We start from the raw sequence: 56,806 nt of genomic DNA on the forward strand, positions 1-56,806 counted from the left end.
CGACGTCGCCCAGATGCGCGCCTACCGGGCGGCCGTCTACGACCTGGAGGACGCCTGGAAGGGCTTGAAGCTCGCGGTCGCGCGCGCCGTCGGCCCGGACGTGATCAGCGGGTACTACCGCCTCTCGAACCTGATCGCCGCCTCCCGCGGCACGATCGCGGCGGCCGCCCGCTACGGCTTCATCCTGGCGCAGGCGCTGGCCGAGGTCGTGATCACCGGCAACCGCCTCAGCCAGTTCATTACCGCCGACACCAAGGCGGCGAGCGTCGCGCGCCTGGTGCTCGACGGGGCCTATTACGCCCGGCGCTTCGCCATCGAGATGGCGGGCCTGACGAGCGAGTTCGTCCGGACCGTCCAGGTCATCAACCAGCAGCAGAGCACCTCGGACCAGCTCTCGACGCAGGCCCGCGGCTGGGTCCGGGCGCTGGCGATCGGCGTCGTGGCGGTGAAGACCTACGCCGTCGAGACCGTCGCCGCGGTGAAGGGCATCCACCAGCAGATGCACTCGACCGCCCAGGTGATGATCCCGGCGAGGCAGTGGATCATCGACCTCGTGGCGGCCGGCTTCAAGGCGGCCCTGTTCTTCCGCGAGGTCTGGCGCACGATCCGGGGCGAGGACCAGGGCGTCGTCCGCTACCCCTGGCTCCTGACGATCCGGGCCGGCCTGGAGACGCTCGGCCGCTTCGCCATGGAAGTGTGGGCCGCCGTCCGCGGCGACACCGCCAAGGTCCAGGAATTCCCGATCCTGCTGCGGATCCGCTCGGGCGTCCTGGCGACGTTCCAGTACGTGAAGGACTTCGCGAGCGAGGCCTGGCAGGCGGTCACCGGCAACGGCGTCATGCAGCAGAGCGCCCGGTTCCCGTGGCTGTTCTCGGCCGCGCAGGCGGTGCGCGACTTCGTCCGCGACGTCCGCGCCGGGGTGGCCGATCTGCAGGGCGTGTGGAGCGGGATGGATCCGACCACGGCGATCGGCGCCAAGTTCCAGAACCTCATCGCCACGGTCAACTACTACAAGAACGAGGCGAGCCTGCTCTGGCAGGACTTCACCAAGATCTTCGACGGCACGTCCAACAAGGAGCAGGACTTCAACTTCGGCTGGATGAAGGATCTGGCCGTCTCGATCGAGGACATCTCCGCGAAGGCCAAGGAGGCGTGGGAGACGTTCAAGGGCTTCTACGGGTTCCTGGACCGCTCGATCCAGCGGCTGTCCTTCGGCAAGCTCGACCTCGCGACGGTCAGCCTGACGCTCGGATTCCTGACGCTGTTCGGGGTGACCCGCGTGGTCATCGGCGGCCTGAAGGCCATGATGCTGGCCGGGTCCCTGTCGGCCAAGTGGTTCGGCCGCATGTCCGGGATGGCCGGCAAGGCCGAGAAGTCGGTGCGCCTCGCCGGCACCGCGGCGACGGCGGCCGGCGGTGCCGCGGCCGCCTCGGCCGGCAAGTGGGCCGCCCTGTCGGGCAAGCTGAGCGGCGTCGCCAACCTCATCGGCCGCTCCCGCGCGCTCCAGGCCCTGCTCGGCCTCGGCGCCGGCGCGCTGATGATCGGCGGCGAGTGGCTCGGCGACAAGATCGCCTCGAACGCCGACCCCGAGAACGGGACCGGCCGCGGCTGGGCCATGGCCGGCGGCGCGATGCAGGGCGCCGCCACCGGCGCCATGATCGGATCCTTCATCGGCCCGGAGGGGACCGCCGCAGGCGCCGTGATCGGCGGGATCTACGGCCTGTTCTCGGGCGGCGCCGACTACAACGCCAAGCGCCTGGAGGCCGTGAAGGAGCAGCTCCGCGCGCAGGGCCGCGGCGACCTGGCCGACCGGGTGTCCGCGGAAGGCATCACCTCGACCGGCGACGAGGCCACGGACCGCTCCGATCGTGAATCCTACTCGGCAGCCGACGGCGAGGTCGAGCGCGACATCGGCCAGCTCAAGGAGGTCCTCGGCCCGCTCGGCCAGGACCTCTCGGGTCTGCGCGAGTCGCTCGAAGCCCGCGGCACCCAGCTCCGCAACGAGGCCCAGGCCCCGGCCCCGGTCGCGCCCCAGGGCGACACGTACGTCCAGAGCCTCGGGGCGATGACGCCCGAGCAGCGGAAGCTCCTCGCCGAGAGGCAGCAGGACGCCAACACCCTCGCCTACTACCGGTCGACATACGACATGCGGCGGACCGATCCGCTGGCCACCCCGGACAAGGACGGCAGCGTAGCCCGCTGGTACGAGCAGAAGATCATCGGGCTCCAGTCCAGGATCCTCGAACTGGACCGTCGCATCGCGGCCCCTGCCCCGGTCGCGGCCCCCGCGCCGGCGGCCGCCCCGGGCCGCCGGTCCGCCAACGACGAGCCCGATGCCGCCTTCATCATCAAGATGACCGACGGCCGCGAGCTCAAGGCCCGGGCCGGCCGGAGCGACGTCGCCTCCCTCAAGGACGCGCTCACGAGCAGCGTCGGCGCCCCCGCCTGGAGCGTGTGATGTACGTGCCCTTCTCCTGGCAGACCCGCCTCGCCACCCCCGGCGCCCCGTTCCTCCTGACGGTCGGATCCTCGATCGGCATCGAGGAGAGCCGCGAGTCGGACGAGACCAAGACGCGGCGCACCGTGAACGGCACGGCCGTCCAGTTCCGCGGCCTGTTCGACACGTACTTCCGGATCTCGGTCTCGGCCTCGGGGCCCGCCGTGCGGTGGTCGCCGAACCTCCTGTCCCTGCCTCGGACCGGCGCCTTCGGGTGGTACTCGACGAAGCACATGTCCCAGGCGATCGCGCCGGGGCAGACCCAGGTCACCCTGCCGCGCGACGTCGTCCCCGGGTGCGTCCTCCGCCTGTTCCGGGCCGACGACCTCAACGAGGCGCCGGCCTCCGTGATCGCGACGCCGCCCGCCGGCGTCGCGCCGGTGTCGATCCCGACCACGCTCAACGGCCGCGTCCTAACGCTCGCCCAGGCCTGCCCCGACGCCCTGTCCGTGCAGTTCCTGCCTGCCTTCATGGTGGTGCTGAACCGCTTCCGCGAATCCGGCAAGGAGATCGAGGGGACGGCCGCATGGTCGATGGAGGTGGAGGAGTCGACCCCGGGCACCGCCATCGTCGGAGCGCAGAGCTGATGCCCCTCTTCATCGTCCACCTCCCCGCCCTGCAGACGCCCCTGACGCAGGACATGCTCGTCGACGACGCGCTCGTCCTGGAAATGGTCCAGACGTTCAAGCGCGGCGCGCTAGGCGGCGGGGTCGTCCTCCTGGAGCTGGAGATCAAGAACCCCGGCCTCGTGCTGCTCGCGGGGACCGGCTACGTCGCGGTCGTCGACGCCCCCACCGGGCTGCTCGCGGACCCGGAGACGCTGATCCTCGCCCGGGCCCGGATCAAGCGGATGCCCGACGATTTCGGGGGCGACACGGTGCGCCTGCTCCTCGAATGCGCCCCCGCGTCGTGGAAGGACGCCCTGCGCCTCCAGGCGAACCAGATGGTCGCCGGCGCCGGCATCCAGAGCTACGTCGTGCCGACGATCCCGGACCCGGGCCAGGGCACGATCGCGCTGGCGTTCTCGACGGCCCCCTCGACGCAGTGGTCGGTGGTGGCCGCGTCCGCCATCCCCGTCATCACGTTCTTCCAGGACGACCTGAACCGCACGCCGTTCAGCTCCCTGATCAACTACGACGTCGTCAGCGTCCCCAACGCCCTGCTGCGGGCGACGGTCAAGGACACGCCGGCGATCCGGGCGGCCCTCTACAGCCAGCACTCGGTCCTCGTCGGCGTGTCCGGGGACAAGGACCCGACGCACGCGGTACCGGTCGCGGCCGGCGCGCTCCAGGGCGGGATCCCCGGCCCCGAGGGCAACATCGACCTGATCATCAACCTCGCAGGGTCGAATCTCGTCACCGCCGGCATCGCGCCGGCGACGTCGGGCGACACGACCCAGGGCGGCCTGCCGTACTATGATCCCCTGATCCCGGGCCCCCAGAGCGACCTCTCGATCTCGGTCCTCGATGGCCGGAGCGCGACTTGGTACATCGATCCGGTGACCCATGTCGCCGTGGTCGACGACTTCGTCACCGGCCGGCGGGTCGTCGACCTGGCGCCGAACAACCAGGACCTCGGGGACGGGGACAGCGAGCAGAAGACGGCGGTCGAGGAGGTCGTCCAGCACGTCAAGGCGAAGCTCGTCGTGGACTTCACGCAGTCGGCCGTGGGCACCACCGACATCGCGAACGTCGTGAGCCTGGCCGGGGACGCGGGCGGCAAGTTCTCGTCGCTCTCGTCGTTCTACGGCGGCATCCCCGCGTCCCAGACCGGCGGCGACCTCAGCATGGGCTGGACGGTGTCGTCCCCCAAGGTCCTGGTCACCACGGCGCCCTCGCCCCGGCTGTGGACCGGGCGTATCTTCAGGCTGACGTACCGCCTCGACACGCTGCACTACCTGATCACCCCGCGGCCGTCCGGCGTGATCGGGGAGCCGCCGACGCTCGGAAACTATCAGTCTCAGTGGGCTCAGGGCGCGCCGTATACGAAGGACGTCTACGAATACGGCCACTGCATCGTCAATTACCATCAATACTATAGCTGGCTCGTCTCGTACAATTGGAGCCAGTCGCGCCGCGAGACCTGCGACCTCGTCCTCGACCTCGACACGCAGCAGTTCGCGCTCAACGCGCAGACGCTCGACCTCGGCCCGATCCAGATCTCCGACCCGAACCAGCTCTCCGGGATCCCGCCCTACCAGGATGGCATCGCCTACAACATGGGCGATCGGGTGCTCGTGCGCGGGGAGGTCTGGGAGTGCATCGCGAACAACGTGATCGAGCTCTACCATCCGACCACGGTCGTCCGTAACGGAGTACCCAAGACGACCTTCGCGCCCAAGTATTGGATCAACCTGGGCGTGTCGACGCCGATGGGGGACCCGCGCCGGCCGTCCTATTTCGACAGCCCACGCGGCAAGGGGACGATCGAGGCCGTCCTGATGCGGATGCGGGCCGCCGCCCTCAAGCGCATGGCCGGCCTGCGGTACCGCAAGTCCTTCCCCTGGGACGTGGCGCGCGGCATCACCCTGCAGGATTCGGTGCGCATGCTGGTGCGCGACGGCCAGCGCCTGATCCCGGTCGTAGGGAAGGTCGAGGAGCTGCGCCGGTTCGTCAGCGGCGACAGCGGCGCGCAGGTCGACGTGACGATCTCGGTCTGCGTCGGGACCGGGCGCCACGACGTCCTCCAGGAGAAGCCCGAGACCTACGTCCAGGGCGGCTACGTCGACGAGTCGTACACGCCCCAGAACGCCCCCTCGTACGTCGCCGGCGTGCTCCCCGGCTACAGCTACACCGGGACGCTCAACGGCGACATCGAGTATGTCCTGTCCGCCTCGAACGCGGCCGACCCGATCGATGCCTTCCGGCTCTCGGACCCGAACTACATCGTCCTGAGCGTCACGAGGCACAACTCGGCGTCCGACCAGCTTGCGCAGGTCTCTCGGCTGATCGCGAACAACCAGAACCCCCAGCAGGTCGCGAACGCCTACCCGACGACCCTCGACGCGCCCCTGCGGCCGCTGCGCTCCCAGGGCGTGCTGCAGCGTCAATACACGCTCCACGCGCAGCTGACGTGGAGCCCACGCGGCATCGATCTCGTCAACGGAGGTGAACCATGAGCAGCCAGGACTCCCCCTTGGGCGGGGGGCCGATGGAGCTGGCTGCTGCGATCCAGCAGGCCGGGCGGGCCAAGCCCCAGTTCGAATCCCGGCCCGGCGCAGGCCTCAACCGCGACGGCCCGGCCTCGTCGATCAGCCAGTTCGACGGGAACAACGCCCCGAGCGGCCAGCTCGTCAACTACGACTACAGCCCCTCCATCGATCAGCCTGGGGTCCAGAACCCGGACAACTCCCCCGGGAATCCGGCCCCGCCGTACCACGAGGGGGCGCAGCTCCTCGTGTTGGTCTCCCAGGAGCAGATCGGCTGGAAGTGGTTCGCCACGGCCACGAACCCTGACGGTCAGCCCCAATACAACTCGACCCCGGTCGATTCCCGCACCGGCAAGCTGCTCATCCCGACCGCCGGCGCGAACGCGGATCCCAACATCCAGTTCGTCGCCGACCTCCCCCCCGGATATTCAGGATAACCCGCCGTGCTGCCTCCCATCACGCTCCTCGCCAACAAGGGCGCCCCGCTGACGGCTCCGGAGGCCGACGGCAACATCCAGAACCTGGACTCGCGCGTCACGACGATCGAGCAGCAGGGCCTCACCGCCACCGGCATCGCGCAGGTCACGTTCGACCCGGTCGAGAACACCTTGCTGGTGACGCTGACGGACGGGACGACGTACGGCCCATACGCGCTGCCGTCGGCGCCTTTCACGCCGCGCGGGGCGTGGGTGGCAGGCACCGCCTACCGGGCCAACGACCTCGTCTCCTACAACGGTGGTTCGTACCTGGCGATGATCGCCCATGTCGCCGGGGCCGACTTCCCGACGGACCAGACCGCCGGCAAGTGGCTCACGATCGCCCTCCAGGGACAGGCGGGGAAGGACTTCTATACGTACCAGGGGGCCTACGACGACACGGTCCAGTACAACGTCGGCGACGGCGTGCTGTGGACCGACCCCGCCTACACGTACGCCGGGCCGCAGCTCTACCGGCTGAACGTCGCGATGCCTGCCGGCACGAAGCCGAACGCAACGGGGCCCAGCTCTGTCCCCGGTTATGCGGGCACGCCGTATTGGTTCATGGTCAGCGTGCCGCCCCAGACCGTCGAGGTGAATTTCTACTCGGGGATCGTCCTCGCCAACGTCCCGCCCGGCGCGATACTGTTCCGGCGGCGGTTCGCCAGGGCCACGCGGTTCCTGCAGAGCTTCAGTGGCTACGCCAACCTCGACATCGCGCCCAAGAACGACACGACCTTGCAGGTCTTCCAGAACTCGACCCAGATCGGGATCGCCTTCTGGGCGGCCGGGTCGAAGCTGGGGTCGATCGGGCTGTTCAACGCGACGCCGGTGATCTTCGCGAAGGGGGACTTGCTCTCGATCGCCACGCCGCCCTCCGGGAGTTCCGGGACGGCCGCGGATCCCAACGCGGCGGGGCCCGACATCGGCATCGTCGGCTCCCTTGCGTAGCGCGTGCCGCCGTACGCACCTCGCGTGCGCACGTGCGCACCTCTGCGCACACGTTTTCAAAATGGATTTGAGACGCCGGACGACGGTCGATAGATTTTCTTGAAAACGTGTGCGCAGAGGTGCGCAGAGGTGCGCACGTCGTGCCGACGTCGGCTGACGCGTCAGCATTTCCGCTGACGCGTCAGCCTGGTGGCTTGCTTGGGGCGGTGAGAGAATGACGCGTCACCCGAGGAGACCGCCATGCGCCTGTCCGCCGACGAGCCCTATCCCCGCAGCCCCGGCATGACGGGGGCCGCCCGCGCCGCAAGGAGGCTGGAGACGAACCGGAACGCCAAGGCCGCGCAGCGCGGTAGGGAACGGGCGGCCGGTACGGTCGATCGCGAGACCCTGGACCGGGCGCTCGTGGGCGCGCTGGCCGAGCTGCTCTCCGTCGGGGAGCGCTCCCTCACGACCGCCCTCCTACCGGCGGCGATCGTGAAAGTCGCGCACGTCCGGATCCTGGAGCGCGGCGAGCGACAGGGCGCGCGCTTGAACAGGGACGCCCTCATGGAAGCCCTCGGCGATCGGCTCCTCCGCCCGCGAGGGGCCGGGCGCCCCGGAAAATCCCGGGGAATTTAGAGGCGCGTTACCGGCACTAGGAGTAACGGGGGGAGCGGTCGGGGATGGCCATCCGAACAGGGGTGGCGGCCAGGGGTCTGTTAACGGCGTCCACAGGGATCGCTTGACGGGATTCCGGCGCTCCGAATCAATGGGGGTAACGCCTTCTCGGGGATCCCCCATGTCCGTAACGACCGACCTCGGCCTCCACGCAGGCCTCAACGCCAGCCGCGGCCTCTCGATGCTCATGGCCCTCAAGGCCGGCATGGACGCCGCCGCCGACCGCCGCGAGGACCGTCGCCGCGCCGGCGTCGAGTCCGTCCGCGAGCTCGCCGTGCGTCTCCAGGACGCCCGCCGCACCGAGGGCCAGGCGATCAGCGTCGCCGAGCAGCTTGCCGCCGAGAACGTGGCGCTCCAGGCCGAGCGCAACGATCTCTGGGAGGCCCTGCGCGCCACCGCCGACCGGGCCGCCCGGGCCGAGGCCGCGGTCCTCGAAGCCGCGGCGATCGCGCGGGCCCGCCGCCTCCAGGCATGAAAAAAGCCCCGGGGGATTGCCCCCGGGGCCTGCCGGATTCCTGAGCCTCGCGCGACGGCTACATGCGCATCGCGGGCGCTTCGTGGACGAACGCGTCGGCGGGGATGCGGGGCAGCCGTGCGAGTGACCGGGCCAGGGCGCCTTCGGCCAGCTTGCCGTCCTTACCGCCCTGCAGCGCGAGCCGCTCCAAAACCGCGTCGATTTCGAGCTCCCGCAACGCCACCGCGACGGGCGTCCCGTCCCGCTGGAAGCGCGCCCTGACCTCGGCGTCCGTGGGGAGGAGCGGGATCCCGACGATCGGATCCGTGCCGGTCATGTGCCGATCCAGATCGCCGGCGGGGAAGCGCAGCAGGCCCTCACGGTCGTCCTCGCCCATGTCGTCGAGCCACAGGCCGACGCTGGCGGGGAACCGGGCCTCCTCACGGGAAATCCGTCCCGCGACGTAGTCCAACACCCGCTCGACGACATGGCCCCGGCGCTTGATGGCCTGCACCGGGGCGGGGGCCGCCGCCTTCACTGGGCCTGCGTCGGCAGCGAGCGCCGCGTCGGCGACGTCGCCCGGCTGCTCCGGTCGGGCCCCGAGCAGCCCCCCGAGGACGGCGCCCGGCACCGCCGCGACGTGCTCGGCGAGATCCAGGGCATCGTGGGCGACTTCCAGCCCCGTCTCGTATGCACCCTCAGCGACCTCGGCGGCCGTCTCGGCGGCAGCTGCGGCTGAGTCCTTCCCCCGGCGGGCGAGGCGACGAAGGGCGCGGGCGGCGGCGCGCAGGGCGCGGGCGATGGTCCGGCCGAGGTTTTTCCAGATGGACACGGAGGGCTCCCGGGTAGTGGAGCCGGCGCTGCGCCGGCCCTCGTGCCCACATCAAAGCCCTCGCCGATGCATGTCACAACTCATCCCAGACGGGCAAAGACTCGTCAGCCTGCTGAATCCCCCTGTGGATGGAGGCGGTGCGACAACTTGTCGGGATCGTGGTTAGCGATCCGGCTACCCCCGGATTTTGGCCATCACCCCCCGATCCAAGTGCCTGATCCGTATAGGGTTGGATGGCGCGAGACCCAGCGATTTCGGGTGTTTGTCAGCTACTTGTAACAACCGCACACGGCCGGTTCTGGCCTGCAATCGCGCGAATCGGTGTTCGGCCGCTTGCCGAATCCAAGCCGGGCGCGCAGGTTGAGCTTCAACGCGACCCACGTTGCAGACCGCGTTAAGACCCGGAGACACCCCCGTGCGCTGCCGCATCCCAGAAACCACGCTCCGCGAGGCGCTCGCCGCCGGCGCGACATACGCGGCGATAGCCCGCGCCCACGGCGACGACCCGGCCGCAGTCCGCGCCCGCTGCGTCGCGCTGGATCTGTCCCGGTCCCGCACGCAGGGGCGGATCCCGCCCGAGCCCGTCCTCCGCGTGGCCCTGGCCATGGACGGTGTTTCCGTCGCGCGCCTCGCCCGGGCCTGGGGATGTCACCCGGATGCTCTTTCCCGCGCCGCCCGGCGCCTCGGCCTGCCGACCGACCCCGTCGGCCGCGCCGCCCTGCGGGGAGGTCGGTGATGGCGCGCACCCTGTCCCGCGACGACGTCGTCGTTCGCCTCAAGGCCGCGTGCGTCGCGGCCGGCGGCCCCGCCGCCTTCGCCAAGCGCGTCAACATCCGGGCGACTTACCTCAGCGACCAGCTTTCCGGGCGCCGTCCGCCCGGGCCGTCCGTTCTTGCCGAGCTCGGCCTGCGCCAGCTCCCCCCGTCCTACGAGTCCGCCGGGAGGTCCTCGTGACGCGCGTCGAAGAACTGATGGCGGCGACGGCCGAGGAGCGGCGAGCGGCCTTCGCGGCCCCCTACGCCAGGCTCAAAGCCCACGCCTCCGAGGGCGGGGACGACCAGCTTCTGGCCTATCTGGCCCGCACCGCTGAGGCGGTGAAATGGAGCCAGTCGATCGCCGTCGCCGCCCTGGAGGAGGCCGTCGCGCGCCTGGACGCCCTGCCCGACGGCATGCGCGGGATCGGCATGATCGCCCCCAAGCAGAGCGGCTTGGCCCGGGGCGAGCCAGAGGGCCGCGCGCAGCTCGCCAGTGCCGTCGAGGCGTTCGCCGCCCCTCCTCAGCCACCCCCCGCGCCCGCCCGTCCCGGGCTGCCGCCTCCCCGCCCCCTTCCCACCCAGCAGCCCAGGAGCAAGCCATGAACAGCGACCGCCACCTCATCGCCCTATCGACCGCCGGAATCCTCGCGCTGGCGGACGTGCACTGGGGCTGGATCTCCTCGATCAACGGGCTGTTCGCCGGGGCGATCTACGGCTTAGTCGCCCTCACGATCCACGACTGTCTCGCGGCCCCCAGTGGGCCCCGGTCGTGAAAGCGCTCCGATCCCTCCTCAACGCGGCCGCGGGATCCCCCGGCCGGGCCGGCTGCTCGGGCGTGGCCGCATCCACGATCGCTCTGATCGCCGCCGGCTACGGGCCGGCCCTCGGTAGCGCCCTCATCGTCGGATCGATCTGGGCCACCGGCGTCGCCCTGGTCACCCTCGCCCTCACCGCCGCCGCCTCGATCGGCGGCGCGATCGACCCCGCCCACGACGTCACGCTGAAGGATCCGCAACAATGATCGATTGGAAGTGGCAACTGACGCACGAACTTCTGGAGATGGTGTTCGACCAGTCGTTCGCCCTGGTCTCGGCACATACGAGGGCTCAGGCTGGGGTCCCTGGTAGGAATGGCGACCGTCTGTACGAGGTCTGGTGCGGGGATCTCTGGTTCGCTCTGGACGAGATCCACGTAGGGTCGAAGTACCGCTTCCCCGATCAGTCGAGCAAGGGGCTGACGAAGAGGCAGGCTCAGCGCCTGTGGGATTTTCTGGACGGACCGTGGGGGATGCACCGCAGGGACGGCGAGTTGCCGTTCCTCGTCGCCTACGACGCGGACAAGGTCGTCGACCTCGTCAGCGCCGCGGTCGGCCGCTTCGGCCTCCCCCCGATCAAGAACCCCACGATCGACATGCGCGAGATGTCTGAGCTGCTGTGGCCGGGCGAGCCGTCGGACCTGGAGTCCCTGCTGAAGCGGTGCGGGTACGTCCCCGAGGGACCGCTCGATGTCGAGTATCAGCACGGCCTCAGCGTTAACACGCTGCGCATCATCGGCCGGAAGGTGCGCGATGCGTGACGTCGCGGCGATCGTGGCCGGGCCCGTCGCCTGGGCCGTGGCGGTCCTCGGCCTCGCGGCGGCGATCGCCGTCCACCCGCCCGGAGGACTCCGCCAGGAGGGTTACTTTTTCGATACCCTACCCTTGCCACGGCCAATTAAGGGTACTATAAAGTAACCCATGGCGGGGTTGGCCCGCCGAGCAGGAGCAAGCCGGTGACCCACTCCTACAAAAACCTCGCGAGCGTCGACGCCGTCCGCGACCTCTTCTCCAACCTCCGCGCTACGCAGATCGATACGGCCGTGGCGATGCTGAACGCCACCGCCGACCACACGGCCGCCCCCAATTGGGCCGACGCCCTCGACGACGACTTCATCGCCCCGCTCGCCGACGGCGGGATCGTGGCCTGGGGCGCCGAGCACGCCTTCGGGCGCAACTGCTACGGCGAGCCGATCCTCCGCCGCGACCTCGTCGCCTACAGCGCCCCGGACGTCTGCGAGATGATCCTGTCCGCGGCCGAGATCGACGCCCGCATCGACGAGGAGCGCGAGGGCGAGATCGACGGCCTCATGGCCGCCCGCCACGACGCCATCGGCGACACCTGGGACCACGACTACGCCAGCGACAGCCGCGGCTTCGACTTCTGAGCGCCTGCCGGGGCCGCCGGGCCCCGGCCTCCCCCTCCCATCCCAGAGGTCGCCATGTCCCAGAAACCCCTCCGCTCCCGTATCGGAATCCTGGCCGTGCTCACGCCGGCGCAACGCCGCATCGCCATCGCCATCCGTAAGGCGAACGCCTCCAGCGTCACGGCGGCCCACGACCTCGTCTCCCGCGAGCGCGACGCCCTGCAGGATGGTATCGCCGAGCGGATCGTCGCGAAGCGCGACGTCCCCGTGGCGTTCGAGGCTGCGAACGACTCGTGGCGCGCCCGCAGGGTCAAGGGCAAGCGTGGCGAGAACCTTCTCTCGGCCTGGGAATGGTTCGGCCACATGCGCCGCCAGCCGCAGGCCAACGAGACGATCTCCGCGATGCGGGACCGGCAGGCGTTTGCCCGGGACATCGCGCGGCCGATCCGGCTCCGGTTGGACGACCTGAGGAACGGCGCGGTGATCGAGGCGGCCAAGCGGGTCATGCGCCACGGCGGCTCGGGTGGCACCCGCTGGCAGATCAATGCCGACATGCTGGATGCCGGCGACGGCCGCGGCGCCTACCGCACCGAGACGCAGAAGGTGTGGGGGAAGAACGACAACTGGCCTTCGCAGCGGGACCACCACTCGATCTTCGTCTCGAAGCGGTGGCTCGCGGTGCGCAAGCGCATCGGCGACGGCGACGGCACGGTCTGCGGCTCGCACCTGCTCCTCGATGCCATCCCGTTCCTGGAGGACGGCGGGAGGGCCGTGTTCGAGGCCCGGCTGGCGCGCCCGGGGCGCGGCTACTCGGCCGTCGTCGAGGACCTCTGGCTCTCCTGCTACGGCCGCAAGGTCACGATCCACCGGACGCTGAAGGCCGCCCTGTCCGCCAAGCCACCGAGGCCCGAGGCGCCCCCGCCGCGCGAGGCCTCCCCCGAGGACGATGCCGCCCTGGCCGACCTCGCACTCTGAGCCGAGCCGGGGCCCCGCGCCCCGGCCCTCCGCCGGCCGCCCCACGGGGGCCGCTCGCCGAGGGCCGCCCTCGTCAGAGGACCTTCAACCAAGGAGACACCCCGTGCGCACACCGCCCCGTGACAAGACCGAGGCCGCCGTCCAGGCCCTCATGGACCTCGACGTCCGCTACGCCCATCACAACGTCATCGCGGACGCGCTCCGCACGATCCTTCCCGACCTGCCCCCGCTCCCGGCTGGCTGGGATGGGGAGGACGGGGAGTCGGGAACGCCCGAGCAGGCTGCGCAGCACCTCGCCCAGCTATTCCTCGATGCGTACGACAACCGGGGGGTCGACGACCCCTTCGGCTTGGCGTTCCAGCGCCTCGCCCGGCTGGATCGGACCCAGGAGCATGCGGTCAGGCGCGCCGCCCTCGATGCGGTCGGTGAGGTCCCCGGCTTCAAGCTGTGGGCAGAAGTCTATCCGGAAGAGGGAGGCAACGGTCGCGTCGCCCTGATCCACGTCTACGAGGAAGGCGCCTCCGTCGATCTCAAGAAGTGGCTGACCGTTCTTCCGGCCCACGCCACTCGGCGCGAGGTCATGATCGCCGTCGAATCCTGGAGGCATGGCTTCGAACGCGGCCAGGGATCCGGCAGGCGGGAAGTTCGTGCCGAGCTGCGGCGGATCCGGGAGCAGGTGCTTGAGGTCTTGGGCACCGACGACTGATCGGGCCCGGATAGGTGCTACATTTCGTAACCGCCGGGGCCTATGCTCCGGCGGACCCGCGTGGAGGATGCCATGGACGATACGGAAACCCTGGACGCCCCCGAGACGCGGGAGCGCCTGTCCCCCGAGGCCCGCGAGCTGCGCCGGCATTGGCTCGTGACGATCGGCTCCACGCGTTGGGGGCCGTCCTGGCAGACGCCGATGGCCGAGGCCCTGTCGAAGGCTTCCGGGCGCGAGGTCCCGCGCCCCCGCGTGAACCAGTGGGCGAAGGGTGTGAAGCCGCTCCCGGCTTGGGCGACGCTGGCGCTGTCCAAGGTCGCCGGTGAACTCGCCGCCTGGGCCAAGGAGGAGGCCGAGAAGGCGGGGCGCTACGAGAGGCAGATCCTCGACGAGCTCGGGTCAACCCCGCTCGGCTGACGGCGTGCGCACGCCCTGCGCACACGGTTTCAAATAAAACCGACGTGCCTTCGGGCCATCGAAAAGATTTCCTTGAAAGCGCGTGCGCAGAGGTGCGCACGCGCGCACGCCGTCGTCACCCCTTGCGCTTGAGCTCCCGCCGCTCCTCGACGTCCAGCGTCACCTTCGCGAGCCTGGCCTTGACGTCGGCGACGCGGACCGGGGCGTATCCCCACGAGTCCACGCCGACGTCGCAGGACAGGGTCGTGTCAGGGATCAGGCGGTGCGTGTGGCCGTGGAGGTGGACGGTCTTGCCCATGCTCCCGCGCCAGGCGCGCATCGGGTAGTGGCAGAGGACCAGCCGGGTCGCGTCCTGTGAGATCTCGACGAGCTTCTCCGGCGGCCGGGCCCAGGGCAGGCTGGTGACCTTCTCATCGTCGTGGTTGCCCTTGATCAGGAACTTCGTGCCGTTGAGCCGCCCGAAGATCTCCCGACAGGTCTCGGCGTCGTGCCCCATGGCGAAGTCGCCGAGGTGCCAGACCATGTCGCCGGGACGCACCCGCGCGTTCCAGTTGGCGATCAGGGCCTCGTCCATGTCGAGGACGTTGCGGAACGGCCGCTCGCACATGGCGATGATGCCACCGTGCCCGAAGTGTGAATCGGCTGTAAACCATACGGCCATGGTGGCCTCCGTTTTCGGAGGCCGGCGCGCCGCGCTCAGGCCTCCTGCAGGATCGGGATTCGTGTCGTCATGCGTCGCCCCCGGGTTTCGGGCGGGCACGCAGGCCCCGCGGTTCCACGATCGGCGAGCCGTCCAGGGGCGGCAGCTTGACCCGAGCGATCGCCTCGGCGGCCTGCCGTAGGAGGGGGCCCGAGCTGTACCGGCCGAGCGTCAGGCCCGACCGCTTGTGGCCGACGATGGCGGCGATCAGGTCGCCGGGGACGTCGGCCTGCTCCAGCCGCGAGATGAACCATCGGCGGAACGAGTGGAAGTTGACGAGGCTGCGCCGCTTGCCCGGCAGGACGTGGTCGACCCCAGCCTCGCGGCGGTAGTCGGTGAAGTGGTTGGAGGCCTTGAACGAGCGCTCGCGCATCGAGCCGACCTTCCGCACCGGCGGCCACTCCGGGAACAGGTCGTCGTCGGGGCCCTTCCCCTCGCACCGGCGGGCGATCACGTCCTCCAGCAGCGGGTGCGCCGGGATCGTGCGCTCGCTCGTCTCCTTCTTCTGCGGCTTGAAGGTGATCAGGCCGTCGTCGGTGTCCCGGACCTTGAGGTCGACGATGGCGTCGAGGCGGGCCCCGGTCAGGGCCCCGAGCATCATCAGGTCGCGCATGTGCGGCGTGGCCGGCCCCATCAGGAGCCGGGCGACCTCGGCGTCGGTGAAGGGACGCTCCTCCTCGTCGGCCTTCGTCTTGCGCTTCGCGACGGTCACGCCGAGCCAGGGGTTGTGCTGCAGGCCGTGGACCCGGGGCACCATCCAGTTCCAGTAGCTCGACAGGCGGCTGAGGTACTTGTTGTTCGTCGCCGGGGCGAGGCCGGTCATGCCCGGAAGGTCGTCGGCGAACAGCCGGGCGCGCTGCGCGGTGACCCGCTCGACGTACCCCGGCACCCCCTTCGATTGCAGCCACTCCAGGAGGAGCCGCAGCGAGCGGACGTCGTCCGCCTTCGTCCGGATCTGGACGTCGGTCCCGGCGAGGTAGTCGCGGTGCCACCAGTCGATCGGCGTGGCGTCGCCGAGCGCCACGGCCGCCCATTGGCGGGCCCGGTCGCTCTGCTCCTCCGTTGGGACCTGGAAATGCGCCTGGCCGTCCGGGAACTCCTCGCTGGGGATCTCGCGCTGCACGACCCAAGGGGCCGCCTCCCAGCGCATCTCGTGGGATCGCTGGAGGATCTCCTGCTCGACCTCGTCGATCTCGGCCTTGGGCGCCTTGCGCTCGCGCAGCTCGGCAAGGAGCGCCGCCAATTCCATGGCCTCGATCATCTGCTTCTTGCGCCCGAGGCCCTTGGCGTCGAGCGCGGCCTGGATCCGCCCCTTGAACTCCGAGACGTAGCGCTCCTTGAGCATGTTCGCGACCCTGAGCGAGTCGGTCCCGAGATCCTTGCGCAGCTTCGGCGCACCGATCTCGTCGCGGATCCTGATCGGAACGTTGACGCTGACCCGGTAGGATCCGCCGTGCCATTCCAGGTAGCTGTCCGTGGGCATGCGCGCAGGCGCATCCGGATCCCTGGCGCGGCGGGGGGCTCGGGTCCGCACCGCCGCGGGGGCCGGCGCCGCGCGCTGCGTCGGCCGCTGGCTCGGCAGCGTCCTCGGGACAGGGGGCGAGGACGGCTTGACGGATCCTTCCCCGCCTGCGCCCTTGTCCTCATCCTTGTCCGACACGAGACCCACCTTGTCTGCAACCGCGACCCAGGCGCGACCCATACCACACCCCTGGACTCGCCGCGATTCCAACGGCTTGCAATGTCCCCAAGCGGTTAACCGCGCCCAGGGTTGTACTCCCCTCAGCTCCACCACTTATTTTTCGTTCCAGAAAGATGGGTGGTGGCAATGGGTTACAAGATAACGCCCCAGATTCTCCTCTCAGGTTTCCCCATCTAGGGGGTGAACTTTTCCCCCATGCCGGCGCCTGGGGCAGGAAGGCGTTCCTTCGTTCGGTTCCTTTGTCGTCGTGCGGTCCCGGCGTATTCCGCGCCGTCTCCATTGCACGCTTGAACAGCCGACGCGTGTAGGGCCAGGCGGCAATCAGGACGCGTTCGGCTTCGAACCACCTGCGGTCCTATCCTGCGGCGAAGGAGCGCGCAGCCCGCGCCGTTGCAGGACGTTCCGCTTCGACGCCGACAGGCCTCCGAACATCCGTAACGATAGGCCCGTTGCAGAGCCAACTACGTCGTTGGGACCCGTCGGCCGAGTTCCACCGTGAGAGCCCGGTCGCCGCAATCGAAGAGGCTTTAGCCGGGTTCAGACACCGAGCACCTCGGCCATCGGGCGCAGGGCGATCCCCTTGGCGGCGCACTCCGCGCGCAGCCTGCGGGCCATGGCGACGGCGCCGGGCGTGTCCCCGTGGACGCAGACCGTGTCGATCCGCGTCGGGATGCGCCGCCCGGACAGGCAGGTGATCGCCCCGTCCTCCAGCATCCGCGCCACGCGCTCCGAGACGGCGTCGGGATCGTGCAGCACGGCGCCGGGGAGCTTGCGCGAGACCAGGGTGCCGTCATCCGCGTAGGCGCGATCGGCGTAGATCTCGCGCGCGATCGGCAGCCCGAGCCTCTCGCCGGCCCGCTCGGTCTCCAGGCCCGGCATCACCACGAAGATCAGGTCGCGATCGAGGGTGCGGATCGCCCGCGCCACCGCGAGCGCGAGGTCGGCATCCTCGTTGGCCATGTTGCCCATGGCCCCATGGGTCTTCACGTGGCGCACCGGGCAGCCGGCATCCTGCGCCAGCGCCAGGAGGGCGCCGACTTGATAGAGGACCGCCTTCTCGATGTCGGCGGGGCGCTCGCCGTGGATCGGCCGCCGCCCGAAGCCCCAGAGATCGAGGAAGCTCGGATGGGCACCGGCCTGGACGCCGTTGGCGGCGGCGCGGCTCAGGGTCTCGTGCATCACCAGCGGGTCGCCGGCGTGGAAGCCGCAGGCGATGTTGGCCGAGGTCGCCACGGTCAGCATCTCTGCGTCGTCGCCCAGGCGGTAGACGCCGAAGCCCTCGCCCATGTCGCAGTTCAGATCGACGATCATCGGTGCATCCTTTCCTTCGCGCGGGGTCAGGCTTCGGCGACCAGATGGGCCACCAGGGTCGCGGCCGCGCAGAGATCCGCGATCCGCATCGCCTCGTCGGGGTTGTGGCTGCCGTTCTGGTTGCGGATGAAGATCATCGTGCTCGGCACGCCCTGGCCGGCCAGCGTCGCGGTGTCGTGCCCCGCCCCGCTCGCCATCGTGCGGAACGGCATCCCGAGCCGGCGCGCATGGCCCGACAGGGCCTCGATCAGCGCGGGGCTCATCCGCGCCGGGGTGCTGCCGGTGCGCTCACCGAGGACGAAGCGCACCAAGCGGGCGGCCTCGATGGCGGCGACGCGCTCGGCGAGCGCCGCCTCGACCCGGTCCAGCACGGCCGGCTCGGTGCTGCGCACGTCGAGGCAGAACCGGACTTCGCCGGGGATCTTGGCGAAGGCGTGCTGGACGGGGTCGGTGGCGACCTCGCCCAGCGTGATCGTGGCCGGGCAGCCCTCCGCCTCCAGCGTGCCCCAGAGCGCGTCCAGGCCGGTGATCAGGTCGGCGAGGGCGAAGACGGCGTCGCTGCGCGCGCCCCGCGCCACGGCGCCGGAATGGCCGTAGCGGCCGAAGCAGGCCGCCTTGCGGTAGCGGAAGCTGCCGCTGATCGCGGTGACGAAGCCCACTGGGATCCCGTCCGCCTCCAGCGCCGGACCCTGCTCGATATGCATCTCCACGAAGCCGTGGATCCGCGCCGGATCGAGCAGCCGCTCGCCTCGCGCCACCGCCTCCGGCCGCAGGCCGAGCTCGGCCATGTGGTCGCGCAGGCTCCGGCCGGAATCGGCGCGGGGCAGGTCGAGCACTTCCGGCGGCAGCAGGCCGAAGGCGGCCCGGCTGCCGATATAGGAGGCGGGAAACCACACGCTCTCCTCGGCCCGGAACACCGCCACCGTCACGGGACGCGCCGGCACGAGACCCGCCCGGCGCAGGGCCTCCACGGCCGCGAGACCGCCGATCACCCCGGCCGCCCCGTCGAAATTGCCGCCGTGGGGCACCGTGTCGACGTGCGAGCCGATCATCCAGGGCGCCAGCGCCGGGTCGCGCCCCGCCATCGTCAGGAACAGGTTGCCGGCCGCGTCGGCCTCAGCGGTGAGCCCGAGCGCCAGCCCGGTGGCCCGCATCAGGGCGTGGGCGCGCTCCTCGCCGGCGCCGTAGGCCGCCCGCGTCACGCCCGGCGCGTCCCGGCTGAAAGCCAGGAGCTCGGCGAACAGGCGCGCGCAGAAATCCGGGTCGATCGCGAGGCCGGTCATGCCGACTGCCCGGTGTGCGCGCCCTCCGCCCGACGCCGATCCCCGCCATCCGGTTCGGTGCGGATCACGCGACCGCGGCCGCTGCCGTCCCGCGGCGGCCCGCCCCGGTCGATCGGCTGAACAATGAGGCACGCGCCCGGCGCGCGCGCGCAGGGAATACCGGGATCCAAGGGCTCGATGACCATGTCGGAGGCAGCCATGCTCAAAAATACCGCTTGAATGCCCGCGGTATACCGGTTTTGCTAAGGCATCCCGTCAATCCTGACAACGTAAACCAGCGCCGAAATCGAAATAAAATCTCTTCCGATAAATATCTGATCAGCAATCGTTCAGTTTCATAGCCGATCACGCGAGGGTCCACGCATAGATCCGCGCCATGATCACATCACATCACATCAGGTTCGACGATGGCTCAGATCGCGACGGCCGCGCGCCCACTCCTGAAGATCAGGAAGCTCCACAAGAGTTACGGCGCTCACGAGGTCCTGAAGGGCATCTCCCTCGACATCCACGAGGGCGAGGTCGTGTCGATCATCGGGGCGAGCGGCTCGGGCAAGAGCACGTTCCTGCGCTGCCTGAACCTCATGGAGACGCCGACCTCCGGCTTCATGGATTTCGAGCGCTTCGCCTTCGACTACGAGCAGGGCGCCCGCCGCCAACCGACGCCGCAGCAGCTCTGCGAACTGCGCGCGCGCATCGGCATGGTGTTCCAGAGCTACAATCTCTGGCCGCACATGACCGTGCTGGAGAACGTCATCGAGGCGCCGATCCGGGTGCGGCGGATGCCGCGCCGGCAGGCGGTCGCGGAGGCGGAGGCGCTGCTCCAGCGTATCGGCCTCTACGAGAAGCGGCACGCCTACCCGTCGAAGCTCTCGGGCGGCCAGCAGCAGCGCGTGGCGATCGTGCGCGCCCTGGCGATGGCGCCCAAGGTGATGCTGTTCGACGAGGTGACCTCGGCCCTCGATCCGGAACTGGTGGGCGAGGTGCTGGCGCTGATCGGCTCCCTCGCGGCGGACGGGATGACGATGCTGCTCGTCACCCACGAGATGGCCTTCGCCCGGGATGTCGGCACCCGCACCCTGTTCTTCGACGGCGGCGTGATCGCCGAGGACGGACCGCCCGACGCCATCATCGGCGCGCCGCGGAGCGAGCGGCTGCGCCAGTTCCTCCGGCGCGTGCTGCACCAGCCCGCCGCGCTCGGAGAGACGGCGTGAGCCGCAGGACCATCACCGGGGAGATCGGACGGCGATGAGCGTCGCGGCGTTGCAGGATTGGTGGCTCACCCTCTCGGACGAGGTCGTCACCTACGGACCCGGCTTCTTCTCGGCGACCCTCGTCGTGCTCGGCGTCACGGTGGCGAGCATCCTGGTGAGCTGGGTCTGCGGCCTGCTCGGGGCGCTGGGCAAGCGCTCCTCCTTCGCGCCCGTCCGGGCGCTGGCGAGCTTCTATGTCTGGTTCATCCGCGGCACGCCGACCCTGGTGCAGGTGTTCATCGTGTATTTCGGCATGCCGCAAATCGGGGTGAAGCTCTCGCCGATCACCGCCGGCATCCTCGCGCTGGGCGTCAGCAGCGGCGCCTACGTGGCCGAGACCATCCGGGCTGGCTTGGCGGCGATCCCCCGCGGCCAGGTCGAGTCGGCGCTGGCGCTCGGCATGAACCCGCGGATCATGATGGTGCGCATCGTCCTGCCGCAGGTCTTCCGCATGATCCTGCCGTCGCTGACCAACGAGGCGATCTCGGCGGTCAAGAACACCTCGCTCCTGTCGACGATCACGGTGGTGGAGCTGACGCTCTACGCGCAGCTCATGATCGCCACGACCTTCCGGCCGTTCGACTTCTACATCGCGGCGGCGCTGATCTACCTCGGCCTCACGTCGGTCCTGTCGCAGCTCTCGGCCTATTTCGAGCGGCGCTACGCCCGCCTGTCCTGAGCCCCACCCGCCCCGTCCCGAGACCGGAGACCGCCATGAACCGCCGCCACGTCCTCGCCCGCGCCGCCCTCTGCGTCAGCCTCGGCGTCGGCCTTCTCGCCGCCCCCGCGGCCCGCGCGGCCGAGGGCAAGCTGGAGCTGATCGAGCCCGGCAAGCTGATCGTGGCGACCGACAGCACCTTCGCGCCGTTCAGCATGCGCACGCCGAGCGGGGAACTCGACGGGCTGGAGGTCCGGGTGATGCGCGAAGTCTGCCGGCGGATCGGGCTCGCATACAGCCCGGTCAACATCAAGTTCGACGCCCTTCTGGTGGGCCTGATGGCCGACCAGTACGACATCACCAGCGAGTCGATGGACATCACCGCCGCCCGGCAGAAGCAGGTCGCCTTCGCCGACGGGTGGCTCGAATCCGGCGCGCGGATCGTCACGCGCAAGGATACCGGCATCAAGGGCCCGGACGACCTCAAGGGCCGCAACGTCGGCGCCCTCTCGGCCTCGACCTTCGGCAAGCTCGCCGAGGAGCACGGCGCGACCCTGAAGAGCTACAAGACCGCAGCGGACGCCATGCAGGACCTCGTCGGCGGCAATATCGACGCGGTGATCAACGATGCGGTGGCCGGCAACTACGCGATCAAAGCGCGCAGGCTGCCGGTGGTGATGATCGAGACCCCGCTCAGCACCGTCCAGAAAGGGTTTGCCATCAAGAAGGGCAAGCCGAACCTGCACGCCGCCGTCAACAGGGCGCTCGCCGAGATGGTCGCCGACGGCACCTACGCCAAGCTCGTCACGCCGCTGATCGGCTATGATCCGGCCCCGAAAGAGCCGATCCACACGCCCGCCCTGTGAGCGGGGCCGGCGCCGGAGAAGAAGAAACGGGGAGCGGCCCGGCCGGCCGCTCCGGGAGGACGCGATGAAGACCCCCGACGCCGCGTCGTACACGACGGCGCTCAACGCCCGGCGCGAGCAGAGCCTCGGCCAGAAAGCCTACGACCGGCTGCTCGACATGCTGGTCCGCCGCGACCTTCCGGCCGGCACCGTGCTGCACGAGCGCCGCCTCGCCGAGATGCTGGACATCTCGCGGACCCCGACCCGCGAGGCGATGTCGCGTCTGGAGACCGAGGGGCTGGTCGAGCGGCAGCCCGGCGGGATGCTCGTGGTCAAGGAGTTCTCCCTGCGCGAGCTGATCGAGATCCTGCATGTCCGCCGCCTGCTGGAGCGGGAGAGTGTCGTGCTGGCCACCGGCCGGATCGACGACGCCGTGCTGGCGGATCTGGAGCGGCAGAGCGCGGCGCTGCTGGAGGCGGGCGATCCCGACGCGCCGGGCAACTGGGAGGTCGACCGGCGCTTCCACGAGCTGATCGCCGACCACAGCCACAACGCGATCCTCGCCAAGACGATCAAGGACCTGCGGCGCAAGACGCAGATGTTCAACCTGAGCCGGATGCCCGAGCGGTTCGAGGCGGTCCATCGCGAGCATCTCGCGGTGGTCGCCGCCCTGCGGGCCAAGGATGCGGCGGCGGCGGCGGACGCCATCGCGGCTCATCTGGAGAACTTCAAACAGGGCATCATCCGGCGCCTGAGCGAAGTCTGAGACGAGGGCGGCGCGATGCACGAATTTCCGGCCCTGCGCGGCCGCGAGGCGGCCTTCCCGGAAGCGGAGTTCGCCGCCCGGCAGGCGGCGGCCCGGGCCGCCATCGCGGCGGCCGGCCACGACGCCCTCGTGGTGACCGGCCCGGAGACGATCTACTGGCTGACCGGCCGCCAGACGGCGGGCTACTTCGCCTTCCAGGCCCTCCTCGTACCGGTGGAGGGAGACCCGGCCCTCCTGGTCCGGCAGCTCGAACTGCCGGGCGCGGCCGCCAATACCTGGCTCGACGACATCCAGGCCTACCCGGACGGCGCCGACCCGGCCGAATCGCTGGCGGCCCTCTTGCGCGGGCGCGGGCTCCCCCGGCCGGCCCTGGAACGGGACGGCTGGTTCGTCTCGCCGGCGCTCGCGGCGCGGATCGATGCCGCCCTCGGACCCGATCCGCTGCCCGACGGGTCCGGCCTCCTCGCCCCCCTGCGGGTGGTGAAGTCGGCGGCCGAGCTGGCGGCGGTCCGCGCCGCGGCCCGCTACGCGCAGGCCGGGATCGCCGCCGGACTCGACGCCTGCGCGGCCGGCACCGACGAGAACGCCGTCGCGGCCGCCATGCTCGCCGCCGCGACGGCCGCCGGCTCCGAGGCCATGGCGATGGAGCCCCTGGTCGCGTCGGGGCCGCGCAGCGGGCTGCCGCACATGACGTGGCGGCGGCGGCGGCTGGAGCCGGGCGACGCGGTCTTCCTCGAACTCGCCGGCAGCCATGCCCGCTACCACGCGGCGCTGATGCGCAGCGTCTGGATCGGCCCGCCGCCGGCCGAGGCGCAGCGGATGATGGATTGCGCCCTGCGCGCCCTCGACGCGGCGCTCGCCGCGATCCGGCCCGGCCATCCCTGCGCGGCCCCACACGCGGCCGCGCAGGCCGTGATCGACGCGGCGGGCTACGGCCCGGCCTTCCGCAAGCGCATCGGCTACGCGATGGGCGTCGCCTTCGCGCCGGACTGGGGGGAAGGCGCCCTGCTCTCGCTCTTCACCGGCCAGGAGCGGCCGATCGAGCCCGGCATGGTCTTCCACCTGCCGGCGACCCTGCGCTGCTACGGCACCTGGACGGTCGGCGCCTCCGAGACCGTCATCGTCACCGCCAGCGGGGCCGAGCCCCTGTCCGACCTCCCGCGCACTCTGTCGCTGCGGTGAGGCTCTCGACATCATCGCTATCTGGATAGGCAACATGGCGGCCGGACTGTGGGGGCGAACGCGACGGAAGTGCTCGCGTGCCAGCGTCCATTTCGTCTTCGCTGCTGCTTTCAAGCGGACCGGCGGCTTTCGGCCAAGTTACGGCACGCTGGCAAGCCCTGACACGCAATATCAGACCTTCGGCTTGGCGCCCTGGCCGCGCCGTACAGCCGAACTCGGCAGAATCTCGGGGACCGACCTTGCGGCCCCCGCCTGGCAATTTCTTCTGAGATACCTCGCTTTGTCAGCGAATACCGCCATCGCTCAGGCGGCACCAAGCGATGATCGCAGAACCGTACAGGCGGTGTAGCGCGTGAAAAGGCCTGCACGATCAGGACCGCGCCGGGGAACGTCCCGGCCTTGGCCATGAGCGAGACCACCTCGATCCGCCAGCCGAGGCGGCGGAAGGCGGGCAATCCGGGGGGCCAAGGTCATTTGCCCGTCAGCGTCAGCGAAGAAGGTTCGGGGGCACCGGCGGGCTCGCATTGAGCAGCGTGACCGTCACCCGCCGGTTCGGCGCGATGTAGGGATTGTCGGGAAAAACCGGCTCGGTGTCGGCGCGTCCCACCACAGAGGTGAAGTGGTCGTTGGGAACCCCGGCGCCTGCCAGGATCTCGCGCACGGCGAGCGCACGCCCGGCGGTGAGGGTCCAGGGTTCGGCGGCCCCCGCCGAGCCCGGGCGCGCGGTGGACGTGTGGCCGGTGATCGTCAGGCTGTTGGGCAGCCGGCGCAGGGTGGGCGCGAGCGCCTCCAGCACGCGACGGGTGCGCTCATAGGGCTCGACAGACCCGTCGCGGAACATGGAGCGGCCGTCCTGGTCCACGAGCGAAACGTCCACGCCCTCCTTGGTCGGCTCGATCACGATGTTCTTCGACAGCTCGGCGATGTCGGGCAGCGTCTGGAGCGCCTGCCGGAGGCTGGCTATGGCGCTGTAATTGGCCTGCACGCTGGCGGCCGGGCGGCTGACATCGAGATCGCTGGCGCGGCCCGGACTGGTCGGGCGCGCCTTGTCCTCCTGCTCGGCAGAGCCCCTCTCCGCGTCGCGCGGGGTGGACGGCTTGTTGCCGGACGTGTCCAGGGCCCTGCCGTACAGGATTCCGCCGGCGCCGCTGGTGGCCGGGCTCAAGGCCGCCGGCGAGAAGTATTCCGCCAAGCCGATCTTCTGCTCCTGCGTCGTCATGCTGATCAGCCACATCAGCAGGAAGAACGCCATCATGGCGGTCACGAAGTCCGCATAGGCGATCTTCCAGGCCCCGCCGTGGTGGGCATGCCCCCCCTTCTTGACCTTCTTGATGATGATCGTGGTCATCGAATCCCTGCCGGATCGCGTGTCAGTTCAGGGCGGGCAGCGCGGCGGTTGCCGCTTCCACCTCGTTGAAGCTCGGGCGGACGTCGCTCATCAGAGACTTGCGGGCGAACTCGACCGCCATCACCGGCGGCTGGCCGGCGATGTGGGCGAGAAGGCCCGCCTTGAGCGAGAGGTAGTATTTGGATTCCGCCTCGAAGAGGCTCTTGAGCGACTGCGCCATGGGTCCGAAGAAGCCATAGGCGATGAAGACGCCGAAGAAGGTGCCGACGAGCGCGCCGCCGATCAGATGCCCCAGCACCTCCGGCGGCTCCTTGATCGCCCCCATCGTCTTGATCACGCCGAGCACGGCCGCGACGATGCCGAGCGCCGGTGTTCCGTCGGCGAGCGACTGCATGGCCGAGACGACACGCTCCTGCTCCTGATGGTGCGTCTCCAGTTCCTCATCCATCAGCGCGTCGATCTCGTGGACGTTGTTGGCGCCCAGCGTCACCATCCGCATGTAGTCGCAGACGAACTCGACCGCGTGATGGTTCGCCGCAAAGGTCGGGAAGGCGTTGAACAGCGTCGACTCGCCCGGATCCTCGATGTGCGGCTCGAGCGCCATCGCGCCCTTCGACTTCGCCAGTTTGAACAGCGAATACTGCATTCCCAGCAGCTCGACATAAGATTGCTGGTTGTATTTGGGGCCCTTCACGAGCGTACCCAGCATGGCGGGCACGGCCTTGAGCACCGGCCCGATATTGCCGATGACGAAGGCACCGATCGCCGCACCGAGGATGATGACGAACTCGAAGGGCTGCCAGAGGACCAACAGGTGGCCCCCCATCGCCGCGTAGCTGCCGAAGACGCAGGCGAAGACGATCAATGTGCCGACGATCAGCCGCATGATGTGCCATCCTTGCGCGGCGGCAGGTACAGCCCGCGCGAAGTTACCAATCATCCGGCAAATCACTGATCTTGGTTAACGGCGGGTTTAGAGCCCGGCCGGCGCACGGCAGCGATCCCGCCGCGATGCCCTGCCGCTCGGAAGCGGAGGGGCGGAAAGCCAAGGCTTGCGGAGGTGCCGCCGACGGCGGACGAGCGCGCGAGGCCTCCGGCTCGGCGCGCGCGCCATCGATCTGCCGTCGCTCCTGGCGCTCTTCGCCGTGTCCGAACCCAGCCCGACGTGGCGGGCCATGGAGAACGGCCCCCAAATTGCCTCACCGCCCCGCCGGCGCCACTATGCGGCGCGGTACGAGGCGAAGGGCGTGCGACTTCCGATGGTGACAAGCCCGATCGAGCGTCCATGAGGCGCCGCGACGTCCTCGGGGGCCTGGCCGCCGCGTCCCTGACCTCCGCTTCCTTGGCCCGGCCCGCTTCGGCGCAGCCCGCCAAGGTCCTGCGCTTCATCCCGGAGAGCGACGTCGCGGTGATCGATCCGGTCTGGACGACTGCGACCGTGACGCGCAACCACGGCTACCTCGTCTTCGACACCCTCTACGGCCAGACCGCGCGCTACGATTTCGAGCCGCAGATGGTGGCGGGGCACGCGGTCGAGGCGGATGGCCGCCTCTGGCGGCTCACCCTGCGCGAGGGCCTGCGCTTCCACGACGGCGAGCCGGTTCTGGCACGGGACGCGGTGGCGAGCATCCGCCGGTTCGCCGCCCGCGATGCCTTCGCCCGGGCGCTGATGGAGGCCACCGACGAACTCACCGCCGCCTCCGACCGCGACGTGGTGTTCCGCCTGAAGCGGTCCTTCCCGCTGCTGCCCGCGGCGCTCGGCAAGACCGGTACCGCGATGCCCTGCATCATGCCGGAGCGTCTGGCGAAGACCGATCCGAACATTCAGGTCACCGAGATGGTCGGCTCCGGCCCGTTCCGCTTCAAGGCGGACGAGCGGGTTCCGGGGGCGCTGACCGTCTACGAGCGCTTCGACGGCTACGTGCCCCGCCCGGACGGTACGGCGAGCTTCACCGCCGGGCCGAAGCGCGCGCATGTCGAGCGCGTCGAGTGGCGGATCGTGCCCGACGCCTCCACGGCGGCGAGCGCGCTGGCGGCCGGCGAGGTCGATTGGTGGCAGAACCCGACGCCGGACCTGCAGGGACTGCTCCGGGCCAAGCCGGAAATCCGGCTGGAGGTACTCGATGTGGCCGGCGGCATCGGCTGCCTGCGCTTCAACCACCTGCACCCGCCCTTCGACAATCCCGCGATCCGCCGGGCGCTCCTCGGCGCTATCGATCAGACCGAGTTCATGAGCGCGGTGGCGGGCGACGAGCGCGCCCTCTGGAAGGATCATGTCGGCGTCTTCAGCCCCGGCGCGCCGATGGCGACGCGGGAGGGCACCGACGTTCTGGTGGGCCCCCGCGACTTCGGCGCCGTGAAGCGCGCCCTCACCGAGGCGGGCTACCGGGGCGAGCGCGTGGTCATGCTCGATCCGAGCGACTATCCCGCCACGCATCCGCTGGCGCTGGTGGCCGCCGAGGCGTTCCAGAAGTGCGGGCTGAACGTCGACGTCGTTGCGATGGACTGGGGCACCCTGGTGCAGCGCCGGGCGAGCCGCCAGCCCCCGGACAAGGGCGGCTGGAGCACCTTCGTCACCTACCTGAACGGCACCAACAACTTCGATCCCGCCGGCCAGCTCGGCATCCGCGGCAACGGCGATCAGGCGTGGTTCGGCTGGCCCCGGGCCCCGCGGCTGGAGGAACTGCGCGCGCAGTGGTTCGCCGCGCCCGACGCCGCGGTCCAGAAGGCGATCTGCGCCGAGATCCAGCGGCAGTTCTTCATCGACGTGCCGTACCTGCCGCTCGGCGCCTATTACGAGGCCACGGCCTATCGCGGGCTGACGGGCCTGCGCACCGGCTTCCCGCAATTCTACGACGTCCGGCCGACCTGACGGCCTTTCACGACTCGCTCCCTCCCTGAGCCGGCCACCGCGCCGGCAACAAGCACCCCGAGGAGACCGCAGCCGATGCGCATCGCCGTGCTCCAGTTCACCCACGAGACCGTGACGTTCCTGCCGAACGACACGACCCGCGACGACTTCATCTATCCGGGCTCCCCGGCGGGCGGCGCGGCGCTGCTCGCCACCGATCCCAAGGGCTACATGGGCGGCTTCGTCCAGGTCGCCCGGGAATACGAGGGCGTCGACCTCGTCGGCCTCACCTCGCCGCTCTGGCCGCGCACCGGCATCGGTTCGGGCTGGGTGACGCAGGACGCGTTCGAGCACTTCCTCCGCGTGATGCTGGCGGAGCTGGAGGCGGGAGCGCCGTTCGACGGGGTCTATCTCGCGTTGCACGGGGCGATGGCGGTGCGCGGGGTGCCGCGCCCCGAGGCCGAGATCGCGCGGCGGGTGCGGGCCATCGTGGGGGCGGGCGTACCCATCGCGGCGACCTTCGACCCGCACGGCAACGAGGATGCGGAGTTCCTGCGCCACGCCGACATGGCGTTCGCGGTGAAGTATTTTCCGCATTACGACATGCATCTCCAGGGGCAGCGCGCGGCGCGGATGCTGGTGCGGACGATCCGCGGCGACTTCCGGCCGGCGCACCGCACGATCCCCATCCCGATCCTGGCCCCGACCGTGGTGATGTGGACCGGCGCCGCGCCCTGGTCGGACCTCGTGCAGCGCGCCCTGGTCTGGGAGGCGCGGGAGCCCGACGTCTTCGTCAACGTGTATTTCGGCTTCCCCTGGTCGGACGTGCCGGATGCCGGCATGGCGGTCCAGGTGCTGACGAACGGCGATCCCGATCGCGCCGACCGGATCGCCCGCGACATGGCGGCCTGGACGTGGCGGCACCGCGCGGCCCTTGTGTCGAGCGTCGCGATCCACCCAATGCGGGACGGGGTCGCGAAGGCCTCCGAGGCCGCGCGCGGGGGCGCGGCGCCGGTCGTGCTCGCCGATTACAGCGACCGCTCGGGCCGGGCGACGTGGCTCCTCGCCGAGGTGCTGGCCCAGGGGCTGGCGCGCACGCTGATCGCCACGGTCGCTTCGCCGGCCGTGCTGGACCGGCTGCTGGCCGGGGGCGTGAAGGCCGGCGATCCGTTCGACGCGGAGGTCGGCGGCGCCGTGGGTAGCGAGGCGGAGCCCTCGGCGGGCGCGCCGGTCCGCGTCACCGGGACGGTGCAGGCCATCGTCGCGGGCACGACCGGCCGGGGCGCCGGCACGTGGCTCTGCGTCGCCTTCGGCCGGGGCAACGTGCTGGTCCTCAGCCCTTACCTCGTCCAGATCATGGAGCCGTCGGAACTCTGGGACCTCGGCCTGAAGCCGGAGGATTTCGACGTGGTGGCGATCAAGTCCCGGGTCCATTTCCGCCGGGGTTTCGACGACGGCGGCTATGCGAAAACGATCCTGCTGGTCGAGCCGCCCGAGCCGTTCGTCGGGACGGTACACCTCGATGCCCTCCCCTACCGGCACCTGAAGCCCGGCGACTTCTATCCCTACGGCGAGCCCGAATTCGACGTGGGTTAGCCCGATCCGCCCATGACCGATCACGCCCCAGCCCGCAGAGGTTGCAACCACGGCGTGGCGCTCGCTGTCTGGTCCGGCGGTTGCTACGCTCGCGCCTCTCGGGACCAGGAGCACGGATGAAGCGCCGCACATTCCTCGCCGCGGGGGCCGCGACCCTGGCGGCCCCCAGGATCGGACGGGCCCAGGGCAACCGGGTCCTGCGCATGGTGCCCCAGGCGAACGTGACGTCGATCGACCCGATCTGGACGACGGCGATCGTGACGCGCAACCACGCCTACATCATCTACGACACGCTGTTCGGCCTCGATGCCGGCCTCCAGCCCCGGCCCCAGATGGCCGCCGGCCACTCTGTCGAGGAGGACGGGCGCCGGGTCACCATCACGCTGCGCGAGGGCCTGCGCTTCCACGACGGCACGCCGGTCCTGGCGCGGGACTGCGTCGCCAGCATCCGGCGCTGGGCGGCGCGGAACGGCTTCGGCCAAGTGCTGATGGCGGCGACCGACGAACTGAGCGCCGACGGCGATTCCACGATCGTGTTCCGGCTCAAGCAACCGTTCCCGCTGCTGCCGAACGCGCTGGCGAGCGTCAGCCAGCCTCCCTTCATCATGCCCGAGCGGATCGCCCGCACCGATCCGTTCAAGCAGATCACCGACGCCACCGGCTCCGGCCCGTTCCGCTGGAAGGCCGACGAATTCAACTCCGGCAGCCTGATGGTCTACGAGCGGCACCCGGGCTACGTGCCGGGTCCCGGTGCGCCGAGCCTGACGGCCGGCGGCAAGGTCGCGCATTTCGACCGGATCGAGTGGCAGATCATCGCCGACGGCGCCACCGCGGCCGCGGCCCTGCAGAACGGCGAGATCGACTGGTACGAGCAGCCCCCGCCGGAGCTGCAGCAGCTGCTGTCCCGCAACCGCGACATCGTGGTGGAGGGGCTCGACCGGCTGACCAACCCGGCCATCCTGCGGATGAACCACCTGCATCCGCCCTTCGACGACGTCGCGGTGCGCCGGGCGGTGCTGCCGGCCATCCTCCAGAGCGACTTCATGGCGGCGGTGGCGGGCGATGACCCGGCCAACTACAACGACCGCTGCGGGATCTTCACGCCCGGCACGCCGATGGCCACCGAGGCGGGGCTCGACGTGCTCACGGGCCCGCGCAGCCTGGACAAGGCGAAGTCCCTCCTGAAGGCGGCGGGCTATGACGGCGCGAAGGTCCGGCTGATCGGTCCGACCGACATCCTGGCGCCCTCGGCGATCACCCAGGTGGCGGCCGATCTCCTGCCGCGGATCGGCTTCAACGTGGAGACGGCGCTCAGCGACTGGGGCACGGTGATCCAGCGCCGGGTCTCGCGGGAGCCCGTCGACAAGGGCGGCTGGTCGGTGCTGCTGACCACGTTCTCGTCCTTCGACAACGCCGACCCGGCCGCGCTGCAGCCGCTCCGGGCCAACGGCGCCAATGCGTGGTTCGGCTGGCCGACGATCCCGAGGCTGGAAGCGTTGCGCACCGCGTGGTTCGCCGCCCCCGACGAGGCGGCCCGCAAGGCGATCTGCGCCGACATGCAGCGGGTCGCGCTGGAGGAGGTGGTCTATGTGCCGGTCGGCTCCTACCGGTCGATGACCTCCTACCGGCGCAACCTCACCGGCCGGGTCGTCGGGTTCCCGATCCTCTGGAACATCCGGAAGGCGTGAGGGGGATCAGGGTGCACGACAGGATCCCGCCGCAGCCCTTTCGAGGTGTCGCGCTGAGATCCGACGGCATCGCATTGGACCGGTTGTGCACCGACGCTTTCCCGGGCGCATGCAGCGATAGCGGAATGCGACCCGGGATCCAGCGCAAGACGTCGCGAAGCGTCCATCTGAAGCAAACGGTGCCGCTGCGCGGCACTTTGTGCGCTGGATCCCGGATCACCTTCCACTTGCGTTCCAGGCGTCCGGGAAAGGGCGCGCCATATCAAGCCGGATCACCGCTACCGCGAACGCGCACGGCCTCACGCAGCCGCCGCAGCCGCGTCCCGCTGCGGCATGGCGAGACCCAGGTGTTTGTAGGCATGACGGGTGAGCACGCGCCCGCGGGGGGTACGCTGCACGAAGCCGCGCTGGATCAGGTAGGGCTCGATGATGTCCTCGATCGCGTCGCGCGGCTCCGACAGGGCCGCCCCGATCGTCTCGATCCCGACAGGACCACCCCCGAACGCGCGCGCGATCAGGCTCAGGTACTTGCGGTCCATCACGTCGAGACCCGCCTCGTCGACATCCAGCAGCTTCAGCGCCCGGTCGGCGATCGCCCGCGTCACCGTCTCGGCCTCCGCCACCACCGCAAAATCGCGCACCCGCCGCAGCAGACGCCCCGCGATCCGCGGCGTGCCGCGCGCCCGCCTTGCGATCTCGTTGGCGCCCTCGGCCGACATGCCGAGACCCAGCACCCGCGCGCCGCGGGCCACGATCTGCTCCAGCTCGTCGATGGCGTAGAATTCCAGCCGGATCGGAATGCCGAACCGGTCGCGCAGGGGCGTCGTCAGCAGCCCCGCGCGGGTGGTGGCGCCGACCAGCGTGAACTTGGGCAGGTCGATCTTGACCGAGCGCGCCGCCGGCCCCTCGCCGATGATCAGGTCGAGCTGGTAATCCTCCATGGCCGGGTAGAGGATCTCCTCCACCGCCGGGTTGAGCCGGTGGATCTCGTCGATGAACAGGACATCGCGTTCGTCGAGATTGGTGAGCTGGGCGGCGAGATCGCCGGCCTTGGCGATGACCGGGCCGGACGTGGAGCGGAAGTTCACGCCGAGCTCGCGGGCGACGATCTGGGCGAGCGTCGTCTTGCCGAGCCCGGGCGGGCCGACGAACAGCACGTGGTCGAGGGCCTGGCCCGTCTTGCGGGCCGCCTCGATGAAGATCTGCATGTTGGCCCGCGCCGCCCGCTGGCCGATGAACTCGGACAGGCTCAGCGGACGGATCGTCTGATCCATCTCGCCCGGACTCGCGCCCGCCTGCAGCAGGCCCGGGCGCTGTGACGTCGGGGCCGTCGCCATCCGCGCGACCATTTTAGGCCGCCGCCTTCACCCGGTCGCGCACGGCCTCGAAGGGCTGCACGAGCACGCGCCGCCCGGTCAGGTCGTGGACGCTGACCCGCCATTCCGACCAGTCGGTCCGGTTCGCCAGCGTGCGCCGCACGTCGGCCGCGACCCGCGCGGCCCGGGCGCTCAAACGCCCGGCCGCGCGGACCTCGGCGCCGCGGGCGTCGAACACGCATTCGAGGCCGTTGGTGCAGTGGAAACGGTAGCGTGCCATCCCGCGCTCCTCCCGGCCGCCCCGCGCGGCCCTCACTGTGTGTTCACTATATGTTCCTATCGGCGCGAGATCCAGCCCTGGCGAAGCGTCGCAGCCGTCCCGATTTACGCCGCGATCCGCGCCCGCCCGCGACCGGCCGCGGAACATGGCCCCTCCTTCGGGCTTTCCGGCGGACATTGTTCGCCGAAGCGATCCGGGACGCCGCATGACACGCTCCGCACGACTCGCCCTCCTGCTCGTGGCCGCCCTGGGCACCACCGCCGGCGCCGCGGAGGCCCCGGCCGGATCCGATGCCCTGACGCCGATGATCCAGTCGGACAGCCTCGTGTTCAACGGCGTCACCCGCTCGCAGGACGGCCGGGTGTTCTCGCCGTTCCAGCGCCAGTCCAAGGACAAGGGAATCGAACTCGGCGAGTGGAAGGACGGCAAGGCCGTGGCTTTTCCGGACGCGGGCTGGAACGCCTGGAAGAGCGGCGACGACCCGGCCAAGGCCTTCGTGGCGGTCAACGCCATCCGGATCGGGCCGGACGGCGACCTCTGGGTCGTCGACAAGGGCGCCCCCGGCATGGGCGAGGCGCCGCTGCCGGGCGGCCCGAAGCTCGTGCAGATCGACCTCGCCACCAACGCCGTGCGCAAGGTCTATCCGCTCCAGGCGGCCACCACCGACAAGAGCTTCATCGACGATTTCCGCTTCAATGGCCGCCACGTCTACCTGACCGATGCCGGCCAACCCGGGCTGATCGTCCTCGACCGCGATACCGGCGGCCTGCGGCGCGTCCTCGACGGGCACTGGTCGACGATCGCGCAGCGTCCGCTCACCGGCCAGGGCCGGGTGCTGCGGGACGACAAGGGCACGCTGCTCTTCATCCATGCCGACCAGCTGGAGGTCTCGCCGGACGGCAAGACCTTCTATTACCAGGCCTGCACCGGCCCGCTCTACAGCATCGAGACCCGCTACCTCGACGACGCCGCCGTCAGCGACGACGAGCGGGCCAGGCACGTGACGCTCCACGCCGCCACGGTCGCGACGGGCGGCACTGCGATCGACGCGGCCGGCACCATCTACGCGAGCGACACCGACGGCCTGCGCATCCTGAAGATCGCGCCGGACGGGACCATGAGCACGCTCGTGCAGGATCCGCGGCTGGTCTGGGTCGACGCGATGTGGATCGACGAGCAGGGCGGCCTCTGGATCCCGGCGGCGCAGATGAACCGCACGCCCGCGATGAACGGCGGCGAGGCCTCGGCGGTGAAGTTCCCGACCACCATCTACCGGATGCAGATCGACGCCAAGCCGCTGCGCAACTGAGCGAGGGATCGAACGATCATGGCGGGACCGCGTTTCATAGGGCTCACACGTATCCTAACGTCTATCCTCATGGCGGGCGGCGTGCTCGCCGGGGCGGTCGCACCGGTGCGGGCCGCAGGCGCCCTGGCGATTCAGGACACCCACCTCCACACGCCGCCGGACTCGCATGAGCCGCAGCGGGCGCAGATCGCGCTGCGCAATGCCGGGGCCGATCCGGTGACGCAGGTGACGATCCTCTGCACCTTCACGGGTGCCGGCGGGGCGGTCCTCGACACGCAGACGGTGTCGGTGCCGGACATTGCCGGCGGCGCCGCCGTGCAGGCCGAGGCGATCTACTACGGCTATCCCCGGGCGAGCGGCGCCGCCTGCCGGATCACCGGGCCGGATTAGAGCCTGCCCGGCCTGCGCCGCGGATGAGGGCGGGAGGACCGCCGGCCCAGAGGTGGCGCCCCGGGCCGGTTTCCGGCAGAAGGCGCCCACGCAACGCCCGCGCCGCCGCAGACTGATTCCCCCGTGCCCGCCACTCCCGCCCCCATCGAGACCGGCCGCGCCCCTTGCGCACGGGCGGACTCGCGCGCCGCGGCGCGGTGCGGCGCCTGACCATGGACGCGGCCGGGGCCGACGATCTCCTGCGGCGCGCCCAGGCCTTGGAGGAAGAGGCCGCCGCGCTCCGCGCCCGGGCGGCCGGATCCGCCGCGGCGGACCTGCAAAGCCACCTCGCGATCCTCGACGGCGCCACCGAGGTCGCCCTCATCGCCACCGATCCGGCGGGGCACATCACCCGCTGGAACATTGGCGCCGCGCACCTCCTCGGCTGGACCGGGGACGCGATGCGCGGGCGGCCGATCGCGGAACTGTTCACCCCCGAGGACCGGGCTGCGGGCCGCCCGGAGCAGGCGATGCGCGCCGCCCTGGACCAGGGCCGGGCCGAGGCGGCGGGCTGGCGCCTGCGGGCCGACGGGGAGCGCCGCTGGGTGTCGGGCGAGACGATGCCCCTGCGCGGCGCGGATGGCGCCCCTGCGGGCTTCGTCACGCTCCTGCACGACCGCACGGCCCTGCACGCGGCCGAGCAGGCCCTGCGCGCCAGCGAGGAGCGCTACCGGACCCTGTTCGAGGCCATCGACGACGGCTTCTGCGTCATCACCTTCCTCGACGGCCCGCACGGCCCGCTGAGCGACTACATCCATGTCGAGGCCAATCCGGGCTACGAGCGGCATACCGGGATCGCCGGCATCGTCGGCCGGACCTTGCGCGGCCTCGTCCCGCCCGACGACGCGGAGGCGTGGCTCGAACTCTACGGCGGCGTGCTGCGCACCGGCACGCCGATCCGCTTCGAGCGCTACTTCGCGCTCGTGGACCGCACCATCGAGGTCTCGGCGGTGCGCATCGAACCGCCGAGCCGGCGTCAGGTCTCGGTGCTGTTCCGGGACATCACGGCGCGCCGGAAGGCGGAGGATGCGCTCCGCACCAGCGAGGCGGTGGCCCGGACCAACATCGAGCGCGTGCAGCTCGCCCTCGCCGCCGGCGCGATCATCGGCACGTGGCACTGGGACCTGCCGACCGACCGGTTCACGGTCGATGAGGGCTTCGCCCGCAGCTTCGGGCTCGACCCGGCCCTCGGCCGCGAGGGCATCCCGCTCGCCCAGATCGTCGCCACCGTCCATCCGGATGACCGGGCCGGGCTCGCCGCCGCCATCGACGAGGTCATCGCCCGGGGCGGAGCCTACGCGCACCAGTACCGGGTCCGCCGCGCCGACGGGCGCTACTACTGGCTGGAGGCGAACGGCCGCGTCGATCACGGGCCCGACGGGACGCCGCTGCGTTTCCCCGGCGTCCTCCTCGACGTCGACGAGCGCCGGTCCGTCGAGGCGGAGCGCGACCGGGCCGCCGCGGCCCTGCGCAGCCTCAACGAGACCCTGGAACAGCGCGTCGCCGAGCGGACCGCCGAGCTGATGCGGGCCGAGGAGGCCCTGCGGCAATCGCAGAAGATGGAGGCGGTCGGGCAGCTGACCGGCGGCCTCGCCCACGACTTCAACAACATGCTGGCCGGGGTCGTCGGCTCCCTGGAGCTGATGCAGACCCGGATGCTTCAGGGCCGGGTCGGCGACCTCGACCGCTATATCGGCGCGGCCCAGGGGGCGGCCCGGCGCGCCGCGGCCCTGACCCACCGCCTGCTCGCCTTCTCGCGCCGCCAGACCCTCGACCCGAAGCCGACCGACGTGAACCGCCTCGTCGAGGGCATGATGGAACTCGTGCGCCGCACGGTCGGCCCGGCGATCGAGATCGAATCGGTCGGAGCCGGCGGCCTGTGGCCGACGCTGGTCGATCCGAGCCAGCTCGAGAACGCGCTCCTCAACCTCTGCCTCAACGCCCGGGACGCGTTGCCGGACGGCGGCCGCATCGTCATCGAGACCGCCAACCGCTGGCTCGACCACCGGTCCGCGCAGGAGCGCGACCTGGAGCCGGGGCAGTACGTGACGCTCTGCGTCTCCGACAACGGCACCGGCATGACCCCGGACGTCGCCGCCAAGGCCTTCGACCCGTTCTTCACCACCAAGCCGATCGGCGAAGGCACCGGCCTCGGCCTGTCGATGATCTACGGCTTCGCCAAGCAATCCGGCGGGCACGTCCGGATCTACTCGGAGTTCGGCCAGGGCACGATGGTGTGCCTGTACCTGCCCCGCCATCTCGGCGAGGCGGAGGGGGACACGATCCTGCCCGACCTCGCCCACGCGCCCCGCGCCGAGCAGGGCGAGACCGTCCTGGTGGTGGACGATGAGCCGACCGTCCGGATGCTGGTCACCGAGGTGCTGGAGGATCTCGGCTACGCGGCGATCGAGGCGGCGGACGGCGCCTCCGGGCTGAAGGTGCTCGAATCGGACGTGCGCATCGACATGCTGATCACCGATGTCGGCCTGCCCGGGGGCATGAACGGCCGCCAGATGGCCGAGGCCGGGCGCGAGCACCGCCCGGACCTCAAGGTTCTGTTCATCACGGGCTACGCCGAGAACGCCGCCCTCAACCACGGCCATCTCGGCCCCGGCATGCAGGTGATGACAAAGCCCTTCGCGCTGGAGGCGCTCGCCACCCGGATCCGGGGGATCATCGCGGGCGAGGGCTGAGGTAGGCGTCCCACGGTGGAGACGCCTTGAAACAAGTGCGCATATTGCGCACATTCGCGTATGGTCTTCGAGTGGGACGATGCGAAGGACGAGGCGACCCGCACGGAGCGCGGCTTCGGTTTTGCGGATGCTGCCGGCATTTTCCTCGGACGCTGCATTGAAAAGCAGGATACGCGCCATGATTACGGCGAGGTTCGCATAGTCGCCACGGGTGAATGGAACGGTGATTTCTACACCGTCGTCTACACGGATCGGCGGGAGGCCGCGGGTCGGACAGTCCGTCGCCTTATCTCGGCGCGGCTAGCGAACAGGAAGGAGCGCAAGGCATGGCGCGCATGACTCTGGACGAGCTTCGGACCCGCACTTCGACGGTGGACCGGGCGAAAGTGGACGCCACCACCGAGGCGGATATCGAGGCGCACCGTGCGGCTGACGGCAACGCCGATCTTGACGGGACGGTCGGCGCACGCGTGGTGGAATCCCCGCGGGCGCTGCGCGTCCGCCTCGGCATGACACAGCCCGAGATGGCTGCTGCGCTCGGAATACCGCTCGGCACATGGCGCAACTGGGAACAGGGGCGCGTGAGCCTGGAACCGGCCGCCGTCGCGCTGCTGCGCATCGTCTCGTTCAATTCGGATCTTGCTCTGACCGCGTTGGCGACACAGGCCCCCGAACCGGGGCCCTCTGGTGCGAAAGCTCCGCCCACCGACGCGGCGATAAGCGGCACGATCGGCCGTCAACCGGTCACTGTTTAGCGATTAACCCTGCGCCAGGCCCCACCCGCGTTCGGAATGCCATTCCGGCCTCCGAATCGGGAACCGGACAGCGTGGACGTCCTTATGGTGGCGGGCCGCCGCGTGGGACGGCCGGACCGGCCGTGACGTGCCGAACGGGAAGGCGACAGGGGATCTGCCGTGCAGACGCAGGACATTCCGGCCGAACTCAAGAGCTATTTCGACAGCTCGCACATCGCCTTGGCTCTGGCCGCCGTCACCGCCGACAACCCGCTGCTGCTGGTCAACGAGCGGTTTCACCAGCTGACCGGATACGATGCGGCCGATGTCGTCGGGCACAATTGCCGCCTCCTGCAGAAGGATGCGGAGAACCGGGAGGCGCGAGCCAAGATCCACGCCTTCCTGGAGGACGACCGGATCGGCTCGGTGCGCACGACGATCCTCAATTTCCGCAAGGACGGGCGTCCGTTCGTCAATCTATTGTACATGTCGAAGTTGAGAGCCCTCTCGGGCGAGGTGCGCTTTCTTTTCGCATCCCAATTCGATGTCAGCCGCTCGCAACCGGAGCTGCTTTCTGCGTACGATACCGAACTGAGCCGAACCCTGTCCCGGCTGAGTCCGACGCTCGCGGAAAGCGGCATCGTCATCGAAGGGTCCCTGATGACGATCGCCAACACCGTCGCCACCGTCGCGCAGGCGAAGCTCACCCTCGCGGATCTCGATGCACCAGGATTTCCTTGACGAGCCCGGGGCGGGAGCCCCGGAGGTCCTAGACGGCGCCGGGCAGGTCGTGGCCCCACCCTTCACCGGGCCGGTGGTGGGAATCGGCGCCTCGGCGGGCGGGCTCGAAGCCCTGCGCGAGATGCTGGCGCGCGCCCGGCCGCCGACCGGCATGGCCTTCGTCATCGTCCAGCACCTCGATCCCAATCACGAGAGCATGCTGGCCCAGCTCCTCGACCGGCATACCGGGCTTGAGGTGCTCCAGTGCGAAGGCGGCGAGCGGATCGCCGGGGACAAGGTCTACATCATCCCGCCGGGCCGGGGGCTCGTCATCCAGAACGGCGTCCTCGAACTCACCCACTTCATCCAGCCGCGGGGCCTCCGGCGGCCGATCGACGATTTCTTCCTCTCGCTCGCGGTCGATCAGCAGGCCAATGCCGCCTGCGTGATCCTGTCGGGCACGGGCGCGGACGGCACCACGGGCCTGCGGGCCGTGAAGGAGCATGGCGGCGTCTGCGTGGTGCAGCAGCCGGACACGGCCCGCTACGACGGCATGCCGCTCTCGGCGGTCGGCACCGGTCTCGTCGATTTCGTGCAGCCGCCCGGCGAGATCGTGGACTGCCTCGCGGCCTTCTTCCGGCGCCGCGGCACCGACCCCGGCGACGAGGCGGCGGGCCCGGTCGCCGACCATCTCGACGATCTCTGCCGGGTGCTCCGCTCGGCCGTGGGCCACGACTTTGCCGGCTACAAGCGCACGACCCTGGTACGCCGGGTCGAGCGGCGCATGCATGTGCTCGGCCTCGAATCCGGCCGGGCCTACCTCGCCCGCGTCCGCGCCGACAAGGCCGAGTGCGAGGCGCTGTTCCGCGACCTCTTGATCAACGTCACCCGCTTCTTCCGCGACGCCGAGCTGTTCGAGGTCCTGCGCGAGCGGGCGGTCGAGCCGCTGCTGCGCAACCGCGATCCGGACGAGGACATCCGGGTCTGGATCCCGGGCTGCTCCAGCGGCGAGGAGGCCTACAGCATCGCCATGCTGTTCGCCGAGACCGCCCGCAGCCTCGACCTGCCGCTGGCGGTGCAGATCTTCGCCACCGACATCGACGAGCGCATGCTCCAGATCGCCCGGGAGGCGACCTACCCGGCCGCGGCGCTCGCCGACATCCCGGCCTCCATGCGCGAGCGCTACGTCGTCCCCCATGCCGAGCGCTTCACCATCGCGGCCGAGATCCGCGACCTGATCCGCTTCTCCAGCCACAGCCTCGTGAAGGACCCGCCCTTCTCCCGGGTCGACCTGCTCTCCTGCCGCAACCTGCTGATCTATTTCGACGAGCGGCTCCAACAATCGGTCGTGCCCCTGTTCCACTACGCGGTGCGGCCGGGCGGCTACCTGTTCCTCGGCCCCTCCGAGAGCGTGAGCCGGTTCGAGCACCTGTTCCCGGCCATCGACCAGCACGCGCGCCTGTTCGAGCGGCCGCCGGGCTCGCCGCAATACCCGATCGACCTGCCCGGCAGCGCCCGGCGGGGCGAGATGCGGCGCGGCGGACGCGAGGAGCGCCGGGGCGAGCCGTCGATTTCCGATGAATCCGCGGCGGTGCGGCGCGTGATCGAGCGCTACGCCCCGCCCAGCATGGTGCTGACCGAGGATGGCGGCATCATCAGCGCCTACGGGCGCCTGAGCCGCTATTTCGACTTCCCGGTCACGCGGACCGGCGGCACCAGCGCCATCACGTTGGCGCGGCCGGGCCTGCGCGACGTGATCGGCCCCCTGCTGCGCCGGACCCGGGACGCGCGCAAGCGGGTCGTGGTCCGGAACGTGGAGATCCGCTCGGAATACGGCCTGCAACAGGTGGAACTCGTCTGCGATCCGCTGCCGGACGGCTCGATGCTGCTCGTCCTGCGCGACACCGGCGCGTTCCAGCCCTCGACCGACCTCGACCTGATCGAGCTGGATGCCGGCGGCGACCACGTCGAGGCGCTGGAAGAGGAATTGCTGCGCACGCGCTACAAGCTGCGCTCGGCCGTCGAGGAGCTGGAGACGACGAACGAGGAGCTGAAGAGCTCCAACGAAGAAATGATGTCGATGAACGAGGAGCTTCAGTCGACGAACGAGGAGCTCTCCACGGTCAACGACGAGTTGAAGACCAAGGTCGAGCAGCTCACCATCGCCAATGCCGACCTGCGCAACTTCTTCGAATCGACCGATCTCGCCGTCATCGTGCTCGACCGCGACCTGCGGGTGCGCAGCTTCACGGCGGCGGCCACCACGATCTTTCCGTTGCAGGCGGGCGACCGGGGCAGGCCGCTCGCCGACGTGTCGAGCCGGCTCGCCGGCCAGGACTACCTGCACGACGCGGAGGCGGTCTGCGCCGGCGGCTCGGCGATCCAGCGGCGCCTGACCACCCGGGACGGCGCCCGGACGCTGTCACTGCGCGTTCTGCCCTACCGCCTGCAGAACGGCAGCGTCGACGGCGCCACCCTGGTGCTGACCGACATCACCGAGGCCCTGTCGCTGGAGCGTCAGCTCGCGGCGGAGCGCGAGCGGCTGGACCTGGCCGTCAAGGCCGGCGGGATCGGGGTCTGGGAATACAGCCCCGACGCGGGCACCATCGTGGTCGACAGCACCGCCGGCACGATGTTCGGCCTCGCCCCCGACACGCCGCACCCCGTCCCCGCCCTGATCGCCAGCGTGATGCCCGAGGACCGGCTCGGCCTGGAGGCGGCGCTCGCCGAGGCCGCTCACGGGCTCGACGAGTTCGAGGCCCGCATCCGCGTCCGGGCGGCCGACCACGCGCCCCGGCACATCAGGAGCTACGGGCGCCTGACCCGGAGCGGCGACCGGAAGCGGATCGTCGGGGTCTGCATCGACGTCTCGCCCGAATACGCGCTCGCCGAGACCCGCGACCTGATGTTGCGGGAGATGAACCATCGGGTGAAGAACCTGTTCGCGATCATCGGCGGCATGATCTCGGCGGGCTCGCGCACGCACCGCGACATCGGCATCTTCGCCTCCGACATGCGCGACCGGATCTCGGCCCTGGGCCGCGCCCACTCGCTCGCCGACCCGACCGACGGCCAGGGCATGAGCGACCTCGCCGGTCTGATCGGCGCGACCCTGCGCCCCTATCGCGACCATGTCCCGACGGTGATCGAGGGTCCCCTCGTGGCGATCAACTGGCGGCACGTCTCGTCGCTGGCGATGATCCTGCACGAATGGGCGACGAATTCGGTGAAGTACGGCGCGCTCGGGGCCGAGGATGGGTCGCTGTCGGTGACCTGGGAGCGGGCGCCGGACGGGCTGGTCCTGGACTGGCGCGAGCGCATGAGCCGGGTGGCCGAGCCGCGGCCGGGCCGGGGATTCGGCTCGCTGCTGGTCGAGATGTCCCTGCGCCAGTTGGAGGCGACCGTGGAGCGCAGCCACGACGCGACCGCGTACCGAATCGTGCTGCGCCTGCCGGATTCCGCGCTGATGCGGGGGTGAGCGGCCCCCGCCTCGGCCGGTTTCCGGCCGCGCGCCGCCCCGCACGCAAAACGGCCCGCCGCGGCGATGCCGGGCGGGCCGTCCTGCCTGGCGGAGCGCCGGGAGGATCCGGCGCCCGCGCGCTCAGTCGATGACCTCGACGATGCGGTGGCCGCGATCGACCAGCACCGGCTGGTCGTTCACGATCGTGTAGCGGTAGCCCGGACGCACCCGGTACTCGGTGGGCACGTCGTAGTAGGTCACGCTGTCTTCCGGCAGGACAGTCCCGACCTGGACGGGTCCGCCCCAGCTGTAGGAGCGCACGCCGCGCTCGCGGACATAGCTGCGGAAGCGGGGACGCTCGTCGACGCCCAGGATGCCGCCGACCGTGCCGGTGGCCGCACCGACCGCGCCGCCCACGATGCCGCCGACCGGACCCGCCGCGGCCGAGCCGGCCTCGGCGCCCTCGGCGGCCCCGCGCAGGGTGCCCTGCGCCTGGGCGGTCATCGGGAGGGCCAGGAGGCCGGCCGTGGCCAGCGCGAGGAGAAGCTTGTTCGTCATGATGGCGCCTCCGGGTGGGTCAGTCGCGAGCCGCGGGATCTCAGTTGCAGCCTTCCTTGTGGACGGTCTTCGAGTTGCCCATGCCGTCCTCCTTGTGGACGGTCTTCGAGCCGCAATCGACGCTGCCGGTGGTGACCTCGCGCCGCTCGACGACGCCCTCGCGATGATCGACCGCCACGCCCGGGCCGCCGTCGCGATGGATCACCGTGGTGTCCTCGGCGCTCGCCGGCAGGGCAGCACCGCACAGGGCCGCGAACAGGGCACCGGAGAGAATGACGTTGCGCATGGATAGCCTCCTGACATCAATCGAAGCAGCAACGGCAAGCTCAATAAAATGGTTCCCTACGGAAATTTGCGTATGAAAACATACGGTGAAAGCTTTTTACCCTTATCAATTGCGAACAATTGATCAACTCTGTTCCGACCGGTCGCGCACCGATTGCGGAAGACGCCCGATCCGGATCGGCGGATCGGATGGTTACACGGCGCAGCGAACGCGCTTCTCCCGAACAGCGGGTTGCGGCCCGGAAGGCGGCACAGCGCGCATCGGCGACCGGCCCGAATCGCGTGACGACGGGTCGCGCCGCCCTCCCCGTCCGATCCGCCGACGCACCGTTGCCCCGCGTCCCACATGCCCCGATCTTCAACCCTTGGATGCGTCTTCCGGGCGCAGCCGGTCCGGGCATGAACCAGCGAACGACACCACCCTCCTTTGCGCATGGCCAGCCCGTCGAGGCGCTGGCCGGAACGATCGAGCGCGTCACCTTTCACAGCCCGGAGACCGGCTTCTGCGTGCTCAAGGTCCAGGCGCGGGGCAAGCGCGACCTCGTGCCGGTGATCGGCCACGCGCCGGCCATCGGGGCGGGCGAGTGGATCACCGCCACCGGCATCTGGCACACGGACCGCCAGCACGGCCTGCAGTTCAAGGCCGACACCCTGAAGGTCACGCCGCCCACGGGCATCGCCGGCATCGAGAAGTACCTCGCCTCCGGGCACATGCGCGGCATCGGCCCCGCCATGGCCAAGCGCCTCGTGGCGGCGTTCGGGGAAGACACGTTCGCGATCATCGAGGCCGAGCCCGGCCGCCTCACCGAGGTGGAGGGGATCGGGCCGAAGCGCGCCGCCCGGATCGTTGCCGGCTGGGCCGAGCAGAAGGCCGTGCGCGAGATCATGCTGTTCCTGCACGCCCACGGCGTCGGGACGGCCCGGGCGGTGCGGATCTTCAAGACCTACGGCCACGCGGCCATCGCGGTCATGACCGAGGATCCCTACCGGCTGGCGAAGGACATCCGGGGCATCGGCTTCAAGACCGCCGACGCCATCGCGATGAAGCTCGGGCTGACCCCGGAGGCGCCGCAGCGCCTGCGGGCCGGCATCTCCTTCGCGCTGCAGACCGCCACCGATGCCGGCCATTGCGCCCTGCCGGTGGCGGATCTCGTGACGCTTGCGGAGGATCTCCTCGGCGTGGCGGCCCCGCTGATCCGCACGGCCCTCCTCGACGTGCTGGAGGCCGGCGAGGTCGTGCAGGACATCATCGGCGACAAGGCCTGCATCTTCCTCGCCGGCCTGCACGCCGCCGAGCGCGCCATCGCCGAGCGGCTGCTGCAGCGGGCGACCGGCACGCCGCCCTGGCCGGCGATCGACCTCGCCCGGGCGCTGCCCTGGGTAGCGGAGAAGACCGGCAAGACGCTCTCGCCCTCGCAAGAGGAGGCCGTGCGCCGCGTGCTCGGCGCCAAGCTCGCGGTGATGACCGGCGGCCCGGGCGTGGGCAAGACCTCGACGCTGGACACGATCCTGCGGATCCTCCGGGCCAAGGGCGTCCGGGTGCTGCTCGCCGCCCCCACCGGCCGGGCCGCCAAGCGGATGAGCGAGCAGACCGGGCTCGAAGCCAAGACCCTCCACCGCCTGCTGGAGATCGACCCCAGGCACGGCGGCTTCTCGCGGAATGCGGAAAACCCCCTCCCCTGCGATCTCCTCGTCATCGACGAGACCTCGATGGTCGACGTGCCGCTGATGAACGCGCTGACCAAGGCGGTGCCCGAACACGCCGCGCTCCTCCTCGTGGGCGATGTCGATCAGCTGCCCTCGGTCGGGCCGGGGCAGGTGCTGGCCGACGTGATCGCCTCCGGCGCGGTCCCGGTGGCGCGGCTGACGGAAGTCTTCCGGCAGGCGGCCGAGAGCCGGATCGTCGTCAACGCCCACCGGATCAACGCCGGGAAAATGCCGGAGCCCGCCCCGCGCGGCGCCGGGAGCGACTTCCACATCATCGCGATCGACGAGCTGGAGCCCGCCGTCGCGACGCTGATCGAGGTGGTGACAAGGCGCATCCCGGCCCGGTTCGGCCTCGATCCGGTGCGCGACGTGCAGGTGCTCACCCCGATGCAGCGCGGGCTGCTCGGCGCGCGCAACCTCAACCACGAACTCCAGGCGGTGCTGAACCCGAACCCGGCGGTCTCGGTGGAACGGTTCGGCTGGCGCTTCTCCCCCGGCGACCGGGTGATGGAGAGCCAGAACGACTACGACCGGGAGGTGTTCAACGGCGATCTCGGCACCGTGGCGCGGATCGACCCGGACGAGGGCGCGGTGATCGTCGATTTCGAGGGCCGGGAGGTGGTCTATCCCTACGGCGAGCTCGACACGCTGGTGCCGGCCTACGCCACCACCATCCACAAGTCGCAGGGCTCGGAATATCCGGCGGTGGTGATCCCGCTGGCGATGCAGCACTGGACGATGCTGGCGCGCAACCTCCTCTACACGGGGGTGACCCGCGGCAAGCGCCTCGTGGTGCTGCTCGGGCAGCGCAAGGCCGTGGCGGTCGCGGTCCGCGGCGGCACGATGAAGCCCCGCTGGACCAAGCTGCGGGAATGGCTGGGCCGGACGCCGTAAGTCGATCCCCGCGCGCCTAGGGCCTGGGCTTGATCGGTTTGGTCATGGTGATGTCCGTGATGGGAGGAAAGCTGCCCGTCCGCTGCCGGGCGGTGATGCATGGAAGCGAACGTCGCTGCTGCGCACGCCCACGACCTGAGGCTGCAGTACGGACAACCACAGCTACGCCCCTGAAGCCAACAGCGAGCCAGCTCAGACCTGAAGTTCCTTACTGGGTCTGCCTGTTGCGAGAAGACGCTGAACGGTCAGCACATTCATAACGAGCCCTACGTATTGAGCAAATCAACGAATCCTTTCTCAGGCACCGCTCACGCGGAGGCAGCAAAGCCCAATCGGTAATTTCATTGCTGTTTGTACATCCGGAATCTCAATTTTGGTGCAAAACCGTACATTTCGCAGTCTTAAAGGATTCGTCAAACGACATTTCGGAGCAATTCGCTCTTAATATATTCGCGTTAAGGTTGCGGCCACGGTTCGGATCCATACCAGATGAAGCCCACGGAACGCCTTCGCTCGCCGCTGACTACGATGTTGTCCAGATCCGCAGATAATCTGCTTCCCACTCGCCAACTGGTGGAACTTCGTAAGCAGATCCCAACGCTCTACAGCCTGATGTCTGCGAACGCTTGCGCGCTAGCCGCAACGCACTATCCGTTCGCCCCTCTCGTTCTGACGCTCGGACTACCCGGCGTTCTGATCGCCTTCTGCTTGGTACGGGCAGTACGGTGGTGGCGGATGCGACCCGAGACGATCAGCGAGGCACAAGCTGCCCGTCAGCTTCAGCGCACCACGGTCTTAACAGCCATCTTCTCCGTCGCCTTCGTGAGTTGGGCGATGGCCCTGAACGGGTATGGCGGACCTTACGAACAGGGTCATGTTGCGATCTTTGTTGCCATCACTGTCATAGCTTGCATTTTCTGTCTGACACATCTGCCGGCCGCGGCCTTCCTCGTAATGGGCATCGTTATGAGCGTGTTCCTGTTTTGCTGTGTCGCGAGCGGGAACCCGGTTTTTCTGGCAATCGCCGTTAATACCACATTCGTGACGGCGGTGATGGTGCGGGTCCTCAGCAATAACTATCGCGCCTTTGTCCAACTTGTTGCATCCCAAGCTGAGGCAAGCCGGCTTTCGGACGAGAACGCACGCCTCGCTCATACAGATGGCCTGACGGGCCTTCCCAATCGACGCTACTTCTTCCAGCGCCTTGACGAACTCATCCAAGACTCGACTGCAAATAACACGCGCTTCGCACTAGCAATCTTCGACCTCGACCGTTTCAAGCCAATCAACGATACCTATGGCCATAACGTAGGGGATCGCGTCTTGGCGGAAACCGGCCGTCGCTTAGCCGCATTTGCAAGCGCCGACGTAAGTGTCACGCGCCTTGGCGGCGACGAGTTCGGCGTTCTTGTCCGGTCGCCGGGCCCGCCTGACGAGATCGTCGCCTTCTGCGATGGCATCTGCTCGGCGCTTCAGAAGCCAGTCCTTATTGGGGATATTCGGGTCGTCACCGGATGTTCAGGCGGCTTGGCAAAATTTCCCAGAGCTGGACGCGAGGCGAACGAGCTATTCGATCGCGCTGACTACGCATTATACCACTCGAAAGAGCATCGGCGCGGTGTGAGCACCTTGTTTTCCCAAGAGCATGAGGACGCCATCAGGGCCGAGCGAGCCGTCGAGGCCGCCCTGAGTACAGCCGATCTTGTTGCCGAGATGGAAATGCACTACCAGCCGATCCTTGATACGGCGACGGGCGAGATCGCCCTCGTCGAAGGCTTGGCGCGCTGGACCAGCCCGACACTGGGACGTGTCCCACCGAATCGGTTCATCGCCGCAGCAGAGCGCTGCGGCATGATCCACACCATGACCCTGCTGCTTCTGCGCAAGGCGCCGGCTGATTGCGCACGGCTGCCCCCTGCAATGGGCCTGTCCTTCAACCTGTCCGCCCACGATCTGGCCTCACCTGAGACCATGGTCGCGATCCTCGCCGCTGTGAGAACGTGCGGCTTGAACCCTCGTCGTCTAACCATGGAACTCACCGAGACCGCTCTGATGCGCGACTTCGATCAGGCGAAGGCGTCCATCAATGCGCTGCACGCCCTCGGCGTCAAAATCGCACTGGACGATTTCGGCACCGGTTATTCCAGCCTCGGCTATGTTCATCGCCTGCCGCTCGACAAGATCAAGATCGACCGCAGCTTCATGACTGACATTGATACAGACCGGGGCTGCAGTCTCGTCTCCACGATCCTAGATCTCTGTCAAAACCTTGGGCTCGACGGCATCGCGGAGGGGGTTGAAACCGTTGACCAGTTCGAGGCAGCCCACCGGCATGGCTGCCGCTACATACAAGGCTACATCGTCGGCAAACCGATGCCGATCGCAGACCTTCTTCAAACCTATTGTTCGGCAAGCCCCACAAAACAATGGCCCCTCATGCTTGCCATGGCCGGGTAGTAATCAGTCTGCTTTTCTCCGAGACGAACAGGCTGGTTCCGGCCATGTGCGGTCGGCCGTCTTGCACGCTGAGCCCGAGTTGTGGGACGGTCGCCGGATGGCCGCTTTCCGGAAGCCCTGACGGCCGTTCCCATGTCCGGCATGGATCGCAAACAGTCACCTCATGCTCAAGCTGATTGGGCTCAGCCCTAGGTCGCCAGTCCCGAACGGACCCGCCGCACCGGCCGGCTGACGAACCGGGAGCCCGCGAGCAGGAAGCGCCAGGGCGTCTCGGCACCGCGGGTGATGCCGATCCGCCGGTCGCTCACGATCTCGGCCGGCTCCGTGCGGGGCGCGAGCCGGAACGGTGGCCGCCCGACCGGCCAGCCGTCCTGGGCGCCGGTGACGCCGAGGGCCTGACACAGGCGCCCCGGCCCGGCGCAGAGCAGCCGCACCGCGTCCGTACCCCGCCGGGCCTGCATGGCGGGCAGGCCCTCGGTCGGCGCCAGCGCCCGGATCAGCACCGCGCTCCCGGGCTCGCAGACGAGGTTCAGGCACCAATGCATCCCGTAGGAGCGGTAGACGTAGACGGTCCCGGGGGTCCCGAACATGCTGGCGTTGCGCCGAGTGGGGCCGTTGAAGCTGTGGGAGGCGGGATCGGTCCGGTCATAGGCCTCCGTCTCGACGATGACGCCGCCCGCTCCGTCGACGAACAGGCCGGCGCCGATCAGCTCCGCCGCCACCGCGGCGGCCGGTCGGGCGAAGTCGAAAGTCAGCATCGGGTCCCGGGATTCGGCAGGCTTCATCCGGCAGGCAACGCCCGACAGGCCGCCGGTGTGCCCCGCCCCGGCGGATCGCACCGCGCCTGCCGCGGCGGCGGATGAGCGTCGACACGTTCGATGTCGCCATCCTGGGCGCGGGGCAGTTCGGGCGCAGTTCCGGAGCACTTGTGAATGTGTACCGGCAACACCAGCCACAGAAGAGCCCAGCTGTCATCAAACGGGTTTGAAAATCAGCCCCTGTTTAGGATCGATATGTTATTTTTGGAATCGGAACGAAATCCGGCGCACCCATGATGGATGATTTTCAATTGTTGAACAAAGAATAAGACGATCTATCCATAGTTGCAACACGCGGAGGAAGACAGATGTTGGCACGGCATCGGGGCGCATTGAAACTTCTCGAACTTCTCCAGGCCTATGCCGGGGTCGGCCTGTGGGACGCCATCCTGCACGAGGGCGATCCCGCGCATCCGAAGAGCCGGTGGACCTGGAGCCCGGAATTCCGTCGACTCGCCGGCTACCGCTCGGAGGCGGAATACCCGAACGCGATGGAATCCTGGTCGACGCGCCTGCACCCGGACGATGCCGGTCCGACCTTTGCGGCCTTCGGGGCCGCGCTCAAGGACGTGGGCAACAGCGGGGCATACGACGTCAGATACCGGCTTCAGATGCCGGACGGGACGTATCGGTGGTTCCGCGCCATGGGCGGCGTCGCGTTCGATCAGGCCGGCGTCGCGCAGCGCGCCTGCGGCTCGCTCGTTGATATCCAAGCCGAGGTCGATGCGCTCGAATCCAGCAAGCTCCGCTCCCGGCAGCTCGAGAGGCTGATCGCCGAATTCGACGCGAGCACGTCGTCGGTGGTCACGTCCCTGTCGGCATCGGCGAAGGAGATGGAGGCCGTCGCGCGACGCATGGCGGACTCTGCCGATCAGGACACGCGGCGGACCGGCGAGGTCGCGGCGGCGGCGACGCAGACGTCGAACAATGTCGGGATCGTCGCGGCGGCGGCCGAGCAGCTCGGATCCTCCGTCTCCGAGATCGGCCAGCAGGTCGACAATTCCGCCCGGCTCGCCCGATCCGCGGTGACCGAGGCCGAGCAGACGACGGGTCTGATCACGGACCTCGACGCGGCCGCCTCGAAGATCGGCACCGTCATCGCGGTGATCTCGTCGATCGCCGGCCAGACCAACCTCCTGGCGCTCAACGCGACGATCGAGGCGGCCCGGGCCGGCGAGGCGGGCCGCGGCTTCTCGGTGGTCGCCGCGGAAGTGAAGGAGCTGGCGGGCCAGACCACCCGGGCCACGGAAGAGATCACCACCCAGATCAGCCAGATCCAGTCGGCCACCCAGCGTGTGGTCGCGGCGATCGGCGGGGTCGCGGGCCGGATCCGCGAGATCGACACCACCGCGACCTCGATCGCCGCCGCCGTGGAGGAGCAGGAAGCCGCGACGCAGGAGATCGTCCGCACGATCGAGCAGGCTGCCGCGGGAACGGGGGAGGTCACGCACAATATCGGGGAGATCGCGCTGAGCACGCAGGAGAACGGCACGGCGGCCGGCGGGGTGCTGAACGCGGCACTTCAGGTTTCGAATCAGGCCGAGCGTCTCGGCACCGAGGTGCGCGGCTTCCTGGATCGGATCCGGGCCGCCTGAGACGCACGGTCCGGGACCGTCGCCCGGCGGCTTCGGCGCCGGTGCTCCGCGGATCGAACACCGATCAGGCCCGCGGCGCCGTCTCGACCCGGAGGGACGGCGCCAGCGCCAGCATGAGCGGCACTGCGGCGAGCGCCGTGGCGGCCGAGGCCGCCGCCGCCCAGTGCGGGCCGGCCATGTCGCCGAGCCGCCCGTAGAGCAGCGGGGCCGCCAGCGCGCTGCCGCCGAGCGTCCAGGTGTAGAACACCGCGAAGGCCCGCTCGACCTGGCCGCCGGGGGCCAGCTCCGGCACCGTGCCGTAGAGCACCGAGGAGGTGCCGTTCAGCATCACGCCGAGCAGCGGCAGCAGGAGCAGCGCGGGGGCGAGCGGCAGCGCGATCACCGCCAGGATCATCACGGCGGTCCCGGTCTCGGTGAGGATCACCGTGCGGGTCACGCCGAGGCGCTCGCCGATCCGGCCGCACACGGCCTTGCCCAGGGCTCCGCCGACGAAGACCAGGGAGAGCGCGAGGCCGACCGTGGTCAGCGCCGCGCCCTTCTCCTGCATCAGGAACGGCAGGTAGATCAGGAAGGCCGGCCGGGCGGCGTTGTCGAGCATGCCGATGGCGACGAGCAGCCGGAACCCGCCCCGGCCCGCGGGGGCGCCGACGGGCCGCGCCGGTCTCCGCGCCGTCGCGCCGGGAGCAGCCTCGCGTGAGCCGGAGTCACGCGGCAGCAGGCGGCCGACCGCGAGCGCGACGACGATTCCGGCGGCCGCCACCACCCAGAGGGCATGGCGCCAGCCCGTCAGGGTCAGCAGGAAGCCGACGAGGGGCGGCACCGCCGCCTTCCCGAGATCGCCGGTGAAATTGTAGGTGCCGAGCGGCCCCCGGGCTCCGGGTCCATAGGCCCGGGCGATCACCGCCGAGGCCAGGGGATGCTGGGTGCTGCTGCCGGCCCCGCCGAGCAGCAGGCCGACGCTGAGCCCGATCAGCCCGCCCGAGGCACCCGCGACGGCGTAGCCCAGCGCGCTCAGCAGGGTGCCGAGCATCAGGACGGTCCGGGCGCCGAGCGACTGGGCGAGGTGGCTCGCCGGCATCTGCAAAGCCGCCAGGGCGCCGTTGTAGAGCGAGCGCAGCAGCGCCAGGGCGACGTAGTCGAGGCCGAACTCGGCCTGCCAGACCGGCAGCAGCACGTAGATGAGATCCGTGTAACCGTCGTGGAGGGCGTGGTTCACCCCCGTAACCGCGAGGGTGCGCCGCGCCTCGCCGGACGCGGCGGCCTCGTGCGATGCGGTCGGGGTTGATGCGAGGGCCATCCTGTCACCTTCTGGCTGTGGGCGGAGGATGGCCGGCTGGTTCGCGACTGACAAACGACTTATGCTGACGCGCGTGTGAGGAAACCTGACCCGTGCATCGCCGGCTGCCGCCCTTGAACGCCGTGAAAGCCTTCGAGGCCGCGGCCCGGCACGCGAGCTTCACCCGGGCGGCGGACGAACTGCACGTCACCCACGGGGCGGTGAGCCGGCAGGTGCAGATGCTGGAGGCGTGGCTCGGCGCGCCGCTGTTCGAGCGCCACAACCGGCGCGTGGTTCTCACCGAGGCCGGCGCGGCCTTTGCTGCCGAGATCGGCGCCGCCCTCGACCGCATCGCACTCGCCACCGCCCGGCAGGTCGAGCGCGGCCGACCGCGCCTGCTCCACATCAACGCGCTCGCCACCTTCACCCTGCGCTGGCTGATCCCGCGCCTGTCCGGCTTCCAGCGGGCCAACCCGGCCATCGAGGTGCGGCTGACGACCTCCAACGTGCCCCTGGCGCAGCTGACGGAGCCGTTCGACGTGGCGATCCGGGGCGGTCCGGACACGCGCCCAGGCCACGTCGCCGAGCCGTTCCTGTCGGAGCGGCGCATCCCCGTCTGCAGCCCGGCTTTGCTGCGGCGTCTTCCCCTGGGGGAGCCTGCGCAGCTCCGGCAGCACACGCTGCTGCACGCCGCGACGCTCCCGCGGGTCTGGCCGGACTGGCTGCGCGCGGCGGGCGTGCCGGACCTGACGCCGCAAGCCTCGGTGACGCTGGAGCATTTCTACCTGACGCTCCAGGCCGCCCTCGACGGGCTTGGGGTCGCCATGGGACCCGAACGGCTGATCGCCGACGACGTGGCGGCGGGCCGCCTGACCCTGCCCTTCGCGGGTCCGGCGCTGCCGGCGCGGAGCTACTACACCTACGTCCCGGAGGCCCGGGCGGAGGATCCGGCGATCCGCGCCTTCTGCGGCTGGCTGGCCGCGGCGGCGGGGCGGCCGTGAGAGGTCGGCATCGATACGGGCGGTGTGGGTTTGAGGGAGGTTTTGGCGCCGCGTGAGGGACCCCTCTCCGTGCGGGCTTAACATTCACCGTTCTTCATCGGATAGGCAAAGGATCCCGCGCGCTCCCCTCCCCCCTCTGCGGGGGAGGGAGGGCGCGTGGCAGGTCTGGACCGCCAGACCCTTCAACCGAACGACCATCCCAAACCCACCTCCCGGCCTCGCAAAGACGGGATCCGCGTGTCACGTTTGAAGTGGCGCGCCGAGTCCACCCGGCCCATGAAAGACATCCGGAACGCGCCCGATCCCGCCCGGGTTGGCGTGAGACGCTTCTGCCGAAGGTGACCGCATGGCGCGCAAGCGTCTCCGCCCGACGATCGAGAGCCTGATCGAATCCCTCGGCCGGCTCGGCCTGTCCCCGGATTCGGTCGATCTCGACCGGCTGCTCGCCCATCTCGACCTGCCCGATTACGGCGCCGAGGTGGAGGACGCGCGCGTCGCCCAGGCGTTGCGCGCGATGCGGGTGGCCCGGGCCTTCGCGGAGACCGGGGTTCCGGCGATCCGGCAAGCGATCCCCAATCTGCGGGCCGTGGTGACCAAGGATCACCGGATCACGTGGCTCGTCCGCACCGAGATTCCGCTCCTCGACAACGGCCGGCTGGACCTGCGCCTCGACGTCGCCCCGGATCCGGAGGCGGCCGCGATCCTCGCCCGCATGGCGGCCCGGAACGATCCGGCCCACGGCCTGGAACCCTTACGCGAGGCCGTGGCGCGCACCGCCCGCGACGCCACCCGCGCCCTGCACAAGCCGGTCGATCGGCTCCAGGCACAGCTCCTCGTGGACCTGCGCGAGGTCGGGGCGGATGCCGCCGCCTACATCGCCCATATGGACCGCTCGCTCCGGTCCCGGGTGTTCACCTACGGCCCGAAGCTCGCCCGCGGCCTCAACGACACGCTCACCCCGGTCCGCCGCCACGCCAAGGCGGTGGCCCGCGAGGGCTCGCGTCTGCGCCGCCTGCGCGATCAGGTCGGCTTCGGCGCCTATATCGAGCGGTTCACGGCCGCCCGGCGCCTGAATCGAAAAATCCTGTTCCACATGGGGCCGACCAATTCCGGCAAGACCTACGCGGCCCTCCAGCACCTGACCGCAGCCGAAACCGGGGCCTACCTCGCGCCGCTGCGACTCCTGGCGCTGGAGAACTACGAGACCCTGCGCGAGCGCGGCCTGCGCGCCGGCATGATCACCGGCGAGGAGGTGCTGGGCGAGCCGAACCCGACCCACACCGCCCGGACCATCGAGACCGCCGACCTGACCCGGCCGATCGACGTGGCGGTGATCGACGAGATCCAGATGCTGTCGGACCCCGACCGCGGCTGGGCCTGGACCAACGCCCTGTTCGGCGTCGCCGCCCGCACCGTGATCGTCTGCGGCTCGGACGACGCCCTGTCGTATGTCCGCCGCGCGGCGGAAGCCGCCAACGAGTCGCTGGAGGTCATCCCCTTCACCCGCAAGTCGCCGCTGCTGCTGATCGAGCAGCCGGTGCCGTTGGAGAAGGTCGAGGCGGGCGATGCGGTCGTGGCCTTCTCCCGCCGGGCCGTCCACGAGAATCGCGAGATCCTGGTGGCGCGGGGTCACCGGGTCGCGACGATCTACGGCGCCCTGTCGCCGGAGGTTCGCCGGGCCGAAGCCGCGCGCTTCCGCTCGGGCGAGGCCAACGTGCTGGTCACCACCGACGCGATCGGCATGGGGCTCAATCTCGGGCCGTTGAAGCGCATCGTGTTCTCGGCGGTGCGCAAGTGGGACGGCACCGCCGAGCGGGCGCTGACCCATTCCGAGATCCGCCAGATCGCCGGCCGGGCGGGCCGCTACGGTCATCAGGATGTCGGCTACGTGGCGGCGACCGAACCCACCGCGATCGAGCCGATCCGCACCGCCCTCTCGGGCGCCCCGACGGCGCCGGCGGCCGACACGCGCTTCTTCGTCCGGCCGGATCTCGGGGCGATCCGCTCGGTCGCCGAGGAGATGCGCACCCACAGCCTGTACGAGGTGCTGACCCACTTCGCCCGGGCGACCTTCTACGCCGGCTCGCCGTTCCAGCCCTCGGCCCTGGAGGAGGTGCTCGACGTCGCCCGGACGGTCGATCGCGCCCGGCTGCCGATCGAGGAAAAGTTCGCCTTCTCGGTCTGCCCGATCGACCGGCGCGACGAGATCGCCATGGGCCTTCTGGAGCGCTGGTGCCAGGCGCGGGCGGCGGGCCTCACGGTGCCGGCTTTGCGCGGCAACCTCGCGGGCGCGCTCGACTACCAGGAGCGGACCGTGAAGCTCGCGAGCGCCTATCTCTGGCTGTCCCGGCGCTTCCCCGAGACGTTCGACGACGTGGAGGCCATCCGACACATGCGCGGCCGCGCCAACGATTCGATCGAGCAGCACCTGCGCGAGACCGCCACCCGCAAGGCCGAGCGGCGCACCCGCCGCAGCGCCGGGGGGCGGTGACGGGCGAGACCTGCTGTCGAATTACGCCCGATCGTCGGGCTTCAACGCCACGCGCCAGGGTTTCACCCTGGCAACCGACCAAAGGGCATCGCCCTTTGGAATCCCGGACTCGGCGATCAGGCGCCGGCCCAGGCGGATGCAGGGCCGTTCCACGAAGCGATGGACCGGGGCCGCGATGGCGAGCGCGACCAGCATCGCGGCGGCGATCAGCGCGTGGCCCGGGACGACGAGACCGGCCCACCGGGCGGCGGCGAACACCATCGCCTGGGCGATCGGGCCGAACAGGTAGAGGCCGTAGCTCACCGCGCCGAGCCACGCGAGAAGCGGCGCCTCGATCCGGCAGCGCGTGGTCATCAGCGCGAAAAGCAGGAGCGCCACCCAGTAGGTGGCGGTGTAGCGGTACCACGTCTCGCCGAAGCCGAGGTCGCGCCCATAGGCGAGCACCGAGATGACGGGGATCGCCAGCGCGATCAGGGTGAGGATTCCGAGGGCGGCACCGCGCGCCTGCGCCTGTCCCTCGACATGCCAGCGGCGCCAGAGCGTCCCCCACAGCATGATCGCCAGGGCCAGCGGCAGCGCGACCGGCAGCGCCTTGCCGAGGTGGTGGCGGGCGAGGGCCATCAGGACGGCCGCCGCCAGCATCACCACGGCCGCGCCCACGAGCCCGCGCGTCCGCATGAGCAGCCCGGCGCAGAACAGGAGCACGCAGAGCCCGTAGAAGATCAGCTCGATCTGCAGGGTCCAGTACAGGCCGATGATGTTCTCGATGCCGACGAACTGCTGGAGCATCGTCAGGTTGGCCAGGACGGTCGAGACCGGCAGATCCCGGCCCAGCGCGATGTAAAAGGCGCAGATCCCCATCGGGATCGACAGCCAGTAGGCCGGATAGAGGCGGAAGAACCGGCCGATCGCGAAATCCCGGACGGGTGTCCGGCTGCGCACGTCGAGCGAGTAGGGCACGACGAAGCCGGAGACGGCGAAGAACATCACCACCGCCACCTTCCCGAGGTCGACGGATTGCGTGAGCGCCCCGAACAACACCCGCTCGACCGCGCTCTCCACCTGCCCGGTCTTCAGGAGATGGTCGGCGATGTGGAAATAGATCACTGCCAGGGCGGCGAGGCCGCGGATCGTGTCGACATAGCCGAGCCTTGCGCCCCGCATCGCTCTACCTGTGAAAACGCCGGATGACCGCGCTCAGTCAGCTGCGCGCTGCCTCGGAAACAATAGAGCTATTCCCAGTTCGCTTCACATCCGAATCGATTGCGGGGCGAAAAACTGTTCCGACAGAGTTAAGACGGCGACCCAATCTGAAAAAAGCCCGCTCCGGCGGGCCGGGCGGGCTGAAGGTGGGTCTGCTTTGGCGATGCAGGGCGGTTGCTTAGCCGGCGCGATGATCCTGTTGCAGCGGTGACGCGGCATGCCCGCCAAGCGTCGACCGCCGGTAACAACGGCGTTACGCTTGCATCCCGGAAGACGGAACGGAGCCCGGCGCGCGGTCAGGCCGGCCACACCTCTCGGCCGGCATGACGGGCTTGACCAGGCAGGCGT

General features: G+C 69.9%; 52 protein-coding genes (2 of these 52 cut by a window edge). 37 read left to right on the forward strand and 15 right to left on the reverse strand.

Annotation, left to right across the window (positions count from 1 at the left end):
* The 7 genes from FVE89_RS10610 to FVE89_RS10640 all read left to right on the forward strand — a co-directional run.
* Positions 1-2,458: the 3' end of a hypothetical protein gene (locus tag FVE89_RS10610; protein WP_160533998.1), read on the forward strand. It extends 3,344 nt beyond the left edge of the window; 2,458 of the gene's 5,802 nt are visible here — the last part of the coding sequence; its start codon lies off the left edge, out of view; the stop codon is at positions 2,456-2,458.
* The gene (locus tag FVE89_RS10615) at positions 2,458-3,084 is read left to right on the forward strand and encodes a hypothetical protein (protein WP_160533999.1); all 627 of its coding nucleotides are present in this window, start codon (positions 2,458-2,460) and stop codon (positions 3,082-3,084) included. Before FVE89_RS10610 ends, FVE89_RS10615 begins: the two co-directional genes overlap by 1 nt.
* Entirely contained in the window at positions 3,084-5,615 is a 2,532-nt protein-coding gene (locus FVE89_RS10620; protein WP_160534000.1) for a hypothetical protein, read from the forward strand. The genes FVE89_RS10615 and FVE89_RS10620 overlap by 1 nt, the downstream gene beginning before the upstream one ends.
* On the forward strand, positions 5,612-6,082 hold the full coding sequence (locus tag FVE89_RS10625; protein WP_160534001.1) for a hypothetical protein: 471 nt from the start codon (positions 5,612-5,614) through the stop codon (positions 6,080-6,082). Before FVE89_RS10620 ends, FVE89_RS10625 begins: the two co-directional genes overlap by 4 nt.
* A 6-nt stretch (positions 6,083-6,088) precedes the next feature.
* Complete coding sequence (locus FVE89_RS10630; RefSeq protein WP_160534002.1) at positions 6,089-7,072, forward strand: carbohydrate-binding protein; 984 nt, start codon at positions 6,089-6,091, stop codon at positions 7,070-7,072.
* A gap of 240 nt (positions 7,073-7,312) precedes the next feature.
* Positions 7,313-7,690, forward strand: a complete 378-nt coding sequence (locus FVE89_RS10635) for a hypothetical protein (protein ID WP_160534003.1) — start codon at positions 7,313-7,315, stop codon at positions 7,688-7,690.
* A 160-nt stretch (positions 7,691-7,850) separates the two neighbouring features.
* A complete protein-coding gene (locus tag FVE89_RS10640; protein ID WP_160534004.1) occupies positions 7,851-8,204 on the forward strand; it encodes a hypothetical protein in 354 nt (117 codons plus the stop codon).
* Positions 8,205-8,262: 58 nt separating this feature from the next.
* Here FVE89_RS10640 and FVE89_RS10645 read toward each other — a convergent pair whose 3' ends face one another.
* A complete protein-coding gene (locus FVE89_RS10645; protein WP_160534005.1) occupies positions 8,263-9,015 on the reverse strand; it encodes a hypothetical protein in 753 nt (250 codons plus the stop codon).
* A gap of 415 nt (positions 9,016-9,430) precedes the next feature.
* On the opposite strand from FVE89_RS10645, the gene FVE89_RS10650 reads away from it, so the two are divergent.
* From FVE89_RS10650 to FVE89_RS10695, 10 genes are all read left to right on the forward strand, one after another.
* Entirely contained in the window at positions 9,431-9,751 is a 321-nt protein-coding gene (locus FVE89_RS10650; RefSeq protein WP_160534006.1) for a hypothetical protein, read from the forward strand.
* The gene (locus FVE89_RS10655; RefSeq protein WP_160534007.1) at positions 9,751-9,969 is read left to right on the forward strand and encodes a helix-turn-helix transcriptional regulator; all 219 of its coding nucleotides are present in this window, start codon (positions 9,751-9,753) and stop codon (positions 9,967-9,969) included. The genes FVE89_RS10650 and FVE89_RS10655 overlap by 1 nt, the downstream gene beginning before the upstream one ends.
* Positions 9,966-10,373, forward strand: coding sequence for a hypothetical protein (locus FVE89_RS10660; protein ID WP_160534008.1), 408 nt, complete (start codon positions 9,966-9,968; stop codon positions 10,371-10,373). The genes FVE89_RS10655 and FVE89_RS10660 overlap by 4 nt, the downstream gene beginning before the upstream one ends.
* The gene (locus FVE89_RS10665; RefSeq protein WP_160534009.1) at positions 10,370-10,543 is read left to right on the forward strand and encodes a hypothetical protein; all 174 of its coding nucleotides are present in this window, start codon (positions 10,370-10,372) and stop codon (positions 10,541-10,543) included. Before FVE89_RS10660 ends, FVE89_RS10665 begins: the two co-directional genes overlap by 4 nt.
* Positions 10,544-10,605: 62 nt before the next feature.
* On the forward strand, positions 10,606-10,791 hold the full coding sequence (locus FVE89_RS10670) for a hypothetical protein (RefSeq protein ID WP_210254050.1): 186 nt from the start codon (positions 10,606-10,608) through the stop codon (positions 10,789-10,791).
* Entirely contained in the window at positions 10,788-11,345 is a 558-nt protein-coding gene (locus FVE89_RS10675) for a hypothetical protein (protein ID WP_160534011.1), read from the forward strand. Before FVE89_RS10670 ends, FVE89_RS10675 begins: the two co-directional genes overlap by 4 nt.
* A 195-nt stretch (positions 11,346-11,540) precedes the next feature.
* The gene (locus tag FVE89_RS10680) at positions 11,541-11,972 is read left to right on the forward strand and encodes a hypothetical protein (RefSeq protein ID WP_160534012.1); all 432 of its coding nucleotides are present in this window, start codon (positions 11,541-11,543) and stop codon (positions 11,970-11,972) included.
* A 54-nt stretch (positions 11,973-12,026) separates the two neighbouring features.
* Entirely contained in the window at positions 12,027-12,926 is a 900-nt protein-coding gene (locus tag FVE89_RS10685) for a hypothetical protein (RefSeq protein ID WP_160534013.1), read from the forward strand.
* Between the two features lie 151 nt (positions 12,927-13,077).
* Positions 13,078-13,632 carry a hypothetical protein gene (locus tag FVE89_RS10690; RefSeq protein ID WP_210254051.1) on the forward strand — a complete coding sequence of 185 codons (555 nt, stop codon included), beginning with the start codon at positions 13,078-13,080 and terminating at the stop codon, positions 13,630-13,632.
* Between the two features lie 72 nt (positions 13,633-13,704).
* On the forward strand, positions 13,705-14,049 hold the full coding sequence (locus FVE89_RS10695; RefSeq protein ID WP_160534015.1) for a hypothetical protein: 345 nt from the start codon (positions 13,705-13,707) through the stop codon (positions 14,047-14,049).
* A 115-nt stretch (positions 14,050-14,164) separates the two neighbouring features.
* Here FVE89_RS10695 and FVE89_RS10700 read toward each other — a convergent pair whose 3' ends face one another.
* The 4 genes from FVE89_RS10700 to FVE89_RS10715 all read right to left on the reverse strand — a co-directional run bounded on the left by FVE89_RS10700 (position 14,165) and on the right by FVE89_RS10715 (position 19,045).
* Positions 14,165-14,710 carry a metallophosphoesterase gene (locus FVE89_RS10700; RefSeq protein WP_160534016.1) on the reverse strand — a complete coding sequence of 182 codons (546 nt, stop codon included), beginning with the start codon at positions 14,708-14,710 and terminating at the stop codon, positions 14,165-14,167.
* Between the two features lie 67 nt (positions 14,711-14,777).
* Positions 14,778-16,232, reverse strand: a complete 1,455-nt coding sequence (locus FVE89_RS10705) for a tyrosine-type recombinase/integrase (protein ID WP_160534017.1) — start codon at positions 16,230-16,232, stop codon at positions 14,778-14,780.
* A 756-nt stretch (positions 16,233-16,988) separates the two neighbouring features.
* Complete coding sequence (locus tag FVE89_RS10710) at positions 16,989-17,762, reverse strand: 5-oxoprolinase subunit PxpA (protein ID WP_160534018.1); 774 nt, start codon at positions 17,760-17,762, stop codon at positions 16,989-16,991.
* 26 nt (positions 17,763-17,788) lie between these two features.
* Positions 17,789-19,045, reverse strand: a complete 1,257-nt coding sequence (locus tag FVE89_RS10715) for a Zn-dependent hydrolase (RefSeq protein WP_160534019.1) — start codon at positions 19,043-19,045, stop codon at positions 17,789-17,791.
* 407 nt (positions 19,046-19,452) lie between these two features.
* On the opposite strand from FVE89_RS10715, the gene FVE89_RS10725 reads away from it, so the two are divergent.
* The 5 genes from FVE89_RS10725 (at position 19,453) to FVE89_RS10745 (ending at position 23,749) form a co-directional block, all read left to right on the forward strand.
* Complete coding sequence (locus FVE89_RS10725) at positions 19,453-20,259, forward strand: amino acid ABC transporter ATP-binding protein (RefSeq protein ID WP_160534021.1); 807 nt, start codon at positions 19,453-19,455, stop codon at positions 20,257-20,259.
* A 34-nt stretch (positions 20,260-20,293) separates the two neighbouring features.
* Positions 20,294-20,977, forward strand: coding sequence for an amino acid ABC transporter permease (locus tag FVE89_RS10730; protein ID WP_160534022.1), 684 nt, complete (start codon positions 20,294-20,296; stop codon positions 20,975-20,977).
* A 35-nt stretch (positions 20,978-21,012) separates the two neighbouring features.
* The gene (locus FVE89_RS10735) at positions 21,013-21,822 is read left to right on the forward strand and encodes a transporter substrate-binding domain-containing protein (RefSeq protein WP_160534023.1); all 810 of its coding nucleotides are present in this window, start codon (positions 21,013-21,015) and stop codon (positions 21,820-21,822) included.
* Between the two features lie 64 nt (positions 21,823-21,886).
* Positions 21,887-22,567, forward strand: coding sequence for a GntR family transcriptional regulator (locus FVE89_RS10740; protein ID WP_160534024.1), 681 nt, complete (start codon positions 21,887-21,889; stop codon positions 22,565-22,567).
* Between the two features lie 15 nt (positions 22,568-22,582).
* Positions 22,583-23,749, forward strand: coding sequence for a Xaa-Pro peptidase family protein (locus FVE89_RS10745; protein WP_160534025.1), 1,167 nt, complete (start codon positions 22,583-22,585; stop codon positions 23,747-23,749).
* A 487-nt stretch (positions 23,750-24,236) separates the two neighbouring features.
* Here the strand turns inward: FVE89_RS10745 and FVE89_RS10750 are convergent, their stop codons facing one another.
* A complete protein-coding gene (locus FVE89_RS10750) occupies positions 24,237-25,097 on the reverse strand; it encodes a flagellar motor protein MotB (protein ID WP_160534026.1) in 861 nt (286 codons plus the stop codon).
* Positions 25,098-25,119: 22 nt separating this feature from the next.
* A complete protein-coding gene (motA, locus tag FVE89_RS10755) occupies positions 25,120-25,983 on the reverse strand; it encodes a flagellar motor stator protein MotA (protein ID WP_160534027.1) in 864 nt (287 codons plus the stop codon).
* A 399-nt stretch (positions 25,984-26,382) separates the two neighbouring features.
* Between motA and FVE89_RS10760 the strand changes: the two genes are divergently transcribed.
* The 3 genes from FVE89_RS10760 to FVE89_RS10770 all read left to right on the forward strand — a co-directional run bounded on the left by FVE89_RS10760 (position 26,383) and on the right by FVE89_RS10770 (position 31,232).
* Positions 26,383-27,969 (forward strand): ABC transporter substrate-binding protein, encoded by a 1,587-nt coding sequence (locus tag FVE89_RS10760; protein WP_160534028.1) that lies wholly within the window; start codon positions 26,383-26,385, stop codon positions 27,967-27,969.
* A 75-nt stretch (positions 27,970-28,044) separates the two neighbouring features.
* Positions 28,045-29,544 carry a M81 family metallopeptidase gene (locus FVE89_RS10765; RefSeq protein WP_160534029.1) on the forward strand — a complete coding sequence of 500 codons (1,500 nt, stop codon included), beginning with the start codon at positions 28,045-28,047 and terminating at the stop codon, positions 29,542-29,544.
* Between the two features lie 116 nt (positions 29,545-29,660).
* On the forward strand, positions 29,661-31,232 hold the full coding sequence (locus FVE89_RS10770; protein WP_160534030.1) for an ABC transporter substrate-binding protein: 1,572 nt from the start codon (positions 29,661-29,663) through the stop codon (positions 31,230-31,232).
* A gap of 299 nt (positions 31,233-31,531) precedes the next feature.
* Here the strand turns inward: FVE89_RS10770 and ruvB are convergent, their stop codons facing one another.
* Both ruvB and FVE89_RS10780 read right to left on the reverse strand, forming a co-directional pair.
* Positions 31,532-32,506, reverse strand: coding sequence for a Holliday junction branch migration DNA helicase RuvB (ruvB, locus tag FVE89_RS10775; protein WP_246730616.1), 975 nt, complete (start codon positions 32,504-32,506; stop codon positions 31,532-31,534).
* Positions 32,507-32,582: 76 nt separating this feature from the next.
* Positions 32,583-32,828 carry a hypothetical protein gene (locus FVE89_RS10780; RefSeq protein ID WP_160534032.1) on the reverse strand — a complete coding sequence of 82 codons (246 nt, stop codon included), beginning with the start codon at positions 32,826-32,828 and terminating at the stop codon, positions 32,583-32,585.
* Positions 32,829-33,033: 205 nt separating this feature from the next.
* On the opposite strand from FVE89_RS10780, the gene FVE89_RS10785 reads away from it, so the two are divergent.
* The 7 genes from FVE89_RS10785 to FVE89_RS10815 all read left to right on the forward strand — a co-directional run bounded on the left by FVE89_RS10785 (position 33,034) and on the right by FVE89_RS10815 (position 42,191).
* Entirely contained in the window at positions 33,034-34,137 is a 1,104-nt protein-coding gene (locus FVE89_RS10785; protein ID WP_160534033.1) for an L-dopachrome tautomerase-related protein, read from the forward strand.
* Between the two features lie 69 nt (positions 34,138-34,206).
* Positions 34,207-34,527 (forward strand): hypothetical protein, encoded by a 321-nt coding sequence (locus FVE89_RS10790; RefSeq protein ID WP_160534034.1) that lies wholly within the window; start codon positions 34,207-34,209, stop codon positions 34,525-34,527.
* A gap of 212 nt (positions 34,528-34,739) precedes the next feature.
* Positions 34,740-37,259, forward strand: coding sequence for a PAS domain S-box protein (locus FVE89_RS10795; protein WP_160534057.1), 2,520 nt, complete (start codon positions 34,740-34,742; stop codon positions 37,257-37,259).
* A 60-nt stretch (positions 37,260-37,319) separates the two neighbouring features.
* Positions 37,320-37,598: a BrnT family toxin gene (locus FVE89_RS10800; RefSeq protein ID WP_160534035.1), complete on the forward strand. Its 279-nt coding sequence runs from the start codon at positions 37,320-37,322 to the stop codon at positions 37,596-37,598.
* Complete coding sequence (locus FVE89_RS10805; protein WP_160534036.1) at positions 37,586-38,014, forward strand: helix-turn-helix domain-containing protein; 429 nt, start codon at positions 37,586-37,588, stop codon at positions 38,012-38,014. Before FVE89_RS10800 ends, FVE89_RS10805 begins: the two co-directional genes overlap by 13 nt.
* Positions 38,015-38,173: 159 nt before the next feature.
* Positions 38,174-38,734: a PAS domain-containing protein gene (locus FVE89_RS10810; RefSeq protein WP_160534037.1), complete on the forward strand. Its 561-nt coding sequence runs from the start codon at positions 38,174-38,176 to the stop codon at positions 38,732-38,734.
* A complete protein-coding gene (locus FVE89_RS10815; protein ID WP_160534038.1) occupies positions 38,715-42,191 on the forward strand; it encodes a CheR family methyltransferase in 3,477 nt (1,158 codons plus the stop codon). Before FVE89_RS10810 ends, FVE89_RS10815 begins: the two co-directional genes overlap by 20 nt.
* Positions 42,192-42,314: 123 nt before the next feature.
* Here FVE89_RS10815 and FVE89_RS10820 read toward each other — a convergent pair whose 3' ends face one another.
* Entirely contained in the window at positions 42,315-42,731 is a 417-nt protein-coding gene (locus tag FVE89_RS10820) for a DUF1236 domain-containing protein (protein ID WP_160534039.1), read from the reverse strand.
* Between the two features lie 40 nt (positions 42,732-42,771).
* Positions 42,772-43,017, reverse strand: coding sequence for a hypothetical protein (locus FVE89_RS10825; RefSeq protein WP_160534040.1), 246 nt, complete (start codon positions 43,015-43,017; stop codon positions 42,772-42,774).
* 398 nt (positions 43,018-43,415) lie between these two features.
* Between FVE89_RS10825 and FVE89_RS10830 the strand changes: the two genes are divergently transcribed.
* On the forward strand, positions 43,416-45,617 hold the full coding sequence (locus FVE89_RS10830) for an ATP-dependent RecD-like DNA helicase (RefSeq protein WP_160534041.1): 2,202 nt from the start codon (positions 43,416-43,418) through the stop codon (positions 45,615-45,617).
* Between the two features lie 528 nt (positions 45,618-46,145).
* The gene (locus FVE89_RS10835) at positions 46,146-48,074 is read left to right on the forward strand and encodes an EAL domain-containing protein (protein WP_246730622.1); all 1,929 of its coding nucleotides are present in this window, start codon (positions 46,146-46,148) and stop codon (positions 48,072-48,074) included.
* A gap of 188 nt (positions 48,075-48,262) precedes the next feature.
* On the opposite strand, the gene FVE89_RS10840 is transcribed toward FVE89_RS10835, so the two are convergent.
* Positions 48,263-48,832: a DNA-3-methyladenine glycosylase gene (locus tag FVE89_RS10840; RefSeq protein ID WP_160534043.1), complete on the reverse strand. Its 570-nt coding sequence runs from the start codon at positions 48,830-48,832 to the stop codon at positions 48,263-48,265.
* 368 nt (positions 48,833-49,200) lie between these two features.
* Here FVE89_RS10840 and FVE89_RS10845 point away from each other — a divergent pair, with 368 nt between their 5' ends.
* On the forward strand, positions 49,201-50,487 hold the full coding sequence (locus FVE89_RS10845; protein ID WP_160534044.1) for a methyl-accepting chemotaxis protein: 1,287 nt from the start codon (positions 49,201-49,203) through the stop codon (positions 50,485-50,487).
* A gap of 64 nt (positions 50,488-50,551) precedes the next feature.
* Here FVE89_RS10845 and FVE89_RS10850 read toward each other — a convergent pair whose 3' ends face one another.
* A complete protein-coding gene (locus tag FVE89_RS10850) occupies positions 50,552-51,784 on the reverse strand; it encodes an MFS transporter (protein ID WP_160534045.1) in 1,233 nt (410 codons plus the stop codon).
* A gap of 92 nt (positions 51,785-51,876) precedes the next feature.
* Here FVE89_RS10850 and gcvA point away from each other — a divergent pair, with 92 nt between their 5' ends.
* Both gcvA and FVE89_RS10860 read left to right on the forward strand, forming a co-directional pair.
* Entirely contained in the window at positions 51,877-52,764 is an 888-nt protein-coding gene (gene gcvA / locus FVE89_RS10855; protein WP_160534046.1) for a transcriptional regulator GcvA, read from the forward strand.
* Positions 52,765-53,110: 346 nt separating this feature from the next.
* Positions 53,111-55,255, forward strand: coding sequence for a helicase-related protein (locus FVE89_RS10860; protein WP_160534047.1), 2,145 nt, complete (start codon positions 53,111-53,113; stop codon positions 55,253-55,255).
* A 21-nt stretch (positions 55,256-55,276) separates the two neighbouring features.
* On the opposite strand, the gene FVE89_RS10865 is transcribed toward FVE89_RS10860, so the two are convergent.
* Entirely contained in the window at positions 55,277-56,419 is a 1,143-nt protein-coding gene (locus FVE89_RS10865; RefSeq protein WP_160534048.1) for an acyltransferase, read from the reverse strand.
* 292 nt (positions 56,420-56,711) lie between these two features.
* Positions 56,712-56,806 carry the end of a hypothetical protein gene (locus FVE89_RS10870; RefSeq protein ID WP_160534049.1) on the reverse strand. It continues 133 nt past the right edge of the window, so only the last 95 of its 228 coding nucleotides appear in the window; the start codon falls outside the window, past its right edge — the gene reads right to left on this strand; it ends in the stop codon at positions 56,712-56,714.

The organism is Methylobacterium sp. 2A, assembly GCF_009806555.1.
Classification (GTDB): Bacteria; Pseudomonadota; Alphaproteobacteria; order Rhizobiales; family Beijerinckiaceae; genus Methylobacterium.

Excerpts from the sequence above, each read along its gene's own strand:
- FVE89_RS10715 (WP_160534019.1), bottom strand. The coding sequence starts at position 19,045 with ATGACCGGCCTCGCGATCGACCCGGATTTCTGCGCGCGCCTGTTCGCC.
- FVE89_RS10800 (WP_160534035.1), top strand. The coding sequence starts at position 37,320 with ATGGTCTTCGAGTGGGACGATGCGAAGGACGAGGCGACCCGCACGGAG.
- FVE89_RS10835 (WP_246730622.1), top strand. The coding sequence starts at position 46,146 with ATGTTGTCCAGATCCGCAGATAATCTGCTTCCCACTCGCCAACTGGTG.
- FVE89_RS10665 (WP_160534009.1), top strand. The coding sequence starts at position 10,370 with ATGAACAGCGACCGCCACCTCATCGCCCTATCGACCGCCGGAATCCTC.
- FVE89_RS10770 (WP_160534030.1), top strand. The coding sequence starts at position 29,661 with ATGAAGCGCCGCACATTCCTCGCCGCGGGGGCCGCGACCCTGGCGGCC.
- FVE89_RS10815 (WP_160534038.1), top strand. The coding sequence starts at position 38,715 with ATGCACCAGGATTTCCTTGACGAGCCCGGGGCGGGAGCCCCGGAGGTC.
- FVE89_RS10745 (WP_160534025.1), top strand. The coding sequence starts at position 22,583 with ATGCACGAATTTCCGGCCCTGCGCGGCCGCGAGGCGGCCTTCCCGGAA.
- FVE89_RS10840 (WP_160534043.1), bottom strand. The coding sequence starts at position 48,832 with ATGCTGACTTTCGACTTCGCCCGACCGGCCGCCGCGGTGGCGGCGGAG.
- FVE89_RS10830 (WP_160534041.1), top strand. The coding sequence starts at position 43,416 with ATGAACCAGCGAACGACACCACCCTCCTTTGCGCATGGCCAGCCCGTC.
- FVE89_RS10740 (WP_160534024.1), top strand. The coding sequence starts at position 21,887 with ATGAAGACCCCCGACGCCGCGTCGTACACGACGGCGCTCAACGCCCGG.
- FVE89_RS10710 (WP_160534018.1), bottom strand. The coding sequence starts at position 17,762 with ATGATCGTCGATCTGAACTGCGACATGGGCGAGGGCTTCGGCGTCTAC.
- FVE89_RS10785 (WP_160534033.1), top strand. The coding sequence starts at position 33,034 with ATGACACGCTCCGCACGACTCGCCCTCCTGCTCGTGGCCGCCCTGGGC.
- FVE89_RS10705 (WP_160534017.1), bottom strand. The coding sequence starts at position 16,232 with ATGCCCACGGACAGCTACCTGGAATGGCACGGCGGATCCTACCGGGTC.
- FVE89_RS10765 (WP_160534029.1), top strand. The coding sequence starts at position 28,045 with ATGCGCATCGCCGTGCTCCAGTTCACCCACGAGACCGTGACGTTCCTG.
- FVE89_RS10820 (WP_160534039.1), bottom strand. The coding sequence starts at position 42,731 with ATGACGAACAAGCTTCTCCTCGCGCTGGCCACGGCCGGCCTCCTGGCC.
- FVE89_RS10790 (WP_160534034.1), top strand. The coding sequence starts at position 34,207 with ATGGCGGGCGGCGTGCTCGCCGGGGCGGTCGCACCGGTGCGGGCCGCA.
- FVE89_RS10860 (WP_160534047.1), top strand. The coding sequence starts at position 53,111 with ATGGCGCGCAAGCGTCTCCGCCCGACGATCGAGAGCCTGATCGAATCC.
- FVE89_RS10625 (WP_160534001.1), top strand. The coding sequence starts at position 5,612 with ATGAGCAGCCAGGACTCCCCCTTGGGCGGGGGGCCGATGGAGCTGGCT.
- FVE89_RS10700 (WP_160534016.1), bottom strand. The coding sequence starts at position 14,710 with ATGGCCGTATGGTTTACAGCCGATTCACACTTCGGGCACGGTGGCATC.
- FVE89_RS10655 (WP_160534007.1), top strand. The coding sequence starts at position 9,751 with ATGGCGCGCACCCTGTCCCGCGACGACGTCGTCGTTCGCCTCAAGGCC.
- FVE89_RS10730 (WP_160534022.1), top strand. The coding sequence starts at position 20,294 with ATGAGCGTCGCGGCGTTGCAGGATTGGTGGCTCACCCTCTCGGACGAG.
- FVE89_RS10780 (WP_160534032.1), bottom strand. The coding sequence starts at position 32,828 with ATGGCACGCTACCGTTTCCACTGCACCAACGGCCTCGAATGCGTGTTC.
- FVE89_RS10750 (WP_160534026.1), bottom strand. The coding sequence starts at position 25,097 with ATGACCACGATCATCATCAAGAAGGTCAAGAAGGGGGGGCATGCCCAC.
- FVE89_RS10825 (WP_160534040.1), bottom strand. The coding sequence starts at position 43,017 with ATGCGCAACGTCATTCTCTCCGGTGCCCTGTTCGCGGCCCTGTGCGGT.
- FVE89_RS10685 (WP_160534013.1), top strand. The coding sequence starts at position 12,027 with ATGTCCCAGAAACCCCTCCGCTCCCGTATCGGAATCCTGGCCGTGCTC.
- FVE89_RS10805 (WP_160534036.1), top strand. The coding sequence starts at position 37,586 with ATGGCGCGCATGACTCTGGACGAGCTTCGGACCCGCACTTCGACGGTG.
- FVE89_RS10695 (WP_160534015.1), top strand. The coding sequence starts at position 13,705 with ATGGACGATACGGAAACCCTGGACGCCCCCGAGACGCGGGAGCGCCTG.
- FVE89_RS10690 (WP_210254051.1), top strand. The coding sequence starts at position 13,078 with ATGGACCTCGACGTCCGCTACGCCCATCACAACGTCATCGCGGACGCG.
- FVE89_RS10640 (WP_160534004.1), top strand. The coding sequence starts at position 7,851 with ATGTCCGTAACGACCGACCTCGGCCTCCACGCAGGCCTCAACGCCAGC.
- FVE89_RS10845 (WP_160534044.1), top strand. The coding sequence starts at position 49,201 with ATGTTGGCACGGCATCGGGGCGCATTGAAACTTCTCGAACTTCTCCAG.
- FVE89_RS10635 (WP_160534003.1), top strand. The coding sequence starts at position 7,313 with ATGCGCCTGTCCGCCGACGAGCCCTATCCCCGCAGCCCCGGCATGACG.
- FVE89_RS10675 (WP_160534011.1), top strand. The coding sequence starts at position 10,788 with ATGATCGATTGGAAGTGGCAACTGACGCACGAACTTCTGGAGATGGTG.
- FVE89_RS10615 (WP_160533999.1), top strand. The coding sequence starts at position 2,458 with ATGTACGTGCCCTTCTCCTGGCAGACCCGCCTCGCCACCCCCGGCGCC.
- FVE89_RS10760 (WP_160534028.1), top strand. The coding sequence starts at position 26,383 with ATGAGGCGCCGCGACGTCCTCGGGGGCCTGGCCGCCGCGTCCCTGACC.
- FVE89_RS10795 (WP_160534057.1), top strand. The coding sequence starts at position 34,740 with ATGGACGCGGCCGGGGCCGACGATCTCCTGCGGCGCGCCCAGGCCTTG.
- motA (WP_160534027.1), bottom strand. The coding sequence starts at position 25,983 with ATGCGGCTGATCGTCGGCACATTGATCGTCTTCGCCTGCGTCTTCGGC.
- FVE89_RS10725 (WP_160534021.1), top strand. The coding sequence starts at position 19,453 with ATGGCTCAGATCGCGACGGCCGCGCGCCCACTCCTGAAGATCAGGAAG.
- FVE89_RS10865 (WP_160534048.1), bottom strand. The coding sequence starts at position 56,419 with ATGCGGGGCGCAAGGCTCGGCTATGTCGACACGATCCGCGGCCTCGCC.
- ruvB (WP_246730616.1), bottom strand. The coding sequence starts at position 32,506 with ATGGATCAGACGATCCGTCCGCTGAGCCTGTCCGAGTTCATCGGCCAG.
- FVE89_RS10735 (WP_160534023.1), top strand. The coding sequence starts at position 21,013 with ATGAACCGCCGCCACGTCCTCGCCCGCGCCGCCCTCTGCGTCAGCCTC.
- FVE89_RS10850 (WP_160534045.1), bottom strand. The coding sequence starts at position 51,784 with ATGGCCCTCGCATCAACCCCGACCGCATCGCACGAGGCCGCCGCGTCC.
- FVE89_RS10620 (WP_160534000.1), top strand. The coding sequence starts at position 3,084 with ATGCCCCTCTTCATCGTCCACCTCCCCGCCCTGCAGACGCCCCTGACG.